Source organism: Actinorhabdospora filicis, assembly GCF_030269765.1.
In the GTDB taxonomy this organism is placed as follows: Bacteria; Actinomycetota; Actinomycetes; order Mycobacteriales; family Micromonosporaceae; genus Actinorhabdospora; species Actinorhabdospora filicis.
This window is the reverse complement of the sequence record NZ_BSTX01000001.1, coordinates 948,394-1,005,557: the sequence shown is the minus strand read 5'-3', so window position 1 is coordinate 1,005,557 and position 57,164 is coordinate 948,394. Positions and strand designations below refer to the sequence as shown.

Sequence of the window (57,164 nt, the reverse complement as noted above, 5' to 3'; positions counted from 1 at the left end):
GTCGGCGCGCCCGACCCGCTTGGCGGGCAGTTTGGCCGCGTAGAAGTCGAAGGTCGCGGCCCGCTCCTCCTCGCCCAGGGCGCTCCACCACTCGGTGTCGATGACGCCCGGCGAGATCGCGTTGACCCGTACCGGCGCCAGCTCGGCCGCCAGGGGCGGGACCATCGCCTCGATGGCGCCGTTGACCGCGGCGAGCCCGGCCGTCCCGGGCATGCCCGCGCGGGCCGAGATGGCGCTGATGAAGGTCACCGAGGCGTGCTCGGTGAGATTGCCCTGTGCCGCCTTGAGCGCGGCGAAGTGCCCGAAGACCTTGGCCTCGAAGGCCTCGCGCAGGTCGGCCACGGGCAGGTCGGCGACCGTCCCGAAGCCCTTGCCGCCGCTGAAGGCCAGCACGAGGTGGTCGTAGCGGCGCCCGTCGGCGAAGAAGGCCGCCAGGGCGGTGGCGTCGGTGGCGTCGACGGCGGCCCATTCGCCGCCGATCTTCTCGGCGGTGGCGGTCAGGACGCCGGCGCGGCGGCCGGTGACGACCACCGACGCGCCCAGTTCGGCGAAGCGGGCGGCGGTGGCGGCGCCGATGCCCGAGCCGCCGCCGATGACGAGAGCGGTCTGTCCCTTGAAGTCCATTGGTCGCACTCCTTGTCGAGACTCTGTGTCTCGATAAGTATTTGCCGAGACTCCCGGTCTCGTCAACTGCTACCTTCGTCACATGACGACCCGACCCCACACCGGCCGCAGGCGCAACGAGGCCGCGCGCGAGGCCGTCCTGGACGCCGCCGTGCGCCTCTTCCGCGAGGACCCCGACGTCACCGTCGCCGCCATCGCCGCCGCGGCCGGGGTCGGCAAACAGACGCTCTACCGCTGGTGGCCCACGAAGTACGCGATCCTGCTGGAGGCCTTCATCGAGATGGGCCGGGCCGTCGTCCCCGAACCCGACACCGGCACCCTCGACGGCGACCTCACCGCCTTCCTCACCGCCACCTTCACGCGCGCCGACGAAGTCGCCCCGCTGCTGCGCACCCTCATGGCCGAGGCGCAGCGCGACCCGGCCACCCTCACCACGCTCCAGGACTTCACCGACCGCCGCCGCGCCGTCCTGCGCGGGCTCCTCACCCGCCACGGCGTCGGCGCCGAGGACGCCGAAGCCGTCCTCGACCAGGCCTACGGCGTCCTCTGGTACCGGCTCCTGCTCGACCGCCCCGCCCTCACCGGCGAGCAGGCGGCCGCCTTCGCGCAGCGGCTCCTCCGTCAGCTCAAACCCGCCCGGTGACCACCCCGGTGGACCTACAGTGACCCTGACCGGACGGTGAGCGAGAGGTACGGCCATGGCGAGCGAGTTCCAGACGCGCAAGCTCATCCGCCGCTTCGGCCTGCTCGACACCGACCATCGCGGCCGGGTCGAGCTCGCCGACTACCTGCGCATCGCCGAGCGCCTGCGCTGCTCGCTGGAGCTGGAGGACGGCCACCCGGGTGTGCTGCGGCTGCGCAAGGCCTACGAGCGGCTGTGGGGCGAGGTCCTGGGCGCCGACGGCGAGCTGGGCCTGGAGGCGTTCATCGCGGCCATGGACGAGGGCGCGGTCACCGACCCCGCCGGTTTCGACAAGGCCGCGCAGGAGGTCTGGGAGCGCCTGTTCGACCTGTGCGACCAGAACGGCGACGACGAGATCGGCCTGCCGCTGGTCCGGCTGCTGCTGCGCGCGCACGGCCTGGTCGAGCCGCAGATCGACGTGGCGCTCGGGCACATCGTGCCCGACGGGCGCGCGCTGTCCCGGGAGCGCTTCGGCGTCCTGTGCCGGGAGTTCTTCACCGGCGACGACCGCGAGGCCTCCGGCAACTGGCTGTTCGGGGACCCGCGTCCCCTCCTCGCGGGTCTCTAGACCTCGACCTTGCCGCCGGAGCGCCAGTACTTCCCGTCCTCGCGGCTCATCGTGCCGGTGTCGATCAGGTAGCGGCGCAGCGCGGCGTGGTCGGCGTGCCAGCCCTTGAGGACCTCGTTGACCTGCGGCTCGGTGTAGGTCACGCCGGGCTCGAAGGAGCGTTCGGCGATGTGCTCGACCACGATCTTGATCTTGCGGAACCCGCTCGGCAGGCTCGTCAGCCGGTCGTCGCGCACGAACGCGCGCAGGACGGCGTCCCGCTCGGGATCGGCGTCCAGGACCACCGCCGGCTCCACCGGCGCGGCCCGCCGCGCGGCCTCCTTGAACACCGCCGGGTCGGCCGACAGGCTCCCGTCGGCCGAGACCAGCCCCGAGCCGATGAGCCGCTGGAGCGCCTTCACGGCGGCCTTGGGGGCCAGCCCGGCGCGCTCGGCGACCTCGGCGGACGTCGACGCCCCCAGGACGACGGCGGCGTAGGCGCGCAGGCGGTCGGACTCGGCCAGCAGGCCGCACAGCTCGTTGGACGCGGGAGATGCCATGTGAGCGACCCTACGGACGCTCACACCACGGCTCAACCGGATTGATCGCTACCCTCGATGCGTGTCGACCCTCCGTGATCTGCTCAGCGCGCACACCGACCTCGACGAGGACCAGGTGGACCACCTGCACCTCCTCGCCGCCGAGTGGCAGCTGCTGTCCGACCTGTCCTTCGCCGACCTGCTGATGTGGGTGCGCGCGCGGGACCCGGAGGTGGGCTACATCTGCGTCGCCCAGGTGCGCCCCACCACGGGCATGACCGCCTACTACGACGACCAGGTCGCGCGCACCCTCCGCGGTGAGGACGCCGCGCACCTCACCGCCGCCTACGCCGAGGGCCGCATCTGGCGCGAGGGCGACCCGGTGTGGTTCGGCGACACCCCCGCCCGGCACGAGGCGATCCCGGTCCGGCGGACCCCGGACGAGCCGGTGCTGGCCGTCATCGCCCGCGACACCAACCTGATGACCGTGCGCAGCCCCAGCCGGCTGGAGTCGAACTACCTGAACATCGCCGACGACCTGGCGCAGATGGTCACCGACGGGACCTTCCCCCCGCCGCGCCTGCCCGGCGAGACCACCACCGCGCCCCGCGTCGGGGACGGCCTGATCCGGCTGGACGCGGCCGGGAAGGTGAAGTACATCTCCCCGAACGCCCTGTCGGCCTACCGCCGCCTGGGCGTGTCCGGGCACCTGCTCGGCGAGGACATCGCCGCCATCACCGGGCACCTCGCCGACGACCCCTTCGACGGCGGGGACGCCGTGGCGCGCATCAACTCCGCCCTGCGCGGGGACAGCCCGCCGCGCAAGGAGATCGAGGCGCGCGGGGCGACGGTGCTGATGCGCGCGCTGCCGCTGCGGCCCGTCGGCTCGCCCGCCGGCGCGCTGATCCTCGTCCGGGACGTCACCGAGGTCCGCCGCCGCGACCGGGCGCTGATGACCAAGGACGCCACGATCCGCGAGATCCACCACCGGGTCAAGAACAACCTCCAGACGGTGGCGGCGCTGCTGCGGCTCCAGGCGCGCCGGGTCGGCGCCCCGCAGGCGCGGGCGGCGCTGGAGGAGTCGGTGCGCAGAGTGGCGTCCATCGCCCTGGTGCACGAGACCCTGTCCCACTCCAGCGACGAGGCGGTGGCCTTCGACGAGATCGTGGACCGCATCTCGTCCATGGCCGCCGAGGTCGCCGCGGCCGAGTCCTCGGTGCGGCTGCGCCGGGAGGGCGGCTTCGGCGTCCTGCCCGCCGAGGTGGCCACGCCGCTGGTGATGGTGCTGAACGAGCTGCTCCAGAACGCCGTCGAGCACGCGTACGGGCCCGGCGAGACCGGCGAGGTGATCCTGTCGGTGGACCGGGGGCCCGGCGAGCTGCGGGTGACCGTCTCCGACACCGGGCGCGGCCTGCCGGACAACTTCCGCATCGAGCACAGCCAGCGCCTCGGCCTGCAGATCGTGCGGACCCTGGCCACCGGCGAGCTGCGCGGCACGATCGATCTGCGCCCGCGCGAGGGCGGCGGCACCGAGGCCGTGGTCGTCGTACCGCTGGCCTGAAGATCCTCTTTCGATTCACTGTCAAGCGTCGATGAATGCGCCGTTACCCCCGATGACCGGCGCCGATCTTCCCGACCGCCCGTACGGGGGGTGACGGGCGGCGATGCCTGTGGCATGCTTGCGCCCATGGATGCTGCCCTACGCCGTCGCCTCGTGGCCCGCCGCCACGTGGACTACGGGCGTACCCGCAGCGCCATCTGTACCCCCGGTGCATAGTCGCGCCTGAGAATCCCCGTCATTCCCTTTTTCTCCGGGCGCGCGCCGATCCGTGCGCCGGACGAATCCCGTGTGCGATCGAGCGTGTGCCGATCTCATGCACCGGGAGCACCCTTTGAGCACCACCGCGTCGGTCCGCAGCAAGCACAATGCGAAGGGGCAGGGCCAGTGGGCCCTCGGCCACACCGAGCCCCTGAACCCCAATGAGCAGTCCAAAAAGGACGACAACCCGCTCAATGTGCGGGCCCGGATCGAGAACATCTACGCCCACCGCGGCTTCGCCTCCATCGACCCCTCCGACCTGCGCGGGCGCTTCCGCTGGTGGGGCCTGTACACCCAGCGCAAACCCGGCTTCGACGGCACCTTCACCGGTGTCATGGAGCCCGAGGAGCTGGAGGACGAGTACTTCATGCTGCGCGCCCGCATCGACGGCGGGCAGCTGTCGGTGGCGCAGCTGCGCGCGGTGGCGTCCATTTCCACCGACTTCGGGCGCGACACCGCCGACGTCACCGACCGGCAGAACGTGCAGTACCACTGGATCCGGGTGGAGGACGTGCCCGAGATCTGGCGGCGGCTGGAAGAGGTCGGACTGTCCACACAGGAGGCCTGCGGCGACTGCCCGCGCGTGGTCCTGGGCAGCCCCGTCGCGGGCGTCTCCGGCGACGAGGTCATCGACGCCACCCCCGCCATCGACGAGATCACCGCCCGCTACGTCGGCGACAAGAGCCTGTCGAACCTGCCCCGCAAGTTCAAGACGGCCATCTCGTGGCTGCCCGACATCCCTTACGAGACCAACGACATCTCGTTCCTGGGCGCGGTTCATCCCGTCCACGGGCCCGGCTTCGACCTGTGGGTCGGCGGCGGCCTGTCCACCAACCCGATGCTGGCGCAGCGCCTGGGCGTCTGGGTGTCCCTTGAGGACGTCCCCGCGGTCTGGCTCGGTGTCACCGAGATCTTCCGCGACTACGGCTACCGCCGCCTGCGCAACCGGGCCCGGCTGAAGTTCCTGGTCGCCGACTGGGGCGTGGCGCGCTTCCGCGAGGTCCTGGAGACCGAGTACCTCAAGCGCAAGCTCGACGACCTCGACCCGCCGGTCACGCCCCCGGCCCTGCTGGACCACATCGGCGTCCACCGCCAGACCGACGGGCGCTACTACATCGGCGTCGCACCGGTCGTCGGGCGCGTGTCGGGCACCGTGCTGTCCCAGATCGCCGACATCGCCGAGCGCTACGGCAGCGACCGCGTCCGCACCACCCCCATGCAGAAGCTGCTCATCCTGGACATCGCCGAATCCGATGTGGACGCCGCGGTGGCCGACCTGCGCGAGATCGGCCTCTACGCCGACCCGTCCCCGTGGCGGCGCTCCACCATGGCCTGCACCGGCATCGAGTTCTGCAAGCTCGCCCTGGTCGACACCAAGGAACGCGCGGCCACCACCATCCTCCAGCTGGAGCGGCGGATGCCCGATGTGGACACTCCACTGTCGATCCACGTGAACGGCTGCCCCAACGCCTGCGCCCGCACCCAGACCGCCGACTTCGGCCTCAAGGGCCAGCTCGTCATGCACGAGGGCAAGCGCGTGGAGGGCTTCCAGGTCCACCTCGGCGGCGGGCACGCCCGGCACGCCGGCTTCGGCCGCAAACTGCGCGGCCACAAGGTCGCCGCCGAGGAACTGCCCGACTTCATCGAGCGCGTCACCGGCCACTACCTGGACCAGCGCGAGGACGGCGAGGCCTTCGCCGACTGGGTCACCCGCGCCGAAGAGAAGGACCTCCAGTGAGCCGCGTCGTCCCCTACCACTGCCCCTACTGCGGAGACGAGGACCTGCGTCCGCACGCCGAGAGCAAAGGCTACGAATGCCGTTCCTGCGCCCGCGTGTTCACCGTCCGCTTCCACGGCCTCGCCTTCGACGAGGCACCCACTCCCTCGGCAATACCGGCACCCGAAGAGGAGACCGGCGATGAGCCCCACTAACGAGCGCGACCCCTACGAACTGCGCGACCTGGCCCTGCGAGCCGGGCGCGAACTGGAGAACGCCACCCCCCACCGCATCGTCGAATGGGCCGCCGGCGAGTTCGGCGAGCGCTTCTGCGTGACCTCGTCCTTCGCCGACGCCGTCCTCGTCCACCTCGTGTCGAGCGTCGCGCCCGGGGTGGAGGTGGTCTTCCTCGACACCGGCCTGCACTTCGACGAGACCCTCGACGTGCGCGAGACCGTCCGCCGCACCCTCCCGGTGACCGTGCGCTCGGTGACCCCCGCCCGCACCGTCGGCCGCCAGGACGGCGAGTTCGGGCCCCGCCTATGGGACCGCTCGCCCGACGAGTGCTGCCACATGCGCAAGGTCGAGCCCCTCGACAACGCCCTCGCCGACTACGACGCGTGGGCGGCCGGGCTGCGCCGGGACGAGTCGAAGAGCCGCGCCGGCACCCGCGTGGTGGACTTCGACGCCAATCGCCGCAAGGTGAAGGTCGCGCCCATCGCGAGCTGGACCCAGTCCGATGTGGACGCCTACATCGCGGCCAACGACATCCCCGTCAACGAGCTGTTCAACCGCGGCTACGGCTCGGTGGGCTGCTGGCCGTGCACCCGCCGCGTCGCGCCCGGGGAGGACCCGCGCGCCGGGCGGTGGGCGATGTTCGACAAGGAAGAATGCGGGATCCACCTGTGACCCCGCTGGTCCTGATCGCGCACGGCAGCCGGGACGGACGCTCCTCGGCCGTGGTGCGCGAGATCGCCGCCGAGCTGGGCGCGCACGCGTCCTTCATCGACTTCGACGAGCCGTCCCCCGTGACGCTGCTGACGTCGCTGGACGAGGCCGTCGTGGTCCCGCTCCTGCTGACCGACGCTTTCCATTCTCGTGTGGACGTCCCGCGCCTTGTGGCTGAGGCGCGGGAACGCCGTCCGCGCCTGCGGGTGGAGGTGACCGCGCCGATGGGTGGCGCCCACCTCGTCCCCGCGCTGGCCCGGACTCTCCCGCCGCACGACGCCGTCGTGCTCGCCGCGGCGGGTAGCCGGGACCCGAGGTCGCTGGCACACGTCGGCGACATGGCCCGGCGGCTGGCCGCGCACACGGGGGCGATGGGTAGCCCCGCGTACGCGGCCGCCGCCGAGCCGGACGTGGCCACCGCCATCGCCGGGCTGCGCTCGCGCGGCGCCCGGCGGGTGGCGGTGGCGTCCTACTTCATCGCGCCCGGCCTGCTGTACGAACGCGTCCGCGCGGACGCCGTCGCGGCCGGCGCCTGGGTGACGCCCCCACTGGGCGCCTGCCCGGAGCTGCTGGCGGCGGTGCGATGGAGGTATGAGCGGGCGGTCGCCGGGCCGGTTCCGGTGGCCGCCTAGGCGGGCGGGGAGGCCGCGCGCGACCGCGTCTCCTGGTCGCGCGCGGCCATGTTCTTCGCCGGGCATGTCGTGATGACGCCCACCCGGGGCATGGGCGTGCCCTGACGGGGGTACGGACGGTCCTAATGTGCCGACCCATGCCCGCTCCACACCCCGTGCTCGCCCCCGTGCCCGAGATCGCCGCGCCCCCGGGCGGGGCGAAAGACGCGTACTTCTCGAACGCGAAGCTCATCCTGATGGTCCTGGTGGTGTGCGGGCACGCCTGGGAGCCGCTGCTGACCGGACGGGAGGGCCTGCTCAGGTCGGTCTACCTGGCCGTGTACCTGCTGCACATGCCCGCCTTCGTGTTCGTCTCCGGGCATCTGTCGCGCGGTTTCGAAAGACGGCCGCGGCAGCTGAGAGGCCTGGTCACCGGCCTCATCGCGCCTTATGTGCTCTTTTCGTTCCTGTACGCGCTGGTGCGGTGGCGGACCGAAACGCCGGCCTTCACCTGGGACCTGTTCGATCCCTGGTACCTGATGTGGTTCCTGCCCGCGCTGTTCGTGTGGCGGATCACCGCGCCGATCTGGCGGCTGGTGCGGTTCGCGCTGCCCATCGCCGTGCTCGTCTCCATCGGGGCGTCGCTGGTGCCGGTCCCGACGGTGCTGGACCTGGGCCGGATCCTGCAGTACCTGCCGTTCTTCGTGGCCGGGCTGGTGCTGGAGCCGCGTCACCTGCGGGCCCTGCGCAACCGCGCGGTGCGGCTGGCGGCGCTGGCGGCGTCCTGCGGTGTGCTGGCGGTGGTCTTCGCCGTGGCGCCGCACGTCTCGCTGCGGTGGGGCTACTTCCGCTACTCCCGGCTGGTCGGCGACTTCGGGACGAACCTGTCGCTCAAGGTGGGCGCGCTGGCCGCGGCGGCGGTGCTGGTCGTCACGTTCCTGGCCTGGGTGCCCGGGCGGGGACGGGCCTGGACCGCGCTCGGCGAGCGCACCCTGTACGCGTACCTGCTGCACGGCCTGGTCGTCCGTGTACTGGCCGGGCGGACCGGTTTCTTCGAGTGGGCGGACGGCCGGCTCGGCACGTTCCTGGTGACGCTGTCGGCGGCGGCCCTGGCGCTGCTGCTGATGACCGCGCCGGTCTCGCGGATGCTGCGCCCGATCGTCCAGCCCTCGCTGACCTGGTTGTTCGGGCATGACCCGGCCCCCGCCTCAAGACCTGGAGAGAGACGGGGGCCGGGCGGTAACGGCACTACCACCAGCACCAGCAGTGCCAGCCCCACCACCCCGCGATGACCGCTACTCCCAGTCCGACGTTCACGAGCATGACGTCCTCCTAGAGGGCCGCCCCCACTCCCGAAGGGGCGGCTTTGTCGGGTGCACACGCCCGCGCCACGGCGGCTGCGAACGTGCATGAACCGTAAAACGAACCGGCCTCACAAGTCAGTCCATATCCCGACATATACATCTCTGTCGATGTCCCAGTACCTCGATGATCGAATCCGCCGGGAGCTAGACTGAATGGCTTCATTTTTTAGGGTCATGGCCGCGCAGGGGAGTTGCACAAGTTGAGTCAGAACGGGCATCCGGGGGGAACGGACACGGCGGCCAGAGATGCCGAGATCGCCCAGGAGCAGGAGCACGTCGACACCGTCTACGGCCGGCTCGACGAATTGCGGGCGGTGGCCGTGCGGGCCGAAAAGGACGGTTACAACTTCTCGCACGCCAGAGTGCCCGGCGCACAGTACGAGCGCGACGTCTTCGTCTACCAGGCCGCCAAGCGGCTCCACACCCTCGACGCCGAGCACGAGGGCCTCGTCTTCGGGCGCCTCGACCTCGACGGCGACATCACCCGCCACATCGGCCGCATCGGACTGCGGGACGCCGCCCAGAAACCGCTCCTGCTCGACTGGCGCGCACCCGCCGCCGCACCCTTCTACCGCGCCACCGCCGCCGACCGGATGTCGGTCATCCGACGCCGCGTCATCCGCAGCAGCGGACGCACCGTCCTCGACATCTCCGACGACCTCCTCGACACCGAACACGGCGAGGGCGAACTCAGCGTCATCGGCGACGGCGCCCTCATGGCCGCGCTCGCCCGCGCCCGCGGCGAGCGCATGAAGGACATCGTCGCCACCATCCAGCGCGAGCAGGACGAGGCCATCCGCGCCGAAGCGCGCGGCGTCACCATGATCAGCGGCGGACCCGGCACCGGCAAGACCGTCGTCGCCCTCCACCGCGCCGCCTACCTGCTCTACGCCGACCGGCGGCGCTTCGAAGGCGGCGGCGTCCTCGTCGTCGGCCCGTCCACGGTCTTCCTGCGCTACATCGAACGCGTCCTGCCCTCCCTGGGCGAGGACGCCGCCGCGCTCTACGCCCTCGGCGAGTTCGTGGACGGCGCCAAGGCCGTGCGCCAGGACGCCCCGGCGGTCGCCGCCGTCAAGGGCGCCATGCGCATCCGCAAGGTCCTGTCCCGGGCCGCGCGGCTCACCCCGCCGACCGCGCCCGAGACCCTCACCATCGTCTACCGCGGCCAGGTCCTGCGCCTGGGCGAACCCGAGCTGACCGCCGCCCGCCGGGCGGTGCACGCACGCAACCTCCAGCACAACCACGCCGTCACCGAGGCCGGGCGCGCGCTGCTGATCGCCTTGTGGCGCAAGGCGAAGGAGCGCATCGAAAGCGGCCTCGTGCCCGCCGAGTTCTCCCGCGAGGTCGGCCACCGCAACGAGTTCCTGGACTTCCTGCACCGCTGGTGGCCCGAACTCGGCCCGGAGACCGTCCTGCGCTGGCTGGGCGACCCGCGCCTGCTGGGCCAGGCGTCCCAGGGCGCGCTGACCCGCCGCGAGGTCGAGCGCGTCGCAGCGTCCCTGACCGAAACCGACTGGTCGGTCTCCGACATCCCGCTCCTCGACGAGCTCGCCGGACTGCTCGGGCGCCCCAAGGCACCCAAGGCCGCCCGCGAGAACCTCGGCGACGGCATCCAGGAGCTCACCACCGTCCAGGACCGCCTCTTCACCCGCGCCGCCCGCAGCGAACGCGGCGCCGACTACGACGGCTACGCCCACGTCGTCGTCGACGAGGCCCAGGACCTGTCCCCGATGCAGTGGCGCATGCTCGGCCGCCGCGGACGCCAGGCGAGCTGGACCATCGTCGGCGACGCCGCCCAGTCCAGCTGGCCCGACGCCGGTGAGGCCCGCCGCGCCCGCAACGAGGCCCTCGGACGCCTCCCGCGCCGCGAGTTCCACCTCACCACCAACTACCGCAACTCCGCCGAGATCTTCGAATACGCCGCCGAATCCATCCGCGAATCGGTGCCCGACGCCGACATCCCCAAGGCCGTCCGCCGCACCGGCGCCGTCCCGGTGGAGCTGCGCGTCCCGCACGGCGAACTCCCCGCCACCGTCGCCGAACGCGTCAAGGAACTCCTCGGCCAGGTCGAGGGCACCGTCGGCGTCATCACCCCCGCCACCGAACGCGACCAGGTCGCCGGCTGGCTCGAACCCGACGAGCGCGTGCACGTCATGACCGCACTGGAATCCAAGGGACTGGAGTTCGACGCCGTCGTCGCCGTCCGCCCCGACCGCGTCGCCGCCGAGTCCGGACCCGGTGTCCGCTACGTCGTGTTCACCCGGGCCACCCAGTTCCTCACCGTTGTCAATAGTCTTTGATTAACAGCCGGAATACGGCGGGCGAATGGTGAATGAGCGCCGAACGGACGTGTGAATAAACGGTTCCCGGATTTCCGGGAACCGTTTTTCATCGCTATTGTTCGGGGCATGCCAAGGCCCGATTCGGTTCGCCCTCTCCGGATCCTCATGGTCGTCGTCACCGACTACCGCACCGATGCCCGCGTCCGCCGCCAGGCCGAGGCGCTCGCCGGGCGAGGCGACGAGGTCACCGTGCTCGCCCTCCAGGTCGGCGAGCGGCCGGTGACGTCGACGGTGAACGGCGTCCGCGTGGTGGAGCTGCCGATCCGCAAGTACCGCGGCGCCTCGGCGGGGGCGTACCTGAAGCTCTACGGGCGCTTCAGCTGGCACGCGCTGCGGTGGGCGGCCAAGAACCGGCAGCGCTTCGACCTCGTCCAGGCGCACTCCATGCCGGAGACCCTGGTCTTCTGCGGACTGCCGCAGCGCCTGCGCGGGCTGCCGGTGCTGCTCGACGTCCACGACCTGACCTCGAAGACCTTCGAGGAGAAGTTCGCCTCGCGCCCGGCGCTGCTGGGTTCGGTGCGCGCCTCCGAGCGGGCGTCGATGCGCTTCTCGACCGAGGTCATCACCGCCAACGAGCCCTACGCCGAGATGCTGCGCGGGCTCACCTCGACGCGCGTGACGTCGGTCCTCAACTGCCCCGACGACGCCATCTTCCAGCGGCGCGAATGGAAGGACTGGACGCCCGGCGGCGAGATCGTGGCCGGATACCACGGCCTGATCGCCGAACGGCAGGGCGTGTTCCAGGCGGTGGAGGCCGTCGAGCGGCTGCGGACGGAGTTCCCCGGCCTGCGCCTGCGCATCCGCGGCGCCGGGGACGACGCCCCGCGCCTCCACGAGCACATCGCCAAGCTCGGCGCCGGTGACCGGGTCGCCTTCGACGACACCCCCATCGCCGTCACCGACCTGCCCGCCGAGCTCGGGAACCTCCACGTCGGACTCGTCCCGCACCAGCTCGGGCCGCTGACCCGCGACATCCTCCCCAACAAGATCATGGAGTACGCCGGCGTCGGCGTGCCGATCGTGACCTTCCGCAACGCCACCGTCGAGCGCTACTTCGACGAGCGCGCGGTGGTCTTCGCCGACCCCGCCGACGGACCCGGGCTCGCCACCGCGATCGCCGACGTGGCCCGCGACCCGGAGGCCGCCCGCGTCCGCGCCGACCACACCCTCAAGCTCATGGAGGACCGCATGTGGAGCCGCCAGCGCGACACCTACTTCGAGGTCATCGACCGGATGACGGGCCGGTGAAGAGCTCCCTCGTCAGCTCCTCCGGCAGCGTGCTGACCACCAGCTCGGGGGCGTAGGGGCGCATCCGCTCGGTGACCGTCCCGGCGTCACCGGACTCCACCATCATCAGGACGTGCGCCGCGCCCGGGCTCAGCTCGCCCGCCATCTGCTCCACCAGCCGCTCGTCCACCCCGATCGCCCCGGCCTTGGCCAGCGCCGCCCCGGCCGCCGCGCCCACCGTCAGCCCGAACACCGGGATCGCCGCCAGCGCGCCGACCACGACCCCTGCCACCGCGCCACCGGCGGCGCCCTTCCGCGCCGGATGCCGCGCGTGGGCGACGTGGATGCGCCCGTCCTCGCGGCGGGTGATCAGCGCCAGGTCCTCCAGCACGAGGGCGCCCTCGTTGCGGAGCAGGTCCAGCTGGCTCATCGCCACCTGGGCGGCGGATTCGGCGGGGAAGCCCAGAACGACGAGATCGGCCATGAGGCCATCCCATCAGAGCCGCCCGGGCCGCGGGGCGAAATCGGATGGACCGGGCGTGTGGGCGGTGTTAGCTTCCGCGCGTGGAGATCTTCCGGATAGACCCCCTCGATGAGGCCGCCCTGTCCGCCAACCACGCCGCGATGTCGGCGGGACTGGCGTTCGGGCGCGTGGACCCGCCGATCTGGAGCCTGGACGAGGTCCGGGTCAACCTGACGCACGAGGGCTCGTCGTACCAGCGTGAGCTGTACTCGGCCGTGGTCGACGGCGAGGTCGTCGGCGGCGCCCAGATCGAGATGCCGATGCGCGACAACCTGAACCTGGCGCAGGTCGAGGTCGCGGTGCGGCCGTCGTCCCGTCGCCAGGGTGTCGGGACGGCGCTGCTGGAGGCCGTAGCGGCGCGGACCGCCTCGCTCGGGCGGACCAGCCTGCTCGGCATCGTCAACCAGCCCGTCTCGGACGAGCCGGCGGCCGGCGTGACGTTCGCCGCCCGGCACGGGTTCACCTGGCGCAACACCGAGATCCGGCGGTCCCTGCCGCTGCCGGTGCCGCCCGCGCACCTCGCGGAGTTGGAGGCGAAGGCGGCCGCCCGGGCGGGTGAGTACCGGCTGGTGTCGTGGGCCGGGGCCTGCCCCGAGGAGTGGGTGGAGCAGTTCGCGTACCTCAAGTCGATGCTCATGACCGACGCCCCGACCGGGGAGATGGACTACGAGCAGGAGATCTGGGACGCCGAGCGCGTACGGGCCGACGAGGCGAAGACCGAGGCGCAGGGGCGGAAGTGGGTGACCACGGTGGCGGTCGCGCCGGACGGGACGCTGGCGGGGAATACGCAGATCGGGGTTCCGGGGCATGAGTCGCGGACTTTTCAGTGGGACACGCTGGTTCTTGAGGTTCACCGGGGGCATCGGTTGGGGTTGGCGTTGAAGGTGGCCAACTTGCGGCGGCTCGCGGAGGTGGCGCCGGGGGCTACGTCGGTGGAGACGTGGAATGCGGAGCAGAACGGGCCGATGGTGGCGGTGAACGAGGAGATCGGGTTTCGGGTGGTGGAGGGGTTGCAGGAGTGGCAGAGGGGGTAGGGGGCCAGTCTCGCTACCACCCCCGCCTCGCCCACCTTTCTCATCACCCTTAGCCCGAGCCGGTCTCCCCGCGCTTCTTGCCCCACCCCGCGGATCGACCGTCCTCTATTCGCCACATCGGCGCTATGACACGGTCGCCGTCTGGTCAGGGCTTTCAGCCCTAGGACCCGACCAGGGGTGCGGCCCCTGGACGCCGGACCTCTCTCGGGAGGCGTCTCCTCCTCTGGCCGGCCAAAGCGACGCTGAACGAGGAACCCCGGGGTGTCAAGACGGAAGAGCTGTCTTGACACCCCGAGAACCCTCGTTCTGAAACCACGTCTGGCCGACCGACGGAGGATCCACCTCTCCTATCCCGAGTCACCCCAGCGGATCTGGTCTCGGGGCCGTGTTGTCTTGCGGCTTACGGGCCGTCTCGGTGCGGCTCTACTACAACGAGCTTTTGTCCCCACCCGGGTTTTGACCCCGTAGCAGGCCAGTCGCCTTGCCCGGCTTCAGGCCGCGTCGTGCTACGCATCGCACCCGGCTTGGTTTGCGTCTTGCGTGCGCCTTCTAGTGGGCTTCGGACACGGGCTATCCGGGGTGCCCGGGTCTTGCCTCCGTCGCCGGTCCGTCTGCTCGCCTTCGAATAGGTCGCGCTCCACCCCTTCGCCGCGCTCCAGCCGTTCGATCGCCGCCCGCAGCCGTTCGGTGTTCCGGTCGTGTTTCTTCACTCTTGTGTCATAGCACGCTAAACCGCCCCGGCGGGCGTGGGCGCCGGGGCGGTGGGAGGGGCACCCCGCTGCCGGTACGGGGTGCCCGTGGGTTGGGCGATCGCTGGCTAGACCGTGAGGGTCCAGGTGTCGATCTTGCCGGTGTCGGCGGAGGCCTTGTCGGCTACTTCGAGCTTCCAGGCGCCGTTGGCGGTCTCGCTGGACAGGTTGACCGTGTAGGTCTGGTTGATGTTGTCCGCGGAGCCGCCGGCTCGGTTGTGCAGGACGTAGCGGGAGCCGTCGGGCGCGATCAGCGTCACGATGAGGTCGCCGATGTAGGTGTGAACGATGTGGACCTCGACCTTGGAGGAGCCCGAGGCCGCGCCGGAGCAGCCGCTCGCGGTCACGGTGCTGGTGACCGTGGTGTTGTCCGGGATGTTCACGTCGGTGCCGTTGGTGAAGGACTTGCCGCAGCCGCCCGGGGGTACCGTGCCGGTCAGCTGGTCGAGGCCCGCCTTGATGTTGGTGTACATGCCGCTGACCTGGCTGTAGACGCCGGGCTTGCCGGGACGGGCGCAGCCCTCACCCCAGGACACGATGCCGACCTGGATCTGGGTGCCGTTGACCGTCTTGGTCATGGGGCCACCGGAGTCGCCCTGGCAGGTGTCCACGCCGCCCTGGGTGAGGCCGGCGCAGATCTCCTCGGCGTCCACGAGGCCGGAGTAGCTGCCGCCGGCGGCCTTGCAGGTCGCGTCGGAGATGAAGGGGACCTGCGCCTTGAGCAGGTAGCGCTGCTGGGCGCCACCCTCGGAGGCGGCGCCCCAGCCCATGATGTTGAACGTGCCGTTGTCGTTGCTGCCATCGGTGGCCAGCGTGGCGAGCGGGACGTTGTTCACGGGGCTGGCGAGCTTGATGAGCGCCCAGTCCTTGCCCGTGCCGTTGTAGCCGGGGGCCTGTAGGACGTAGGTGGAGTTCACCTTGATCGCGGTGGAGTCCTGGAGGTCCACGACGCCGAGGGTGGCGGTGATCGAGGTGTTGTTGCCGGTGCCGCTGACGCAGTGCGCGGCGGTCAGCACGACCTGGGGGTGGACGAGGGACCCGCCGCAGCCCATGGACAGGCGGACCATCCACGGGAACTCACCCAGTGCGGCGCGGGTGCCGCCCACGACGTTGGTGCCGGGATCCGACGCCTGAGCAGGTGCGGCCGCCACGGCGCCCGCCACCAGGACACCCGCGAGCGCGACGAGCACGAGCCGCGCGGCGGTACGCAGTGCTAATTTCACTGTAAGTGGTGCTTTCCTCACGGAAACTCCTTAAGGACACCGTCCGTGTCGCACCCGCCGGTGGATGTGACCGTGACGGACTGGAAGGAAACATAGCGGCACTACTCGGACAGGTCAATATCGAGCAATCTCGATGTCACCGAGGTTTCTGCGGGATTTCCCTTGTCCCACCGGAAGAATCACCTTGTCGGTTTGTTGACAGTGGACGATGTGTCCGTGCCGGGGTCCTGACGTGGCACGATGACCGACGCGCCGTCGCCGGGCGCGCTGAGCACGTCGGCTTCGATCCCGTAGAGCCGTTTGACCAGTTCGCCGGTCAGAACAGCGCGCGGGACGCCGTCGGCGAGCACTCGTCCGTCGGCCATCGCGACCAGGCGGTCGGCGTACCTCGCGGCGGCGGAGAGGTCGTGGACGACCATCACCACCGTGGCGTTCCGTCCGGCCGCGATTCTTCTTATCAGTGAAAGGACCTCGACCTGGTGGCCCAGATCGAGGGCGCTGGTGGGTTCGTCGAGCAGGACGACGGGGGTGGCCTGGGCGAGGATCATCGCCAGCCAGCAGCGTTGCCGCTGGCCACCGGACAGCCGGTCGAGGCGGCGGTCGGCGAGATCGGCGACGCCGGCGGCCTCCAGCGCCTCGCGGGCGGCGTCCTCGTCCTCGCGCGACCACTGGCGGAACAGGCCCTGGTGCGGATGGCGGCCGTGGGCGACCAGGCCGCGCACGGTGATCGCCTCCGGCGCGGTCGGCTGCTGGGGGAGCAGCGCCAGATCGCGGGCGAGCGCGCGGGGTGTACGCCGCCGGATGTCGGTTCCGCCGAGGGTGACGCGCCCGGCGTCCGGGCGGTGCAGGCGGGCGGCGCAGCGCAGCAATGTGGACTTGCCGCAGCCGTTGGGGCCGACGATCGCGGTGACGGTGCCGGGGGAGGCGGTCAGGTCCACTTCGGACAGCACCCGCCGGGGGCCATGGGCGGCGGAGAGCCCTTCGACCAGGAGTTGCAAGAGTCAGTCCTTTCCGGACAGCAGTACCCACAGCAGGAACGGGCCGCCCAGCAGCCCGGCGAGCACGCCGACCGGCACCTCCACCGGCCCGAAGGCGCGCCCGAGGGTGTCGGCGCAGACCACCAGCAGCGCGCCGGTGAGGGCCGAGGCCAGGACGGGTACGCGGATGTTCCCGGCGAGCCGTGCGGCCAGGACGGGCGCGGCCATCGCGGTGAAGGCGATCGGGCCGCCGACGCCGACGGCGAGTCCGGCCAGCAGGACGGCGATGGTGAGCGCGTAGAGCCGCCACCGTCCGGGGTGGACGCCGAGGCCGGTGGCGGTTTCGTCGCCGTAGCGCAGGACGTTCAGTCGCCGCGATGCCAGCAGTGCCAGTGGGACCAGCACCGCCAGCCCGAGCCCGACGGGGACGGCGACGTCGTAGCCGCGCGCGTTGAGGCTGCCGATCGTCCAGCCCCAGACCCCGCGCGCCACGTCGATGGGCTGGCGGGCGAGCACGAGCTCGGTGACGGCGTCGATGGTGACCGACAGGGCGAGTCCGACGACCAGGACGCGGTATCCGGTCGGGCCCATGCCCCCGGCGATGAGGACGACGAGGGCGGCCGCGGCGATCGCGCCGAGCGGTCCGGCCCACCATGCCCCGATGGTGGCGGTGGTGGAGCCGAGGACGGTGACCAGGACGCCGACGGTGGCGCCGTCGTTGACGCCGGCCAGGTCGGGGGTGGCGAGCCGGTTGCGGGCCAGGGTCTGGGTGAGGCAGCCGGCCAGGCCGAGGGCGGCTCCGGCGACGGCTCCGGCGAGGGCGCGGGGGAGGCGGTAGGTGTGGACGGTGCGGCGGGCGAAGGGGTTCTCGCCGCCGAAGAGGGCCTCCACGGCCCGCCAGCCGACGGTCCGGCCGTTCCCGACCGCCACCGAGGCCACGATCGCGGCCGCCAGGAGGACGGCGATGCCGATCGCCACGAGGGTGCCGCGCTTGGGCAGCGCCAGCGACAGCCGTCCGGCGCGCAGGACGAGGGCGTCCGGCGGCCTCACGCGGGACCGCCCAGGGTGAGGGTGCGGTTGGTGCGCACCAGCCAGACCAGGACCGGGCCGCCGACCACGGCCAGCAGGATGCTCACCGGCGCCTCGTAGGGGCGGGCGACCAGGCGCGTGCCGATGTCGGCGAGGATGAGCACGACTCCGCCGCCCACTGTGGACAGCCACAGGACCGCGCCCATGCGCGCCCCGGCCAGTCCACGTGCGAGATAGGGCGCCAGGAGTCCCAGGAACGCGATCGGCCCGGCCAGCGCGACCGCCGCGCCGGTCAGCAGCGTGACCGCTCCGGCGGCGGCGATCCGGACGCGGCCCGGGCGGTGGCCGAGCCCGGCGGCCACGTCGTCCCCGAGCGACAGCGCCGACATCGGCCGCACCAGCAGGACTGCCGTGGCCATCGCGATCGCCACGAACGGCGCGACCCGCAGCACGTCCTTGACGGTGATGCCCGACAGCGAGCCCAGAACCCAGAAGCGGTACCGGTCGTAGCCCGCCGAGTCGCGGCTGAGCAGCCAGGCGGTGGCGCCCCGGAAGGTCGCCGACAGGGCCGCCCCGGCCAGCACCAGCCGCAGTGGCGAGACGCCCGCGCGCATCCCGGCGATGGCCAGGACCAGCGCGCTGGCCGCCAGCGCGCCCGCGAAGGCGAGGGCCAGGAACGCCGGGCCGCTCTCCAGGCGCCAGAAGGAGATCCCGGCGACCACGAACAGGGCCGCGCCCGCGTTCACCCCGAGCAGCCCGGTCTCGGCCAGCGGATTGCGGGTCACGGCTTGGAGGAGCGCGCCCGCCAGGCCGAGGCCGCCGCCGACCACGAGCGCGGCGAGCGTCCTGGGCAGCCGCAGGGAGCCCACGATCAGCGCGGTGTGCTCATCGGAGGCGATCCCCGTCAGGTGCCGCAGGGCGGCCAGCGGGCCGACGTCCCCGCCACCGATGAGGAGCGAGGCGGCCGAAGCGGTGATCACCAGGGCGACGGGCAGTCCCCAGATCACTGAATGCCTTGGCGACGGGCGCAAGGGGTGACCGTCCGGCGAGGATCGCATAAGGTGAGGCTAACCTAAGCCAGTCTGACGGCGATGCGCGCGGCCGTACCCGACATCTCCCTTTCTCAAAGGGAATCCCATGCCCCTCCAGCGATCCGGAGCAGACATGCGAACCACCCGTACGCTCACCGCGGCCCTCGCCATGGCCGCCGCGCTCGTCCTGAGCGCGTGCGGTTCCTCCGGCGGCGACGGCGACGGCGGAGGCGACCCGGCCGCCACCCGCGACGTCACCGACGTGACCGGCGCGGTCGTCAAGGTCCCCGCCGCCCCCAAGAAGGTCATCGCGCTGTCCGAACAGGACCTCGACGGCCTGCTCGCCCTCGGCGTCACCCCCGCCGGCACGGTCAACGGGCGCGGGCAGCAGGCCCCGCCGGCCTACCTGGGCGACAAGGCGTCCGGCATCAAGAGCGTCGGCAGCGTGGCCGAGCCCGCCCTCGACGCGATCAACGAGCTGGAACCGGACCTGATCCTGGCCGGGGGAGTCGCCGACGAGGCCCGGCTGAAGGCCCTGCGCGACATCGCGCCCACGGTGGTCACCTACAAGCCCGCCGACGACTGGAAGACCGCCTTCAACAAGGCCGCCGAGGCCGTCGGCAAGACCGACGCCGCCGCGACCTGGCTCCAGACCTACACGTCCACAGTGGAGGCGACGAAGACCGCGATCGCCAAGCATGTGGGGGAGAGCGTGAGCATCCTGCGCTGGAACCCCGACGGCCCGGTCATCATGCTCAAGGACTCCTTCGCCAGCCTCGTGGTCCAGGAGACCGGCCTGGTGCGGCCCGCCACCCAGCAGGAGCCCGGCTTCGCGCACACCGACGTGCTCAGCCTGGAGAACCTGGCGAAGGCCGATGGTGACTGGATCTTCGCCTCAACCCTCCAGCCCGGCAGCGCCGAGGCCCTCAAGCAGGCCAAGGAGAGCCCCGCCTTCGCCGCCCTGGGCGCGGTGAAGAACGAGCGCTTCACCGAAGTCGACGGGACACTGTGGACCTCGCGCGGCGGCCCGCTGGGCGCGCTCAAGGTCCTGGAGGACCTGGGGAAGCACCTGTCCGCGTGACCACCTGCCCATTCGCCGAGACCGAAGGAACCCGCATGCCCTCCTCCACCGCCGTGGTGGCCACCGACCGCGCCGGGCGCTACATCAAGCAGCTCTGCACGCACTTCGCCAAGAAGGCCGACTCGGAGTTCGACGACACCTCCGGCCGCACCGTCTTCGAGTTCGGCGTGTGCGACTACCGGGCCGAGGACGGCGTGCTGCACCTCACCGTCACCGGCGAGACCGAGGAACTGCTCGGCCGCACCGAGTACGTGGTCGCCGATCACCTGACCCGCTTCGGATCCCGCGACGGGCTCAGCGTCGTCTGGGCGCGGACCTAACTGTTCACGAACGCGTAGCAAGATCGCCCGCCGGGCGCAATCCGGTGTACGGGCCTCCTCGAAAGCGTGAAGGCGTTCCGCCCCACCTCTTTGAGGAGGCCCGACCTCAATGTCCACATTTGACAAAACCGGCCTCAGTCGCCGTCTGCTCCTCGCCGGTGGCGGCGCCATCGGCGTGGCCGCCACGATCGGCGCGGCCCCGGCGTCCGGCGCCGGTCGTGAGCTCCCCACCAGTCCCTTCACCCTCGGCGTCGCCTCCGGCGACCCCGACGACAACGGGTTCGTGCTCTGGACCCGCCTCGCGGTCGACCCGCACGCCGAGGACGGCATGGGCGGCATGCCCGACCGCGTCTTCGAAGTGCGCTGGGAGCTGGCCGCCGACGAGCGCTTCCGCCACGTCGTCCGCAACGGCGTCGCCACCGCCCGCCCGGCCTGGGGCCACTCGGTGCACGTCGAGCTGCACGGCCTGCGTCCCGACGCCTGGTACTGGTACCGCTTCCGGGTGGGACGCCACGTCTCCCCGGCCGGGCGCACCCGCACCGCGCCCTCCCGCTGGTCGAACCCGAACCTGCTGAACCTGGCCTTCGTGTCCTGCTCGCAGTTCGAGCACGGCTACTTCACCGCCTACAAGCGACTCGCCGAGACCGACCCGGACCTCGTCCTGCACCTGGGCGACTACCAGTACGAGTACAAGGCGGGCGTGTACAACATCCCCGGCGGCAACCCCCGCGACCACGAGGGTCCCGAGACCGAGACCCTGGCCAACTACCGGCAGCGGCACGCCCAGTACAAGACCGACCCCGATCTCCAGCAGGCCCACGCGGCGGCGCCGTGGGCGGTCGTCTTCGACGACCACGAGGTGGAGAACAACTGGGCCGGCGACATCCCCGAGGAACCGCACGACAACTGGTACGACCGCCGCGTCGCCGCCTTCCGCGCCTACTACGAGAACATGCCGCTGCGGCGGACCTCGGTGCCCAAGGGCCTCGACATCCAGATCTACCGCCGCCTCCAGTGGGGCCGCCTGGCGACCTTCCACATGCTCGACACCCGCCAGTTCCGCGACGACCAGGCCTGCGGCGACGGCTACCAGACCTGCCCCGAGGCCGACAATCCCGCCCGTTCCATCACCGGCCCCGAGCAGGAGGCCTGGCTCCTGGACGGCTTCCACCGCTCCGACGCGCGCTGGGACGTCCTGGGGCAGCAGGTGTTCTTCGCCCAGCGCGACCAGACCGCCGGTCCGGTGAAGAAGACCAGCATGGACGCCTGGGACGGCTACACCGCCTCGCGCCGGCGCATCACCCAGGGCTGGCTGGACGCTGGCGTCCGCAACCCCGTCGTCCTGACCGGCGACGTGCACTCGCACTGGGCCGCCGACCTCAAGCTCGACTACGACGACCCCACGAGCCGCACGGTCGGCTCGGAGCTGGTGTGCACGTCCATCACCAGCGGCGGCGACGGCAAGGACACCAACCCCACCGACAACGCCCAGCTCAAGATCAACCCGCACGTGAAGTTCTACAACAACCAGCGCGGCTGGGTCAGCGCGAAGGTGAGCCAGACCGAGATCAACGCCGACTTCATGGTCGTGCCATACGTCCACACCCCCGGGGCCGAGGCGCACGTCAAGGCGTCATTCGCCATCGAGGACCGCGTCCCCGGCGTCCAGCAGACCTACCTGCGCCCGGTCGACCCGGCCGCGCCCGGCCTGCGCTCCACACCTGACGAATTCGGCGACGGCTACTACGGCGACGGCTCCCCGACACCCTGATTCGCTGATACGCGGCACCTCCGCGCGCGTGCGCCGGTCTCTATCGTGCGAAACGAGACCGGCGCACGGCGAAGGGCCCGACGATGAAGACGCGACTGCTCGTCCTGGTCACTCTGTTATCGACGCTGCTCCCCGCGCCCGCCTTCGCGGCCGCCACCGACTTCGCGCTGCGCCTGGACCCCGGCGGCGGCGCGACCGAGCCGGGCGGCACGGTGCGCACCACCGTCATCGTCACCCGCGACGGCGACGCCCAGGACGTCACGCTGTCCGTGCCGCGCCCGCCCACCGGCGTCACCGCGTCCTTCTCCCCGCCGGTGGTGGCCTCCGGCGGCACCTCCGCGCTGACCCTCACGACCTCGGAGCTCACCCCCGTCGGCGGCTGGACGATCGTCGTGGAGGGCTCGGGGCCGTCCGGCACCCGGCAGACCGTCTACGGGCTCACCGTCGGCCACTTCGGGCCCTGCGACCAGTACGCCAACCGCGTCCCCGGCTCCCTGCCCGGCTCCGGCGCCACCGCCGTCCACCCGCGCGGCACCTACTTCGAGACGGCCGCGGCCGGACGCCACACCGCCTGCCTGTCCGGTCCCCAGACCGCCGACTTCGACCTCTACCTGCAACGATGGACCGGCTCGGCGTGGGCGACCGTGGCGTCCTCGGCCAAGACCGGCTCTGAGGAGTCGATCTCCTGGACCGGCGCGCCGGGCCGCTACCGCTACGGGGTGACGTCCTACTCCGGTTCGGGCGCCTACTGGTTCGGATACCGCTCGCCCTGACGCGGTCCGCTCGGCCCGGTGGGCGCACCCGTGCGTCCGATGTGCCCGCTTGACTCGCCGGGTTAGCGTCTATGCAGGTGGGGATGCTCAGGCGGGTTCCCGCCGCCGACACGTAAAGAACGTGCGCCCAGCCCAGATTCTCGGCAAAATGTGACCCAAGTCACGTATCTGTGGTCGCCATCACGGCTCTTACTAAGTGGAACGGCCATCCGGCCCACCACGAAAACGACGCGTCCTCACCGCGTCGCGGACGGGTGCTCCACATGGGGTTGCCGTGAGAGGGAAGACCACGGCGAAATCGGGGGCTGGGGATGAGATGTGACGCTGCGGCACGTGCTGGGGGACGTACAAGCCGCAGCGTCACATCTCATCCCAGGGGGAATCTGACCGCCCCCTGATGGCCGCACTGCCCGACCACCACAGACTGGAGCCCCGAGACCATGAAGGTCCACTTCACCGGCCGAACCCCTCATCTCGGCGAGCCCGACCCACGGCGTGACCGCTCCGCCGGCGTACCGCCCATACCGGCGCACATCCTGGACCGCCACCACGCCAGACAGCTGCGCCCCGGCGAGGCCGCCCTGGCCCCTGGCCAGTCCACGCCCGGCGGCACCATCTACCGCTACGACCGGCTCCTCCTGTCCGGCCGCCTCCTGAACAACGCCGAGCGCCTGGCCGAGCTCGACACCGCCCTCGCCGTCTACGGCATCCGCGTCCGCCGCCCGGACGCCGGCGTCCGCAGCAGGCGCGCGCGCCTGACCATCGGCGACCGCGCGACGCCCGCGACCCTGGACGCCTGGGACACCATGCAGAACCTTCGTGCCGCGATCCACAGTGGACGCTGCCACGACGAGCTGGCGAAGCGGGTGCGGCTGGAGCATCTGCTGGTGGGGTCGGCGTTCTCGGGGGTGGGGATGCTGGGGCAGAAAGAGGACTATTACCCCGGAACCGGTGGACCGTTCAATGGTCCGTCGGCGAACACGGCCTATCCGGGCCGTGTTCCCGTGAACCTCATCGTCCCGATGCCTTCGCGCCGTCCCGCTCACGCGTTGCCCGGAGGCCGCCGTCCGGTCGTCGCCGTCCTGGACACCGGTGTCTCCAAGCGACACCCGGCTTTCGAAGTGTCGGATTACCAGGAGCGGCTCGACACGTTCGTGACGGTCGACCACGAGCTTCAGGATGAACTCGCGGCCACCGCCGACCCAGAGACGCCAGTGCTGGCGAAGCCCTGGGATCAGGCGTACGTGAGCCACTCGCTGGTGCACGAGATCGCCAGTCACTTCGGCCACGGGACCTTCATCACCGGCATCATCCGGCAGATCGCCCCTGACGCGCAGGTTCGCTCCATTCGGGTCATGCATAACGACGGCATGGTCTACGAGAACGAGTTGATCGGAGCCCTCAACCACCTCGCCGACGAGGTGGAGCGGGCCCGCGATGGCGACGACTCCGCGCAGCCCGTGGACATCATCGTGCTCTCGATGGGGTACGTCGATGAAGAGCCCGGCGGCGTGCCGGAGGGCAGTCAGCTGAGCGCGATCAAACGGCTCACGAGCCTCGGGGTCACCGTCGTCGCGGCGGCGGGAAACTACGCCACCGACCGCCCGTTCTACCCGGCGGCATACTCGGCCACGTCGATGGAGAACGAGGCCGCTCCGATGATCAGCGTCGGCGCGCTCAACCCGAACGGCTCGGTGGCGATGTTCTCGAACGCCGGTCCCTGGCTGACCTGCTACGCCTCCGGCGCGTCGATCATCAGCACGTACCCCACGGGCCCCGATGGATCCGCCTCGCCACTGGTGCAGGTCGACGATGAGTACCTTCCCCGTGAGAGCCTGGATCCGGACGACTTCAAAGCCGGGTTCGCCATCTGGAGCGGCACGTCCTTCGCTGCGCCCGTGGTGGCCGCGAAGCTCGCGGCGGCGATGTACTCCGACGACGAGTCGCAGGAGTTTTCGGTCAACGACATCCGTGCCGCCGTGAACCGCTCGCGCTCGGCACTCAAGGCCATCGGCGGATAGTTTTCGATCATGACCTACGTATCGAGATCAGTGGACATGGACATGCAGCGGCGCGCTGAGGCGCTGCGGCGTGCCCAGGCGGGGGACCGCAAGGCCCTCGACGAGCTGATCGCGGACTTGAGCCCCCTGCTCTGGCGCGTTGTGCGCGGGCAGGGGGTCGACCGCGCGTCGGCTGAAGATGTGGTCCAGATGACCTGGCTGAAGTTCTGGAGCAGCCTGGGCGACATCAAGACGCCGGAAGCGGTGGTCGGCTGGCTGGCCACTGTGGCGAAGCGCGAGGCGAGCAAGCTTTGGCGGTCGGGCTCCAAAGAGGAGCCGGTGGAGCCCGACTGGGCCAAGGACATCGTCGAAGAGTCCGACATCGATGACGAGGTCCTGGACCGGGTCAACTCGGACGAACGGCGCCGCGTTCTGTGGGCTGCGGTGACCGAACTGGACGATCGTTGCCAGCAGCTCATCCAGGTGATCGCCTACGCCGATCGACCGGACTATGAACAGATCGCGCGCGCATTGGGTATGCCGCGAGGAAGCATCGGGCCGACCAGGGGGCGTTGCCTGGGGAAGCTGCGGAAACGACTGAGCGCCGATCCGGCGTGGACCGACCGAGTGGAGTTATCGTGAGCGCGCTTGACAGACCGGACCAGGAAGCCAACGGCCCGATCGACGATGTCGACGTCGCCACGTTGGGGGAGATCCGCGAGATGTACGACCTGGTGGATCCAATGCCACCGGGGCTGGTCACCCGAGTTCAGTTCGCCTTGGAGCTGGAGGAGGCCGAGTTCGAGCTCGCCCGCATCTGTGAGGAGAGCCGACTCGTCGGTGTTCGGAGCATCGCGGAGGAGACCCGGACCATCACCTTCGACTCGGCGGTCCTGACGGTGATGATCAGCCTGCGTCCGGTGACCGAGGACCGTGTCCGGGTCGACGGATGGCTCGCGCCCGCAGGGGAGCATCGGGTTGAGTTCAGGCTGCCCGATGAGAAGCGGCAGACGGTGTCCGATGCCCAAGGTAGGTTTGTGGTGGACGACGTACCGCGCGGTAGATTGCAGATCGTCGTGCGGCTGAGTCAGCAGGACCACCACAACGGTTCGGCGCCGGTGGTCGTCACTCCGGCTGTGGAGATCTGACCGCCCCGTTAGCGCATCGGGGCCATCCGGGTGCTCCTAGCGAGGTTGGTTTGTATGACAATGGCCCGATGCAGCCCCTTGACCCCGAACTAGAAGCCGAAGCATGGCGCCTTCAGCGTGAGGGGCTGGCCGCGACCAATGCGGGGCGTCCAGCCGAAGGCGGGCGACTGCTCCGTGAAGGACTCGCCCTCCTCGGCTGGTCTGAAGACTTCTCCCTCGCGCAGCCGGGCTCTGCGACCATCGCCGCGCGCTTGATGATCAGCCTCGCGTACACCGAGGCGGCGCTGGGTCGATCGGCAAGGGGGTTCGAGCTTCTGGATGCGGCGGAGGCCTGGGTCGCAGAGCGCGATCTCGGTATCCTTTTGCACCAGCGTGCGTTCATCTTGAGAATGTGCGGCCGAAAAAGTGAAGCGCTTGAGGAGTTCGCCGCAGCGGAGCCCTTGCTTCGTGAACACGGCCACATGTCGATTCTTGTGGGTCTTCATCTGAACCGTAGTGCCGTCTACAGCACTGATGGTCAGTTTGCACGAGCTCTCCAAGACCTGCGTTCTAGCCTGAGCTTGGCCAATGAGCAAGGCCTCAGGCTCGATGCGGCCAAGGCGCTCCATACCCGTGGCATCGTCGAGCGGCTTATCGGAGATGTTCCAGCTGCGCTCGCCTCGCTGGGTGAGGCCCGCTCGCTGTACGAAGAGCACGCACCGGGGATGGTCGGTATGGTGCTCGCTCAGAACGCAAGTGTCCTGCAAGACGTGGGCTTGGTCCATGAGGCGCGATCCCTCCTCGACCAAGCGATCACGGAGATGCGACGTTTCCAGCACAATCACACCCTCGCGCGGGCGGAGACGCATGGTTCGCAGCTTGCCATGGAGCTGGGTATGTTCTCCGAGGCGATCGCCGGTGCAGTGAGAGCCGAAGCGTGGGCCATTGAACAAGGCGATCTCGGGGTGGCTGGATGGGCAGAGCTCATTCGTCGGGAAGCGGAGTTCAGGACCGGCAAAGCCACCGAAGGGTTCGCGCGCAAGTGCATCGAGTTGGCTGATCGCCGTCGCGAATTCGGTGTCACCGCCGATTCGAACCTTGCCGTCCTCCTGGCTGTGCGGTCCCAGATCTCGCTCGGGAAGCTGGATGACGCGGCGGATGCCCTCACGGTCCAAGCTGCCGGGAGATCGTCGGCGAACCTCACCGTCCAGCTGGCACGACGTCAGGCGAACGCTGAGCTCGCCTGGGCACGTGGCGATCGAGCTGGATCCTTGGCTCACCTTCGCTCCGGCTTGGCGAAGCTGCAGGACTATCGCAGTCGGCTCGGAAGCGTCGAGTTCCAGGTGGGGACTTCCTTGCTGGGACGCGAGCTAGCTGAGATGGGCTTGCGCATAGCCATTGGCAGCCGGCGTCCGTCGACCGTTTTCTCGTGGTCAGAGCGAGTGCGCGCGCAGGCCTATCGATTGCCCTCGGTGACGCCACCCGATGATCCGGCGGTCGTCGACCAGCTTGCTCAGCTCAGAAAGCTCCGGAACTCGATCCGGGAGGCCGAGCTGAGCGGAGAGCCGACCACGGAGCTTCTGGCCAAATGCCGCCGCCTTGAGCGCGAACTTCGCGAGCGGTCGTGGCGTGCGGGTGGTCCAGGCGAGAGCGTCCCATCTACCAGGATCGCGGCCCTTCACGCTCGCCTGAGCGAGACGTCCTCAGCACTGATCAGCTTCCTTTCTCATCAAGATGATCTGCACGCGCTGGTACTCGCGGGTGGGAGGATCACCCACCTCAAGCTCGGCCCCATCTCCGCCATCGACGAAGGCGTCCGCCGGCTCTTCGCCGACCTCGACGGGCTGCAGGGCCGCCGTATGCCGCCGCGGATGGCCGATGCGATCCGCAACTCCATCCACCACCAGACCGAGCAGCTCTCCGCCGCGCTCCTCACCGAGGTCATGCCGCTTGTCGGGGACCGGGACCTCGTGATCGTCCCGACGCAACTCCTCTCCTCCCTCCCGTGGGGGCTTCTCCCTCCCCTTCGCGGGCGGCCGGTGACGGTGGCTCCTTCCGCCTCTGTGTGGATGGCCGCGGGTACTCGTGAGCACAAGAACGGCGGGAAGCCGCTGCTGGTCGCGGGTCCCGACCTCGCGCTGGCCGAGTCGGAGCTCGCCGAGATCGCGTTGCACTACCCGCAGGGGACGGTGCTGCGCGGGGAGCACGCCACCGCGGCGGCGACTTTGTCCGGCCTGGATGGGGCGCCGATCGCGCATTTGGCCGCGCATGGGCATCACGAGCCGGACAACGTGTTGTTCTCGCGGCTCGATTTCGCCGATGGGCCGTTGATGGCCTATGACATCGCGCGGCTGGCCGCGCCGCCTCGGCATGTCACGCTGTCGGCGTGTGATGTGGGGCGGTCGGTGGTGGCGGTGGGGGATGAGACGCTGGGGTTCACCGCGGCTCTTCTGTACGCGGGGACGTCCACTGTGGTCTCGTCGGTGGCTCGGGTGGCGCATGATGTGGCGGCGCAGGTGATGGTGGATTATCACGAGGCGATCGCCGCCGGGGTCGCTCCGGCGCGGGCGTTGGCGGAGGCGAACGCGCAGCATGAGCTGGCGCCGTTCGTGCTGTTCGGCGCGGGGTAGACCGGGGTTGCACTGGGCCGGAAGGATGGCCGGGTGACGAATCTCGACTCGCTGTTCAGTGCCGCCAGCCTGCTGAGCCTTCAGGGGGCCACGGCGGCGGCGTTGCTCGTTCCGAACGTGCTGGGGAACCTGCTGGGAGAGGTCTACGACCGGTGGCGGAAGTGGACGTCGCTGGGCATCGCGATGGTGCTGGCGTACCTGGCGGCGTTCCTGGCCACCGACGCCAACGCGATCAAGTGGGTGCTGGCCTTCTTCAACGGGTGCCTGATCTTCGCCTCGGCGATGGGGCTGAACCAGCTGCCGCGCAAGAACCGGCCAAATGGGCAGAGCGAGGCGGCGCCGACGCCGAAGCTGTTCAAGTCCTGGATCTGACGGGAACCCGGCGGGGGCCGGGTTCCCGTGCCGGTGCCGGGTCAGCAGACGCGGGTGTCGCCGGTGACGTAGCCGTTGGACGTGGTGATGCGGCGGTCGTAGCAGCCGGTGGTGCCGGTGCGCTTGAAGTGCTGCTCGGAGGTGCCCATCGCGTGGCGCTCGGGGCGGGGGACGCCGAGGTTGAAGCCCGCCGAGCCGGTGTACACATCGGACGTCGTGGTCGCGGTGATGCGGCCGCCGAGGGTGGACAGGTCGGAGGACTCGTCGCCGATGGTGATGGTCGTGGTGAGGCGGTTGTTCGCGTCGACGCCGATGGAACCGTCCATCGTGTACTTCTTCGCGCTCGTCTCCACCGACGGGAGGCCGCCGCCGACGCGGGTGACGACCGAGCGGTCGGTCCAGGATGCGGTCACGCCGTCGGGGTTCTCGTCGGCGCCCCAGCGGTGCGTGGAGGTGTTGGCCACGTCGCGGACGACGGTGGTGAACACGGTGCCGTGCGAGGTCTTGAGGCGGCCGGAGGTCACCAGGCGGTGCGCGCCGGTCGTGTCCACGCGGTGGCCGGTGCCGTCCACTGTGGGCACCGAGGAGCCGGTGATGTCCGGCGCGACCGAGGAGAGCAGATCGCCCTTGACGACGGTGGACCCGGCGTCCTGCCAGCTGCGGAAGGCCACCGGGGTGTCCCAGCCGGACGCGCCGGGCTGGACGCCGACCACGCGGACGGTGACCTGGTGGGCCCGGCCGTCGTTGAGGCGGCCCAGGAACGGCGTCAGGTCATAGCCGATCGGGCGGATGTCGAAGGCGCGCGGGGCGGGCAGCGTGTACCAGAGGAAGGGATTGGACCAGCCTCCGGTGTAGACGTGCGGGAACGGCGCGGCGATGCCCGCGAGGGTGCCGTCGACCAGGACCTGGACCTCGCGGTACGGGCCGGCCGGGTTCGGGCAGGAGTACTCGGGGACGGGCGCGGTGAAGTACCAGAACTCCTCGCAGCCGCCGCCGGAGCCGGTGGCGTACACGTCGGCGATGAGGCGCTCGGTGTTGCGCGGCAGCGTCAGGTCGCCGACGGTGGTGCCGTCCTGCTTGTGCTCATTGGCCAGCGGGGACACCGTCTCGGCGGTGTCGGCGGCCGGGTTCTTCCGGTCGGTGGTGTAGAAGGTCAGGTGGACCTGGATGTCGAGCACACCGGTGTAGGTGTCGTTGACGACGTTGCCGATGAGCATCCACACCGGCTGCGGCGAGCGCAGCAGCGCCGAGTACTGCGTCAGGTCGCTCTCCACCGTCCACTGGATACCGTCGGCGGAGGGTTCGGGGGTGGAGGTCTTGAAGACGGGGACGTTTCCGATGGTGAGCGCGCCCAGCCGGTCGTACTGGCGGCCGGCGACCGCGCCGTCCATGCGCAGGACGACCTTGCTCCAGTCCCCGGCGCACCCGGCGGGCGGGGTGTAGGTGCCCTCGTAGGGCGTGAAGTTCCGGAACTCGTAGTCCACGAGGGACACCTCGCAGGACCTGGTGTCCGGCTTGGCGATCGGCTCGACCGCGGTGCGCGGGTCGTCCCAGTCGGCGCCGAACTCCGGCGGAGCCGCCTGCGCGGGCGCGGCGAGCGCGGTGACGGCGAGGATCGCCGCCCCGGCGGCGAGCGCGGCGCGATGGATGGATCTCATGTGTTACCCGGCCTCCCTAGCGCGAGTGGTGAATCGCAGGGGAGTAAGCCAGATGGACCGGGCGGCGTCAAGCGGTCCCGCGTCACGGGACAGCGGGATCGCCGTTGGGGCAATAGCATGAGGTGCCGTCCCCGTACCCCGAATGCCGCGAGGTGAATGATGACCGCGAATCCGGAGGATTCAGTGGGAATCGGTCCGGAGGATTCAAGCGGAATCGGCCGGGAGGATTCAGTGGGAATCGGCCCGGAGGATTCCGGCGCATCGCGCGAATCGGCCGACGGACCCGCGCCGGTCGAGCCGTTCCCGTCCCTGGCCGCCACCGGCAGGCGCCGGACGTCACCGGCGGAACAGGCACCGCCTCCGCCTCCGCCACCGCCCACTGTGGAGCGTGTGAAGACGCCCGCGCCGGTGCGCCCGCCGCGGGTCCCGAAACCCACCCGGCCGCCCAAGCCGCCGCGCCCGCCGAAGGCGCGCAAGCCGCGCGAGGAGCGGCTGCCCGCCCGGCTCGCCGCGCGCGCCCGGTCGATTCCGTGGCGCCGGGTGCGCTTGACCGGTGTGCCCGTGCGGGTGCTGATCACGATGGTCGTGGTCGCCCTCGCGCTGTTCGCCATCGGCACCCTCCGCAAGAGCGTCGGCGACGGCGGCGAGGACGGCGGTGCCAAGCCGCAGGCGGTCGTGGAGGCCTCGCTGCTCGGCCGGCCCTCCGCCTCGCCCTCACCCTCACCGTCGGCGTCCCCCTCGTCCTCCCCTTCGGCTTCGCCCTCGCCGGACAAGCCCGGCTCGTCCCCCACCGAGACCAAGCCGGGCGGGGGTGACGACAAGCCGCCCGCCAAGGACGCCCCGCCGCCCGGCAGCGGCACCTATCGCATCAAGTCCGCCTCGAACGGCCTGTGCCTGGACGACCCCAGCCGCGGCGGCGACGACCCCCTCATCGCCACCGGCTGCGGCAGCACCCACACCACCACCGGCCTCACCGAGCTCAGTAGCGGCACCTACAACATCAGCCTCAGCAACCCCGACCAGGACAGCCCCGGCTGCGTGGAGGCCGACGCCCCCAGCAGCGGCATGCCGTACCGGGGCAGCGGCTGCGGCGGCAACGGGCAGACCTACCACCTGGTCAAGGTCTCCGACGGCGTGTGGCGCATCAAGTCCACCGACTCCGGCCTGTGCCTGACCTTCGGCGGCAGCGGCTCCGAGGCCTACTCCACCGACTGCGGCTCGGCCACCGGCTTCAGATTCGTCTAGGAATTCTTGCCGGTACCTGTCAAGGATCGCTGCGAGGATTCCGATCATGACCGACGAACGAAACCTGAACGGGAAGATCGCCCTGGTCGCGGGCGCCACGCGCGGAGCCGGACGCGCCATCGCCGTCGAACTCGGCCGCCTCGGCGCGACCGTGTACGTCACCGGCCGCACCACCCGCGCCCGGTCCTCCGAGGTCGGGCGCGCCGAGACGATCGAGGACACCGCCGACCTCGTCACCGCCGCCGGCGGCACCGGGATCGCCGTGCCCACCGACCACCTCGACCCCGCCCAGGTCCGCGCGCTCGCCGCACGCGTCGACGCCGATCACGGGCGGCTCGACGTCCTGGTGAACGACATCTGGGGCGGTGAGCACCTGCTGGACATCGCCGCGTTCGGCAAGCCGATGTGGGAGCAGGACCTCGACAAGGGCCTGCGGATGCTCCAGCTGTCGGTGAACACCCACCTGATCACCGGGCACGGGCTGCTGGAGCTGCTGACCCGCAACCCCGGCGGCCTCCACGTCGAGATCACCGACGGCACCGAGGCCGGGTCGAAGGAGTACCGCGAGCACTTCTTCTACGACCTGGCCAAGGTGATCCCGATCCGCGTGGCCTGGGCGCTGGGGCACGAGCTGGAGAAGTTCGGCGGCACCGCGATGTCCATGACGCCGGGGTTCCTGCGCTCGGAGCAGATGCTCGACGGCTTCGGCGTCACCGAGGAGACCTGGCATGACGCGATCCCGAAGCAGGAGCATTGGGGGATGTCGGAGACCCCGCACTACCTCGGCCGCTGCCTGGCCGCGGTGGCCGCCGACCCCGACCGGCACCGCTTCAACAAGCAGAGCCGCGCGAGCTGGGAACTGGCCCGCGAGTACGGCATCGACGACGTGGACGGCAGCCGCCCCCACTGGGACGACTACTTCGCCGACTTCAAGAAGACCGGCGTCTCGGACTACGACGCGCACCGCTAGCCCTCAGGAGTTGCGGTCGGCGATCTGGCGCCCCCGGGCGGCCAGCGCCGACCGCAGCTCCGGCGGCGCCAGGACCTCCACGTGCGGGCCGAAGGAGGTGATCTGGTCGAGCGCGATCCGCTCGCTCTCCAGGGTGACCTCCCCGGCGCGCCAGCCCTCGGCGTCCGGCTCGCCGAACCGCGCGCGCTCGGCGGTCAGGCGGCCCAGGACGTGCGGGAGCAGCTCCAGCGCGCGCGGCGACAGGCGCAGCGTCACCGGGTAGGCCTGGATCGTGGCGTCGAAGTCGGACTGGGCGGCCTCCCACCACTCGGCCAGGTCGAAACCCGGCGGACGCTCGAAGCGCGTCCCGGTGTCCACGGCCTCGGTCACCCGCGCGACCCGCGCGGAGACCACCCGGCCGCCGCCGGTGAGCATCGCCGCGTACCAGACGCCCGCCTTCAGGACCAGCCCCAGCGGCGCCCACCGGCGCGGCTCGCCACGGTAGACGACCTCGATCTCGTGCCGGTCCCACACCGCCGCGGCCACCGTGGCCAGGTGCGGCGTGGCGTCCGGCGCGGCGAACCAGCCCGGCGCGTCCAGGTGGAAGCGCTCGCGCAGGCGGCCCGCCCGGTCCCGAAGCTCCGGCGGGAGCGTGGCCAGCACCTTCGCCTGCGCGGCCACCGCGGCGGTGCGGATGCCCAGCTCGTCGAGCGCCGAGGGCACACCGCCGAGGAACAACGCGGCGGCCTCGTCGCCGGTGAGCCCGTCCAGGCGCGTCCGCCACCCGTCGAGGAGCCGGATGCCGCCGGTCGGGCCCGGCTCCGTCCACAGCGGGACGCCCGCCGCCTGGAGCGAGGCGACGTCCCGGTAGATCGTGCGGACTGAGACCTCCAGCTCGGCGGCGAGCTCGGCGGCGGTCGCGCCCCGCCGCGTCTGGAGGGTGAGCAGGAGAGCGACGAGACGACCGGCTTTCACGGGTGGAGAGTATCGGTTCATCCGCGTTCGCCGAGGGGGTGAACGGAGAGGGGATATCCCGTCGAGAGGGCTCCGGGAGGCGTGCTAATCTTCTACCCGTCCCGCCGCGAGGGGGGATGCGAAAGCGAGACGAAGCGGGTAGAACCGCAGAGTAGCGCGGGCGCCGCTAGCTCAATTGGCAGAGCAGCTGGCTCTTAACCAGCGGGTTCGGGGTTCGAGTCCCTGGCGGCGCACAGTAGGAGAAAGACCCCCGGGTGACCGGGGGTCTTTTTCGTGTGCCGGGGGTGTGGGGACGGGTGGGGACGTCGTCCCGCGAGCGCGCGCCGGGCGATGTGGCGCGGGCCCTGACACCCGCCCACGGGCCTGGCCGCGTCCGCGACACCGGTCGGGCGCGGGGCGGGGGTGACCGAAACCGGGCGATGGCGGGCACGGGCTCGCCGGCGGCCGAGGACGATTCACCTACCGCCGCACACCCGTCGGCCCGTGCCCCACATCACCTCCTCACTCGCCCCCGATCCCCATCGCCCGAGTCCCCCTCCGGCTTCCCCGCACGCCCACCTCCGGGTTCTCACCCGCGTGTCCCCCATCACGCACGCCAACCTGCCGCGCGACTGGCCTCGTCCCTGCATGATCGAGGGCGGGAATAGAGGAGGACCTCTCGAAGCCCCACGAAAAACGTCCACCAACCGGGGGAGAGAGCGCATGTGGCACTGGTCGCTGATCACGGGAACCGTCGTCAAATGGACGGTCGTCCTCGGCGTCCTCGCTCTGCTCTTCCTGCTCATCGACACCGGTAAGCGCTGGTGGACGCGCTGGGTGCCGGGCGCGCTGCTCGGCGGCATCGGATTCGCGCTGCTCGCCAAGTTCATCGTCGAGGACGTGTGGAAGCCGTTCCCCGACAAGATCGAACTGCACACCTGCGGTCTGATCGCGCTGCTCATCGCCGCCGTCGTGCTCGCCGTCGGCAAGATCCTGCGGCACCGGTGGTACATGAAGGCGCTGGTGGTGCTGGCCGTCGTCCTGGTGATCCCGTTCGTGGGCGTCCAGGTCAACCGCATCTACGGCTGGTACCCGTCGATGAGCGGGCTGCTCGGGCACCTGCCGGTGGAGAAGGTCGAGCTCGCCGACTACCCGGTGGACGTCGCCAAGGTCGAGCCGGGACCGGGCCAGTCGCTCATGGACGTGTGGCAGCCGCCGGCCGATCTCCCCAAGCACGGCGTGCTGGCCTCGATCGATCCGCCCGCCGACGCCTCGGGCTTTCGCGCACGAGACGGCTGGGTGTACCTGCCGCCCGCCTACCAGGTGACGCCGCGGCCGGTGCTGCCCGTCCTCGTGGTGGTCTCGGGGCAGCCGGGCAGCCCGCGCGACTGGATCGACTCCGCGCAGATCGTGGAGATGATGGACGCCTACGCGGCCGCCCACGAGGGGCTGGCGCCGGTGGTGGTCATGCCCGATCAACTGGGTTCATTGTGGAACAACACGATGTGCGTCGACTCGCCGCTGGGGAACGCGTTCACCTACCTGTCGGTGGACGTCCCGGCGTTCGTGCGCGCCAACCTCACCGTCTCCGGCGACCCCAAGGAGTGGGCGATGGGCGGGCTGTCGCAGGGCGGGACATGCTCGCTGCAGATGGCGGTGAACGCGCCGGGCGTCTACGGGCGCTTCATCGACCTGTCGGGGGAGAAGGAACCCTCGCTGGGCACGCGCCAGAAGACCCTCGACGAGGCCTTCGGCGGCAGCGCCGACGCCTACAAGCGCGTCAACCCGGTCGACGTGATGGCCCAGAAGCGGTTCCCGGACACCGCCGGGCGCTTCACCATCGGCGAGCGCGACAAGATGCTCGGCGATCTCAAGGGCGTCTACGAGGCGGCCGCGGCGGCGGGCATGGAGGTCGAGTTCAACACCGTCCCCGGCGGCCATGACATGAACGCGTGGCGGGACGGGATGCGCGACTCGCTGCCGTGGATCGGCGACCACCTGGGCATCACCCGGCCGCGATCCTGATACCGCCGGACGCCACCGTGATCTTGGGGCTAGGCTGCTGAAGCTTCATGGCGGGCGGATACGGGGACGTGGATGGCGACGAAGGAGGCGGCCGGGTTCAGGGCCTGGCTGTACAAGGGGTGGGACCGCTCGTCCGGCCCGCACGCGGTGCAGGCGCACAAGCCGCACAAGTGGTGGCGGGTCATGTGCCTGACCGGCGTCGACTACTTCTCGACGCTGGGTTACCAGCCGGGCATCGCGGCGCTGGCCGCCGGGATGCTCTCGCCGATCGCCACGCTGGTGCTGGTCGCCTTGACGCTGTTCGGCGCGCTGCCGATCTACCGGCGGGTGGCCGCGGAGTCGCCGCGCGGCGAGGGCTCGATCGCGATGCTGGAGCGGCTGCTGCCGTGGTGGGCGGGGAAGCTGTTCGTCCTGGTCCTGCTGGGCTTCCTGGCCACCGACTTCATGATCACCATTACCCTCTCGGCGGCCGACGCGACCGCGCACGTCACCGAGAACCCGTTCGCGCCGTCCTGGCTGCACGGGCAGGAGGTGGTCATCACGCTGGTGCTGATCGCGGGCCTGGCGGCGGTGTTCCTGAAGGGCTTCGCCGAGGCGATCGGCGTGGCGGTGGTCCTGGTGACGACGTACCTGACGCTGAACCTGGTCGTGGTGGGCTCGGCGGTCTGGCACGTGATCACCGAGCCGGTGAAGGTGACGAACTGGTGGGACGTGCTGACCACCGAGCACTCCAGTCCGTGGATGATGATCGCGCTGGCGCTGCTGGTGTTCCCGAAGCTGGCGCTGGGCCTGTCCGGTTTCGAGACCGGTGTGACGGTGATGCCGCAGATCAAGGGCGGCCCCAATGACACCGAGTCGAAGCCGCTGGGACGCATCCGGGGCACGAAGAAGCTGCTGACCACCGCCGCGGTGATCATGAGCGTGTTCCTGATCCTGTCCAGCTTCGCCACGACCGTGCTGATCCCGCACGCGGAGTTCGAGAAGGGCGGCGAGGCCAACGGACGCGCGCTGGCCTATCTCGCCCACGAGTACTACGGGGACGCCTTCGGCACCGTCTACGACATCTCCACCATCGCCATCCTCTGGTTCGCCGGAGCCTCGGCGATGGCCGGGCTGCTCAATGTCGTCCCGCGCTACCTGCCGCGTTACGGCATGGCCCCGGAGTGGACGCGGGCGGTGCGCCCACTGGTCCTGGTCTTCACCACCATCGCGGTCCTGGTGACGGTGTGGTTCAAGGCCGATGTGGACGCCCAGGGCGGCGCCTACGCCACCGGCGTGCTCGTGCTGATGCTCTCGGCGTCCTTCGCGGCGACGCTGGCCGTGCGCCGCCGCCGCAAGCGCAAGACGATGTACCTGTTCGGGGTCATCACCCTGGTGTTCGCCTACACGACCGTCACCAACATCGTGGAACGGCCCGAGGGCGTCAAGATCGCCGGGCTGTTCATCCTGGGCATCCTGATCGTGTCGTTCATGTCGCGGCTGCGGCGGTCCTTCGAGCTGCGCGCCTCGCGGGTGCTGCTGGACCCGATGGCCAAGAAGCTGATCGTGGAGGCCACCAGGGACGGGGTCATCCGGGTCATCGCCAATGAGCCGCACGAGCGCGATTCGGCGGAGTACACCGAGAAGGAGATGAGCCAGCGCTCCGACACCCACATCCCCGCCGACGACCCGGTGCTGTTCCTGGAGGTCACCCTGCAGGACAGCTCGGACTTCACCACCGAGCTGCTGGTCACCGGCGAGCGCCGCTACGGCCACCGGGTCCTCAAGGTCACCAGCCCGGCGGTGGCCAACACCATCGCCGCCGTCCTGCTGCACCTGCGCGACCACACCGGCGCGCTGCCGCACGTCTACTTCAACTGGACCGAGGGCAACCCCATCGTCCACCTCGCCAAGTTCTTCCTCATCGGGGACGGCGAGATCGCCCCGGTGACCCGCGAGGTCCTGCGCCGCGCGGAGAAGGACCTCTCCCGGCGCCCGCACGTCCACGTAGGCTGACCGGCATGCCCGCCACACACGTGCAAGCCCCGGCAGAGCAGTTACCGCGTCACGGCCCGAGGGTCTTCCTCGCGGGCGGCATCACCGGCGTCACCGACTGGCAGTCGGCGGCCGTCGCGCTGTTCGACGCCGGCCCGCGCCCGGTGGTGCTGCTGAATCCCCGCCGCGACGACTTCGACGTCACCGACCCCGCCATGGGCGCCGGGCAGATCGCGTGGGAGTACGCGATGCTGCGGGCCGCCGACGCGGTCCTCTTCTGGTTCGCCGACGGCGGCTCGGTGCAGCCCATCACCCTCTTCGAGCTGGGCGCGACCGCCGAGCGGGGTGTGCCCATCGCGGTCGGGACCGACCCGGCCTACCCGCGCGCCTTCGACGTCCGGGAGCAGTTGCGCCTGCGGCGGCCGGAAGTGGAGGTGCGCACGCGCCTGGAGGACGTGGTGGGGGACGTGTGGCGCGCGGTGGGGGAGTGACGGCAAGCCGAAGGCCCCCGGGGTGATCCCCGAGGGCCCGTGCCTCAGTCCGCCGGTCCGATTCCCGGTGTCCCGATAAGTCCTTCGCTCGTCTCAAAAGTCCAAGCCGGATGCGGGTTACGCCGCCTCCAGACCCCCGTCACGCGCCAGGTCCCGCAGGCGCGCCAGCGCCTGGATCTCCAGCTGCCGGATCCGCTCCCGGGACAGCGAGAAGCGGTTCGCGACCTCGGTCAGCGAGTGCTCCCGTCCGTCCTCAAGGCCGTATCGGGCCTTCACGATCCCCGCCGAACGGTCGTCCAGGTGCCCGAGCATGAGATCGATGCGCTCACGCTCAAGCCCGGCGATGACCACGTCCTCCGGCGACGGCTCGTCGGAGTCGGCGACCAGGTCCCCCAGGTTGGTGTCGCCGTCATCGCCGATCGGAGTGTCCAGCGAGACGGTGTCCTGCGACCAGCGGATCAGCTCGTTGACGCGCTCGACGGTCACGCCCAGCGCGGCCGCGATCTGGTCCGGCTCCGGGTCGGCGCCGAGTTCACGCGTGAGCTGACGGGCCATGTTGCGCATCCGGTTGACATCCTCGACCAAGTGGACGGGGAGTCGCACGGTGCGCTCCTGCTGGGCGATCGCCCGCGAGATGGCCTGCCGGATCCACCAGGTCGCGTAGGTGGAGAACTTGAACCCCCGCTGGTAGTCGAACTTCTCGACGGCGCGCACGAGGCCGGTGTTGCCCTCCTGGATCAGGTCCAGCATGGGCATTCCGCTTCGCACGTACCGGCGGGCGATCGACACGACCAGCCGCAGGTTGGCTTTGATGAACTGCTCTTTGGCCCTTTGGCCTTCGAGCACAATGCGGTTAAGCTCGGTGGCGGTGGTACCGTTCGGAACCCGACCCTCGGCCAGCAGGTGCTGGGCGTAGAGTCCCGCTTCAACCGCCCTGGCGAGATCGACCTCGCCGGCCGCGTCCAGCAGCGGGGTCTTCGAGATCTCGTGCAGGTACACGCCGACCAGGTCGCGCTCTTCTGCGACCTCGCCAGTACGGATAGCCGTCGTTGCCGTGTCCACGCTCAAGGGTCCTCCAACCTCGTTCGTCCCCCATCGCACCGGTGGTGCCATCTGAACAACAGATGGGCCGGAGCGTTGATTCCGCCTTCGGGGTCAGTGATGCATGCCTTGCGTCACTCGTTACCCGAAGGTGACGTTCTTGAGACGCACTCCGGGGGCATTCATGACGTCCAATGCGGCGGACGTCACTCCAGCGGCCCTTCGTTGATCTCGTCTACCTACAGCTACACGCGTTATCCCGGGAAAAGGTTGAGTGTCCACCCAATAGAGGTGACGCTCACTTCCTGTGACGTGAGCCACCCTCGCCTACCTGGACGGCGTCCGCCGCCCCCGGACCGCGCCCGCGGTGGCGGCCAGAAGCCCCGCCGTGTGATCGCGGCCGCGCGCGGCCAGGCCTACGAACAGGCAGTCGATGACGGTCAGCTGCGCGATGCGGCTGGCGGTCGCACCACTTCGGTACGTCGTCTCCCCCGCGGCCGTGGTCAGCACGTGATCGACGACACTCGCGACCGCCGACCGGGGGAAGTTCGTGAGGGCGACGGCCGTCACACCCCGCTCACGGGCGAGACGAAGGACATCCACGATGTCGGTCGTCTCCCCGGAATGGGTGATGCCGAAGGCGACGTCGCCGGGTCCGAGGAGGGCGGCCCCGGTGAGCGCGGCGTGCACGTCGGTCCACACGTTGGCCGTGCGTCCGATGCGGTGCAGCTTCTGATGGAAGTCGGCGGCCACGAAGCCCGAGGCGCCCACACCGAACACGTCGATGCGGCCGGCCGAGGCCAGCGCGTCGACGACCTTCGTGCACACGTCGGCGTCGAGCTGCTCGACGGTGTCGGCCACCGCCCGCGCGTCATGGAAGCCGATGGTGGCGATGATGCGCGGCATGTCGGCGTCGGCGGGAATGTCACCGCCGACGACCTCCGGGTCCGGCGCCGTGGGCCTGCGCGCGACCGCCTCGGCGGCCCGCAGACGCAACTGGCGGTGACCGGTGAGCCCGATCGACCGGCAGAAGCGGATCACGGTGGCCTCGGAAGTGTGCGCGGCCGCCGCCAGATCGGTGATCGTGTACGTGGCCAGCGCGGCCGGATCGCCGAGGATGGTCGTCGCCACCCGCTGCTCGGCCTTGGGCAGGGACGGAAGCACGCCGCGGATCTGCGCTATGAGATCGACCGACGGCGTGGACGCACCGGTCCCTTGTTTCGCCACAGTGAGGACGTTACGGCCAAATGACAACCGTGGTCAACTCGGCCGAAGGTGTCGCGCCCGCGACCGGAACGGGTCGTATTCTCGACGACGTGACGGATCTCTTGGTGTGGATCGACTGTGAAATGACCGGCCTCGACCTGGGCGCCGACGCCCTCATCGAGGTCGCCGCCCTGGTCACCGACCCCGACCTCAACGTCCTCGGCGACGGGGTCGACATCGTGATCAAGGCCCCGGACGCCGTCCTGGACGCCATGGACCCCTTCGTGCGCGACATGCACGCCCGCTCCGGGCTCACCGAAGAGGTCCGCGCCTCCGCCGTCACCATGGCCGAGGCCGAGAAGCTCGTCCTCGACTACATCCGCGAGTGGGTCCCCGACCCCCGCACCGCCCCCCTGTGCGGCAACTCCATCGCCACCGACCGCGGCTTCATCGCCCGCGACATGCCCGCCCTCCACGAGCACCTGCACTACCGCATGATCGACGTGTCCTCCGTCAAGGAGCTCACCCGCCGCTGGTACCCCCGCGTGTACTTCAGCCAGCCGCAGAAGGGCCTGGCCCACCGCGCGCTCGCCGACATCCGCGACAGCATCCGCGAGCTGGAGTACTACCGGCGCACGGTGTTCGTCCCGCAGCCCGGTCCCGACTCCGAGACCTCCCGGGGCGTGGCCGCCGAGCTGATGGGCGCCGAACCGAAAGAGCCGGGACGGGAGTGACGCGAGATTCGGGAAGCACCCACCGGGGTATCCGGGACGCATGGGTATCGGTGGTTCCATCTTCCTGATCGTGCTCGGCGCGATCCTCGCCTTCGCGGTGCAATGGGATCCCGGGTGGCTGAACCTCCAGGCCGCCGGGATCATCCTCATCCTCGCCGGGATCCTCTGGCTGGTGCTGTTCTTCCGCATCTGGAACAGGCGGCGCCGCCGGCGGGTCACCGTCATCGAGCAGCGCCGGGTCCCGGAGACCATCGTCGAGGAACGGCACGTAGTGCAGGAACGGGGTCCGAGGCGGGCCTACGAGGACGAGACGCCCACGACCGTGCAACCGGAGGTCGTGGAGCGCCGTCGCCGCCGCTAGATGTTCTTGTTGAGCCACTGCGGGTGGGCCACGATCCAGTCGTCGAGGGTGTCCTCGCGCAGCGCCTTGTAGAGCGCTTCGGCGGCCGTCTCCTGCTCGCCGGGCATGGAGACCACGTAGCTGGTGCCGTCGATGGTCTGCGGCTGCGATGGGACCTTGACGGTGGTCAGCTTCGAGGAGTCGATGCCCTTGAGCGCCACGGCGTAGTCCACGGCGGTGTAGCCGCCGAGGCTCACGGTGATCTGGTCGCCGATGCCCTGGATCAGCTCGCCGACCTTGAGCGGGTTGGTGAGGTAGCCCTGCTCCTTGGCGCGCTTGAGGATCTGCTTGATGAAGTGCTGCTGCATGCGCTGGCGGCCGTAGTCGCCCTGGCCGTACTTGGGGTCCCAGTTCGGGTTGTCGGTGTCGTAGGCGTAGCGTTCGCGGACGATGCCCAGGGCCAGCTCGGTGTCGGTGTAGAGCTTGCAGCCCTTCTCCACCTGCTTGCCCTGCGGGTGGAGGAGGGTCATGTCGAAGGGGACGCACAGCTCGACTCCGCCGAGCAGGTCCACGACGTCCTCGAAGCCGGCGAAGTTCACCACGGCCGCACCGTCGAACTTCAGCCCGGTCAGCTCGGTCAGGGCGCCCTCCAGGCCCTTCACCGACTCGCCCATGTCCTTGCCGCCGACGGTGAAGGACGCGTTGATCTTGTCGGTGCAGGGGCCGCCGCCGTAGCACCTGGGGATGTGCACGCGCAGGTCGCGCGGGATCGACAGGATCGTGGCGGCGGTCAGCGACTCGTTGACGTGCAGGATCATGATCGTGTCGGACTGGGCGGCGTCCCAGCTGTCGCGCATGTCCGAGCCGATCATGATCAGGTTCAGCGGGCCCTTGAGCGGGTTCTCCGCCGCCTTCTCGGCCGAACCGCAGTCGGCGAGCAGGCACTCCTGGCCGACGGCGTTGTTGACCTTGTCGACCATGACCTTGACGTAGACGACCGCTCCGGCCGAGGCGGCGAACACGACGGCCCCGAAGGCGACGAGAATGCGCGCCCACAGGGGGGATTTTCGGGGCTTGTGGCGTCCCATGCTGCTACTCCGGGGTCGGGGGTGTTCCGAAGACTGACGCGCTGGGATCACGAGGGGGTTGCATCGCGGAGTAAACGAAACGGCGGTGCCCGAAATGCCCCCGCTCCGCGTGGGACGCGTCGCCGAGACGGGTTTCGCTACTGATCTTGCCACCGGGCCGGTCGCAGTTGAAAACGAAAACCGCCCCCGGACTGCGTTTCGGCAGTCCAAGGGCGGTTTCCCTTGGGGTGAGTGACGGGACTTGAACCCGCGACTTCCTGGACCACAACCAGGTGCTCTACCAGCTGAGCTACACCCACCATGCGCACCGCATCTGCGGCGACGGCTAACTATAGCGAGGGTCCCCGGGGGGTTCGCCACCGGGTTTCCCTCACCGAGGGAAACCCGGCCGGTCGCGCTCAGGAGCCGACGGTGGATCCGGCGGCGACCGGGTTGCGCATCAGCGGGAAGCGCGGGGGGCGGAACGCGGCGGGTTCCATGTGCCGGTTCCAGGCCGCCGAGCGGGACACGATGTTGGTCAGGCCCCACAGGAAGGCCAGGCCGGCCGCGCCGTACCAGATCGAGGCGCCGCCGTACCAGGAGCCGAAGTCGACCGGGGGTCCGGCGAGCAGTTCGCTCTGCGCCCAGAAGACCACGCCGGTGAGGACGGCGGCCAGCGCCGATCCGCCGATCGCCTCGCCCCACCAGGGGAGGGGGCGCAGCATGACGAGGTCGATGGCGACCGCGCCGCCCAGCAGCATGAACGGGACGGCCGAGGGCGGGAAGTCCGCCGCCGAGAGCAGGCCCCAGGCCACGCAGCGGTAGGCGACGTAGGCGGCGGCCACGGCGGTGGCGGTGTACTTCAGGCCCACCATCTTGCGGGCGATGACCAGCGCGATGAGGCCGACGCCGATGGCCCAGGCCAGGTACACCCAGGCCGGGATGGGCAGGGCGAAGGCGATGAAGGAGTCCTTGCCCAGGGGCATGCCGAGCTGCTTGGCGGCGAAGGCCCGCAGCTCCTCCTCGGCGTAGGGGGTGTTGCGGAGGTAGGCGGCGATCGACAGGACGCCGTACTCCTGGTGCTGGTTGGGGAAGAGGGTGTTCTCGAAGAACCCGAACCAGAGGGCGGCCATCGTGAAGCGCCACTCGGCCATCCGGTCGCGCGGCCCGAACAGCCAGTAGGCGCGCGCGGCGCCCAGCAGCATGATCGCGGTGCCGATGTAGAGACCGGCGTGGGAGAAGGACCAGGCGGTGATGTCGAGGCCGTTGACCGCGTGGTTGATGATGTCGACGGGGATGGCCAGCAGGAAGACCCCGGTGCCCAGCTGCATCAGCCGCAGCGAGACCTTGTCCACGCCGAAGCCGGTGTAGGTGTGGCAGGCGACCAGGACGACGACCATGACCGTGCCGATGGTGTTCAGCAGGTGCGGGGGCGCGAGGTCGTCGCGCAGCCACTTGAAGTGCCAGGACACGTCCCAGGTCGAGCCGAGGATCTTCAGCGCGAACGCGATGAGCCAGGTGCGGTAGACGATCCGCAGCATCCGCGGCCGGTCGGCTTCGGAGGGACCACGGCGGGCGTAGTCGATCCAGTCGATGGCGGCGGTGACCCGCTCCTTGAGCACTTTGATCTCCCCAGGACGATGTGTACGGCACGCATCATTCCCGATGCCGCACGTTCACGCCATGGGGGGATTCCCTGAGAGATCGTCACCCGATGTGCGAGAACCGGTCCAGGGCGAGCTGGAAGGCGTCGGAGCCGACGGCGATGGCCCGGCTGTAGGGGTACTCCAGTTCGTAGACGGAGAAGAGGAGCAGCGCGATCATGCTGGCCGCAGCGGTGACCACCGCCAGGTGCGCCGCGCGCCCGGGGATGCCGAAGAGGAAGAGGACGCCCATCACCAGCACCGCGCCGGCGATCATCACCAGCCACATCACGCCCGACAGGCCGTCGGAGGCGGTGGCCAGGCGTTCGGAGCGGGCGTCGTAGAGGACGCGGATCTGGTCGCGCCCGTCCTCCATGAGCGCGTTCTGCTCGTCGCCGTCGGGGACCCACGTGTTCCAGGTGGCCCGGATCCGGTCGGCGATCTGCCACCCGGTGTTGTCGACCGTCTCGTGCGCCCGCATCTGCGGCCATTCGGTGTTGATGACCTCGTTGGCGTAGTCGGCGCACAGGTCCTGGATCGCCACGCGCTGCGCGTCGGGGAGGCCCTGCGCGTCCCAGTAGACCTCGACCAGGGCCGCCGACTCGTTGTAGGTGGTGCGCTGCGCCTCCGACATCTGCTCCCACACCGCGATCAGCACGAAGGCCAGCACGATCGCGTAGAGGACACTGACGATCTCGAAGACCGATCCGGCGACCTCGTTGTACGGCTCGCGGGTCTGCGGTGGGGAGAACTTCTGCTGGATGAGGGCGATGGCGCCCGCCGCCAGTGCCGCGCCACCGACCACGAGGGCCCCGAGCAGCCATACGTTCATGCGCATCTCCTTGACTGGGGCTTCGTGGAGAGGCTGGCACTACTCCACAAGAGAGGGAAGTCTTCTGTCGACATCTCTTCAGATGTACGGGTTTACCGGCATTTTGCACTAGCTTGGTGACATCATGCGGGAATCTGTGGGTGAGTCGGCGCGGCGAACGAGCCGGATGCCGCTAATGCTCGCGGCGGCCGGTCTCATCACCGGGGCCGTCGTCTTCGGCCTGGCCGTGACCGGGACCGTGGTGCGCGACGAGGCCTCGGCCGCGCCACCCGCCCCGGCCTGCCTGACCTGGCACGATCGCGACACCGACGCCTACAAGGTGTCCAGAGTGGACCCCGCCAACGGCGCCCGGGTGACCGTCGGGACACTCCCTTACCGCGTCAACGCCGTCGGCCACCACGCCGGGCAGGGCGTCCTCTACGGACTCACCCCCGCCCGCGACGGCGGGCACACCCCGCACTTGGTGCGCGTCGACCCCGGCGGCCAGACCCGCGACCTCGGCGCCGTCAAGGGCGACCCCGAGCGCGGCCTCATGGGCGCCTACGTCGCCGACGTCGTCGGCGACCGCCTCGTCGTCCGCGCCGACAACGCCATCGTGTCCATCGACGTCGACCCCGGCTCGAAGACCTTCGCGTCCATCGTGAACGTCGCCCGCATCGGCTTCTACCCCCGCTTCGGCGACTGGGCCTACGACGGCACCGCCCTCTACGGCGTCACCGCCCAGGGCGGCGGCGCGCTCGTCCGCGTCGACCCCCGCAGCGGGCAGGTGAGCCTGAGCCGCCTGCGCGGACTCGGCGACGGTTTCTACGGGGCGGTGTTCATCAGCCCGGACCGCAAGCTCTACGCGATCAGCGGCGACAGCGACGACCGGGCCGCGATGTACCGCGTCCCCCTCGACGGCGGTGAGGCGAAGCTGGTCACCACCTGGCCGTCCTTCGACTCCACCGACGCCGCCTGGTGCGAGATCGCCGTCGTGCCGACCACGCCACCGCCGACCACGACCAAACCCACCCCGAAACCGAGCTCGCCCAAGCCCACGCCACCGGCGTCCTCCCCGCCCAGGACCTCACCGGCCGCGCCGGTCAAGCACGAGACGCCACCGGCCGCCCCGCCGCCACCGCTGCCGCCCGCGCTGGCCATGCCGATGCCGGAGGCCGCGCCGGTGCAGAAGCACCTCTCCGACGCCAAGCACCGCAAGCGGGCGATGATCGTCGGCGCGGTCCTGATGACCATCTCCGGCTCCGCCGGGGCCCGCTCGCTCCGCAGGCGCTAGTAAGGCGCGGGCCAGCCCATCTCCCGCAGCAGCGCCAGCAACCGCTCGCGCTCGCCCTTGAACGGGATGCGCAGGCTCGCCGCACCCGCGGTGATCACCGCGTGCGTGGCCGTTGCGGTGACCGCCGCGCGCTCCCGGCGGCACTCGCGCGTGACCGTGCCCGCCCGGTAGACGATCTTCCGCGCGCTCACCAGCACCTCGTGATGGCGCAGGTACACGCTCAGCCCGAGGTAGGCGACCCCGAGCGCGATGAACCACGGCACGAGCAGGCCGTGCCCGAGAGCGAACCGGCCCGGCTCCCACCCGCCGACGGTCAGGACCACCGGGACCAGCCCGATCGCCACCAGCACCCACAGCAGTGGGCTGCGCGCGCCGATCCGCCGCACCCCTTCGGCCAGCACCAGCGTCGTGGACCGCGACGGAGGCTCCTCCCGGGACTCCTCCACCACCGCCCCAGGCGTCCAGCCGTGCCGCACCAGCGCCCGCTCGAACTCCTCGCCATCGACGGGATGGACCAGCAGCATCGCCCGGATCGAGCGACCGCCCTCCAGCCACCGCAGGACCCGGGCATGCTGATTGGAGGCGACCTGAAGGGTTCCGGTGGGCGTGCGTTCGATGCGCTTCACGACCCTCGTCGCGCTGTGCGCCACGATCGCGTCATCGCCGATCTCCAGCCGCGTCGCCTGCCACCGGCGGTTCATCGGCCCCACCGCCAGCCCCAGCCCGATGACCACGACGGCCGTCCCGATACCCGCGTACCAGGACCCGCCCATGGCGAACATCGGCATGACGATGAGCGAACCGGCGACCAGGACCGCGGCGATACCGCACCCGCGCGCCTGGTTCCGCGCGGCCAGCTCCAGCATCGTCGGCTCGTTCATCGGCACAGCGTAGCCAGCACCCGCATCCCTCCGAACCGGCCGGAATCGTCATGACCCGTCACTAATGTGATGAGCGTCCAGCTTGGGGGGAGATGGCATGACCATGACCTTGACCGAACCCGCGGCCGCACCCGGCAGCCCGCCGGCACCACCACCCGCCCTCACCGCGACCGTCCGCCGCGCCCGCGACGTCGCCGCGTGGTGGCGGCGCCTCGGGCCGCGCGTCCGCGGCGAGGCGCTCGCGCGGTGGGCGGGCGTCCTGGGACGGCGCTCGCCGGAGATCACCGCGGTCATGCGGCTGGAGGGCGGCAAGAGCGACGCCGACGCCACCATCGAGCTCCTGGTCGCCGTGGAGCACCTGCGGTGGGCGGCGGCCAACGCCGGGCGGGTCCTGCGCGACCGCCGCGTCCCCGGCACGTGGCTGCTGCCGGAGCTGCGCGCCGGGCTCGGCTGGCAGCCCTACGGCGTCGTCGGCGTCATCGGGCCGTGGAACTTCCCGGTGCTGACGCCGCTGGGCTCGATCGGCTCGGCGCTGGCGGCGGGCAACGCGGTGGTGTTCAAACCCAGCGAGCACTCCGCCGAGGTCGGGCGGCTGCTCGCCGAGACGTGCGCGGAGGCGATGCGCGGCGCGCCGCTGGTGCAGGTGGTCGGCGGGGGAGCCGAGGTGGGGGAGGCGCTGGTGACCTCGGGCGTGGACAAGATCGCCTTCACCGGCTCGCCCGCCACCGCCGCGAAGGTCCTGGCCGCCGCCGCGCCTTCGCTGACGCCGGTGGCGGTGGAGGCCGGTGGCAAGGACCCGGCGATCGTGCTGCCGGGCGCCGACGTCGAGGCCGCGGCCGCGTCGGTGTTGTGGGGCGCGATGTTCAACTCGGGGCAGACCTGCATCGGCATCGAGCGCGCCTACGTCTGCGATGACGTCTACGACCCGTTCGTGCGCGCGCTGGTGGTCAAGGCCGCGCGGCTGACCGTGGGCCGCGACGGCGACCTGGGGCCGATGACGGTCCCGGCGCAGCTTGAGGTGGTCCGCGCGCACATCGCCGACGCGCTCGACCGGGGCGCGCGGGCCGTGGTCGGCGGGCTGGAGGCCGTCGACCCGCCCTACGTGGCGCCGACGGTGCTCATCGACGTGCCGCCGGAGGCGCTGGTGCTGCGCGAGGAGACCTTCGGGCCGGTGCTGCCCGTGGTCCGCGCCGCCGACGCCGGGGACGCCGTGGCGCGCGCCGAGAGTAGTGGCTACGGCCTGGGCGCGGCGGTCTACGGCCCGCCCGGCGAGGCGCGGGCGGTCGCCGCCCGGCTGTCCTGCGGGATGGTCGCGGTCAACGCCTCTCTCGGCTTCGCCGCTCAGCCGTGGCTGCCGTTCGGGGGACGCGGGCGGTCCGGCTCCGGGCGGATGCACGGCGAGGCGGGCCTGCGGGAGTTCGCGCTGCCCAAGTCGGTGGTGGCCAGGCGCGGGCGGCATCCGCTGGAGCTGACCACGTACGAGCGGGGACGGTACGCGCTGCCGTTCGCCGAGACGGTGCTGCGCAAGGTCTACGGGGGCCGGGGATGAGCGTCGAGGACCTGCTGTCGGGAGTCTTCCGGCGGATCAACCGCCGCTACGACTGGCATCAGTTGCCACTGCCGGCGGCGTTGCTGAACCTGGACGCCCTGCGCGTCGACCTGCGCCGGGAGAACCTGCACGACACCTTCGCCGCCGGTGGCGAGCGTCCCCGCGCCGCCGGGACCCTGTGCCCGTACCGCTCGCCCGACGGCTCCGGCTACGACGCCGCCGACGTGGACATGGGCCGCTCGGGCACCCGCTTCGACCGCAACTCCCCGCTGGCGATGACCTACCCGGACGAGGAGCGCCTGCTCACGCCCAGCCCGCGCGAGGTGAGCCGGGCGCTGCTGCGGCGCGAGCGGTTCCTGCCCGCGACCACGCTGAACCTGCTGGCGGCGGCCTGGATCCAGTTCCAGAACCACGACTGGTTCTCCCACGGCGACAACCACAAGGCCTCGCCGATCGAGGTGCCGCTGGCCGCGGGCGACGACTGGCACGAGTCGCCGATGCGCGTCCGGCGCACCCGCACCGACCCGCTGGCGCACACCGACGGGAGCGCGCCGCCGACCTTCGAGAACACCGTGACGCACTGGTGGGACGGCAGCCAGATCTACGGCTCGACGGCGGCGCGGCTGCGCGAGCTGCGGGCCTTCGAGGACGGCAAGCTGATCGTGGAGGGCGGGCGGCTGCCGGACGAGACGGCTCCGGGCCTGTCCGGCATCGACCTGACCGGCTTCGGCGACAACTACTGGGTGGGCCTGTCGCTGCTGCATCACCTGTTCGTCCTCGAACACAACGCGATCTGCGACCGCCTGCGGCGGCACTACCCGTCCTGGGACGACCAGCGCCTCTTCGACACCGCGCGCCTGGTGAACGCGGCGGTGATGGCCAAGATCCACACCGTGGAGTGGACGCCGGCGCTGCTGAACTGCGCGTCCCTGCGGGTGGGCATGGCCGCCAACTGGTGGGGCGTGGCCGGCAGGTACATCCGTGAGCACTACGGGCGGATCTCCTCCTCGGAGATGATCTCGGGGATCCTCGGCTCGGCCACCGAGCACCACGGGGCGCCGTTCTCGATGACGGAGGAGTTCGTCACCTGCTACCGGCTGCACCCGCTGATCCGCGACGACTACCCGGTCCGCTCCTGGCGCACCGGTGAGCTGCTCGACACCCTCGGCTTCGACGCGGTGCAGGCGGCGGCCACGCGCCCGGCCGTGGACGCCTACGGCCTGCCGAACCTGCTCTACTCCTTCGGCACCTGCCATCCCGGCGCGATCACCCTGCACAACCACCCGAACGCCCTGCGGGACCTGGCCCGGCTGTCGGGCGAGCGCGTGGACCTGGGCGCGGTGGACGTCCTGCGCGACCGCGAGCGGGGGGTGCCGCGCTACCGCGACTTCCGGCGGATGCTGCGGATGAAGCCGGTGGACGTCTTCGGCGACCTGTCGCCGGACGCGGCCACGGTCTCGCTGATCCGCGAGGTCTACGGCGGGGACCTCTCGGCGGTGGACACGATGATCGGGATGTACGCCGAGCCCAAGCCGAAGGGCTTCGCGATCGCCGACACCTCGTTCCGGATCTTCATCCTGATGGCCTCGCGGCGGCTGAAGAGCGACCGGTTCTTCACCGTCGACTACCGGCCGGAGATCTACACCCCCGAGGGCCTGGAGTGGGTGGACCGCACGGGCATGGCCGAGGTCCTGTGCCGGCACTTCCCGGAGCTGGCCCCGGCGCTGGACGGGGTGGCCAACCCGTTCTTCCCGTGGAACGGCACACCGCGGCCGTAGTACGCGAAGAGGGCGCCCCGGCGTGGGGCGCCCTCTGTCGTCGCACGTGTCAGACGCGCCGGTAGCCGTCCGGCGTCATCATGTCCACCGACGAGATCTTCACCGACTCGCCGGGCTGCGGCGCGTGGATGACCTTGCCGCCGCCCACGTAGATGCCCACGTGACCGAGGCCGGCGTAGAACACCAGGTCGCCGGGACGCAGGTCGCCCCGCGAGATCGGGGTGGTGGCGTTCCACTGGTCGACGGTGTAGTGCGGCAGGCTCACGCCCGCGGCCTTCCACGCGGCCATGGTCAGGCCGGAGCAGTCGTAGCCGCCGGGGCCGATGGCGCCGAAGACGTACGGGATGCCGATGGCGCCGTAGGCGAAGGACACCGCCGCGCCGGCCTTGCCCGAGACCGACGGGATCTCGCCGGTGTAGCTGGAGTCGGAGGTGCGGGCGCTCTCCTCGGCCTTCTCGTTCTCGATCTGCTCGCGCAGGTCGTCGCGCTCCTCGCCGAGCTTCTTGACGCGCTCGTCGGCGGCGGTGAACTCGGTCTTCAGGCCGTTCTTGGTGGCGTTGGCCTGTTCGAGGGTGGTGGTGGCGGCGTCCACGGCGCGGGTCTGCTCACGGGCCAGGTCGGACAGTGTCGTGAGGCGCGACAGGAGGGTGCCCTGCGTGGCGGGCGGGGCGCCGAGGAGGGCGACGGCGCCGTCGATGGTCTGGTCGGACCCGGCGATGGTCGCCTCGATGGCCTTGATGCGCTCGGCGAGGCCGTCGCGGTCCTCGACGGCCTTGTCGTAGTCGGCGGAGAGGGAGTCGAGCTTGTCCTGAGTGGACGGAGCGGCGTGGGCCACGCCGGGGAGGAGGAACGCGGCGATGGCGCCTCCGGTGAGCACGCTCGCGCACAGGGATGCGCGCAGCGTCTTGGGACGTGCCGGCAAGACGGCGACCTTTCTTCCATCAAGCCGCTTACCGGGTTAGCTGACGGGTTCGGGCCGGAAGTCGCCCTACCGCGCGATGAGCGCGGATTCACCCCAATACTCGGTGGTTCCCCGATTCACTCCGAGGAGTGATTCAGCGGCACCCGAACGGTCACCCCCCTCGCTGGGAGTGAGCAAAGCCGTACGGGCCCGGTCACGCTAACCGAGCGTGATGGCATTGCCTATGTTGCAGTGGAATAGACCACACGCAATACGTGGCGTTACCGGAGAGAACGGACGCGCTCTGAGAGGATGTCCCGATGTTCAAGGGTTTCAAGGAGTTCCTGTTCCGCGGCAATGTCGTCGACCTTGCCGTCGCGGTCGTCATGGGCGCCGCGCTGACCGCCGTCGTCAGCGCCTTCACCGGCGCCTTCCTCACCCCGCTGATCACGCTGATCACCGGCGGTGAGGCCAATGGCGGCAAGTTCACCATCGCGGGTGTCGATTTCCCCTATGGCACCTTCATCGACGCCTGCATCACCTTCTTCCTCACCGCCGTGGTCATTTACTTCATCGTGGTCGTCCCGGTGAAGAAGGTCCTGGAGCGGATGAAGCAGGAGGAGAAGGAGGAAGCGGACGAGAAGCTGGCCGTCCTGATCGAGATCAGGGACGCGCTGCGCCGCGACTCCGCTTCCTGACCTCCAGCAGCGCCGGGGGCGCCGGGGACGCGACGGCATCGCCGTCGGTGTTCACCCGCGCCCCTTTCGCGTATCCGGCGCTCTCGGCGGCCCCCATGAACCCGGTGGGGAAGACGTCCCCGGCGGCGCGGCGGGCGATGGCGGGCTCGTCGAAGGGGACCGTCGAAGCGCCCACGACGAGGTTGCCGAAGCGGCGGCCGCGCAGGACGGTCGTCCCGGCCAGCAGGCAGCGCTGGGCGAAGAACTCGCCGAGGGTGGCCACGATGGCGCGCGCGTAGCGCTGCTCGCCACCGTCCCCGGCGTTGAACAGGACCGCGCCGCCCGGGCGCAGGACGCGGGCGCACTCGGCGAAGAACTCGCGGGTGGTCAGGTGCGCGGGGGTGACGTGCCCGGCGTAGACGTCGACGACGATGACGTCGTAGCAGTCGCCGGGCGCGGCGGCGAGCTGCTCGCGGGCGTCGCCGATGCGCACCTTCACCTTCACCCGCTTGGGCAGCGGCGCCACCTCGCGCACGAGCGCGATCAGCCCGGCGTCGATGTCGACGGCCTGCTGGTAGGAGCCGGGCCGGGCGGCGGCGACGTAGCGCGGCAGCGTCAGGGCCCCGGCGCCCAGGTGCAGGACCCGCAGCGGGCCCGGCGGCAGCGCGTCCAGGACGTAGGTGAGGTGCCGGATGTAGTCGAACTCCAGCCGGTACGGGTCGCCGGTGTCCACATGGGACTGGTCGGAGTCGTTCACGCGCAAGTAGAAGGCGCCCGGCCGGTCGGGGTCGGGCGCCATCTCGGTACTCATGCGGCGATTATCGCCCACCGTCGATCTCTCGACGGCCGGTCGGTCATTTCGAGTAGGCCTGGAAGAGGTCGGTGAGCTTGGCGACGGTGGTCTTGGAGTCCACCGAGCTCATGCTCAGCGCGAAGGCGTCGTCGCTGCCGGCGGTGTAGTCGCCGGAGATGACCGTGCGCGCCATCTGGTACTCGTCCAGCCCCGACTTGCCCGAGCCGTTCCAGGGGTCCTTGAGGCCGTAGATCTCGGCGAACTTGTCCTCGACGGCCTGGCCGCCGCCGTCGGCGTCGTTGTCGATGAAGATGATCGAGTCGGCCCCGAACTCCGACTTGATGTCGTCGTCGAAGGTGCACAGGACCCAGGTGACCTCACCGTCGATCTTGTCGGTGATCGCGTTGAAGCCGGTGGTGATGGGGCCGGAGTAGACGGCGCCCTTCTGGGTGGTCCAGCACTCGTTCAGCGCGGGCTTCCAGGAGTCGAAGAACCCGCTCAGGGGGTAGGGGACCTCGCCGCCGTGCATCTTGGGGTCCTGGTCGAAGGCGTCGACGAAGCCGCGGCCGAGGAGGCCGGCCATGATGCTGGGCTTGACGAGCGTCCCGTAGCAGCAGAAGCCGACGATGCCGACCAGCACCAGCAGGATGATCCAGCCGGTCTTGCTGCGCCTGCGGCGCACCACCACCGGCTGCGGCGCGTGCGGCACCGGCACCGCGTAGGGCACCTGGATGACCTGCGGCGGGGGCGGCGCGGGCGCGGCCATCGGCATCGGCCGGGGCGGCGGCGGGCGGTGCTGCTGCACCGGCGGCAGGACCGGCGGTCGCGGCGGCGGGGGCGAGTAGGACGGCTGCGGCGGGCTGTAGGGGCGCGGCGCGGGCGTCACCGGAATCGACGAGACCGGGGGAGAGGACACCGGCGGCGCGGACATCGGCCGGTTGCTCATCGGCGGCGTCGACATCGGCGCGGGCGAAACCGGGGGAGCCGACATCGGCGCGGCCGACATGGGCCGGTTCGAGGGCGGCGGCGTGGGCGCGTTCATCGGCGGCCCGGACGCCGGGGGACGCGGCGGGGGAGGCGTGGGCGCCGACTGCGGGTTCTTGGCCGCGCCCAGCTTCGCCGCGCCCTCGGCGACGGCGACCTCGGGCTGCTCCAGCACGGTGGGCGGCACGCCCAGCCCGCTGTGCAGCATCCGCGCCACCAGCGGCACCCGGCTCGAACCGCCGACCAGGAACAGGCCCGACAGTTGCGCCGGCTCGATGCGCGCCTCGCGGATCACCCGCTGCGTCTCGGCGATCGCCCGCGCCAGCAGCGGCGTGGTCAGCCGCTCGAACTCGTCGCGCGTCAGATGCAGGTCGGTGTCGGTCTCCGGGACGTTCACCGGCGCGCTCGTGGTGCGCGACAGCGACTCCTTGGCGCCCCGCACGTCGTCCCACAGCAGCTGCCGCGCACGGCGGTCATTGGAGGTCTCGGGATTGGCCAGCCGCCGCCACAGCGCGGGATCGCGCTGCGCGATGAGCTGCCCCAGGTGGTCCACCAGCGCCGAGTCCAGGTCCACGCCGCCCAGGTCGGGCAGGCCACCGGTGGACAGCACGGTGAAGGTGTTCCCGTCACGCCGGACCACGGCCACGTCGAGCGTGCCGCCACCGAAGTCGAACACGCCCAGCGGGCGCCCGTCGGCGACCTGGTGCCCCAGCACGCTGGTGAAGTAGACGGCCGCGCCCACCGGCTCCGGGATCAGCCGGACATTGTGCAGCCCCGCCTGCGCGGCCGCGGTGGTCAGGATCTCCCGGCGGCGCGCGCCCCAGGCCGCCGGATAGGTCATCACCACGTCGGACGGGATCGAGCCCGCCACCCGCCGCACCTCGCTCACCACACGCCCGAGGACGGCGGCGAACAGGTCGGTCAGCTTGTACTCGCCATCGCCCAGCAGCACCGACTGCTCGTCGATGCGCTGCTTCGGGTTCGGCTCATAACGGGTCGGGTCGAGACCGGCGCGGCGCACCGCGTCCCGGCCGACCTGGATCGTCCCGTCGCCGTCGGCGTAGACGGCCGAGCGCAGCAGCGGAGTCCCGTCGTCGAACAGCATCGATTTCGTGCGGCCGTCCGGGTACGCCAGCACCGCGACCGTGTGCGACGTACCGAAGTCCACGCCAAGACGCACCGGGGTCTCCAATCCGTGAGGGGCGCCCACAGCATAGGCCGGGTGCGCGACAGCCCATGACCCGTGGGCCATGTCACTTCGGGTGCTTCCCGCTACCCCTTCGGACCGGTGTCGACCACCCCGATCACGGTGGAGAAGTGCTCGTGGGCGAGGTGCCGCAACCCCGCCAGGATCTGCTCGCCCACCACCGTGCCGATGACCGCGCCCTCCACGGCGTCCTCGATCGTCGGCCGCCCGGTCACCAGCCGCACCTCGGCCTCGGCGATCCGCTCGATCGTCTCGGCGTACAGCGGCAGCAACGTGGTCAGCTCGTCCTCACCGAGCTGGTACAGGGTCGCCAGCGAGTTCGCCACCAGCATCCGCGCCCGCCGGGAGTCGCCCAGCCAGCCGCGCTCGGCGATGAGCTCCTCGACGCGCTCCATGCCCCGCCGCTGCTCCTCGCTCATCTCGGCGTCGGGCTCACCGAACGTGGCGTGCGTGGCGGTGCCCATCGCCTCGTGGATGTTCTGGCCCTTGGCGTCGATGGCGTCGAGGAGCTCGCGCACACCCGCCACCGGCACACCGCCGACGTCGATCAGCGCGCGGATCAGCTTCAGCCTCCGCAGGTGCCTGGCGTCGTACTGCGCCTGGTTGGGGCTGGTGCGCTCGCCGGGATGGAGCAGCCCTTCCCGCAGGTAGTACTTGATCGTCGGGACGGGCACGCGGCTCTCCCGGCTCAGTTCGGCGATTCTCATCGGTTCTCCTCTTGCCTTCCCCGCCATCCTAGTGGATAGTTCGGGTATGGATACCGGACAGCAGCACTATCCACTTTCTCGGAGCGGACGGCTCCTGGCCGCGCTCCCGCGACCCGAACGCCTTCACCGGCCCCTGCTGGCCCTCGCCGTCCTCATGGGCGTCACCGGACTCGGCTCCGTCATCGGCCTCATCGTCGACGACCGCATGATCACGGGCCTGCCCATCTGGGCCAAGCCCCTCAAGTTCGCCATCTCCATCGCCGCCTACGCGCTCTCGATGGCCTACCTGCTCCCGCTCGTCCCCAAGATGAAGCGGACGGTGTGGTGGTCGGGCACGATCATCGCCCTCATGCTCGGCTACGAGATGGTGCCGATCGCCGGGCAGGCCATGCGCGGCACCACCAGCCACTTCAACGAGACCACCCCCTTCGACGCGGCGGTCTGGGAGACGATGACCATCGCCATCATCGTCATGTGGGTGGCCAACCTGGCCGCCGTCATCGTCCTGACCTTCGCCAGGATCGGCGACCGCGCCCTCACCCGCGCCCTGCGCTGGGGCGGGGCCATCGCCCTCATCGGCGTCGGGCTCGGCGCCATGATGCCCCCGCAGCGCAGCGGCGTCGACGGCATCGCCGGCGCCCACACCGTCGGCGGAGGCGACGGCGGACCCGGCCTGCCCGTCCTCGGCTGGAGCACCACCGGCGGAGACCTCCGCATCGCCCACTTCGTCGGCATGCACGCCCTCCAGGCGATCCCCCTGCTCGCGCTCTTCCTCGCCGGGCGCATCGCCGACGAGACCCGGCGCGCCCGGATCGTCCTGGTCGCCGCCTTCGCCTACGCGGGCCTCACCGCGCTGGTGCTGTGGCAGGCCCTGCGCGGCGAGTCCCTCGTCCACCCCAGCGCGCCGACCCTGCTGGCGCTGGCCGCGCTCGCGGTGGTCACGGTGGCGGGCGTCCTGCTCTCCGGACTGGGCGCGCGCCGCAGGGAGGCGGCCGCCGAGGTTCGCGAGCCGCAGAATCAGGCGGCGTGACGGCAGCCGTCCATGCCGAGCATGCCGCGCATGCGGCCGACCAGGTCGGCGCGGCAGCTCACCGGGGGAGCGAAGCCCACGCGGGCGTAGCGTCCATCGCCCATCGCGAAGGCCATGCCGTAGCGGTCGAGGCGGACCACTCTCGGCGGCCGGTCATCGGGACCG

At 70.7% G+C, this 57,164-nt stretch carries 52 protein-coding genes, 2 tRNA genes and 1 riboswitch (2 of these 55 only partly in view); of the genes, 33 read left to right on the top strand and 21 right to left on the bottom strand.

Annotated elements, in window-relative coordinates; translation table 11 throughout:
• Positions 1-624, bottom strand: partial view of an SDR family oxidoreductase gene (locus QSK10_RS04575; RefSeq protein WP_285661310.1) — the 5' portion only. The gene continues 99 nt to the left of window position 1, outside the view; only the first 624 of its 723 coding nucleotides appear in the window; the start codon lies at positions 622-624; the stop codon falls past the left edge of the window.
• 82 nt (positions 625-706) lie between these two features.
• On the opposite strand from QSK10_RS04575, the gene QSK10_RS04570 reads away from it, so the two are divergent.
• Positions 707-1,267, top strand: a complete 561-nt coding sequence (locus QSK10_RS04570; protein ID WP_285661309.1) for a TetR/AcrR family transcriptional regulator — start codon at positions 707-709, stop codon at positions 1,265-1,267.
• Positions 1,268-1,322: 55 nt separating this feature from the next.
• Positions 1,323-1,874 carry an EF-hand domain-containing protein gene (locus QSK10_RS04565; RefSeq protein ID WP_285661308.1) on the top strand — a complete coding sequence of 184 codons (552 nt, stop codon included), beginning with the start codon at positions 1,323-1,325 and terminating at the stop codon, positions 1,872-1,874.
• Here QSK10_RS04565 and QSK10_RS04560 read toward each other — a convergent pair.
• Positions 1,871-2,413: a DUF2087 domain-containing protein gene (locus tag QSK10_RS04560; protein WP_285661307.1), complete on the bottom strand. Its 543-nt coding sequence runs from the start codon at positions 2,411-2,413 to the stop codon at positions 1,871-1,873. The genes QSK10_RS04565 and QSK10_RS04560 overlap by 4 nt on opposite strands.
• A 61-nt stretch (positions 2,414-2,474) precedes the next feature.
• Here QSK10_RS04560 and QSK10_RS04555 point away from each other — a divergent pair, with 61 nt between their 5' ends.
• From QSK10_RS04555 to QSK10_RS04520, 8 genes are all read left to right on the top strand, one after another.
• Positions 2,475-3,953 carry a sensor histidine kinase gene (locus tag QSK10_RS04555; RefSeq protein WP_285661306.1) on the top strand — a complete coding sequence of 493 codons (1,479 nt, stop codon included), beginning with the start codon at positions 2,475-2,477 and terminating at the stop codon, positions 3,951-3,953.
• A 313-nt stretch (positions 3,954-4,266) separates the two neighbouring features.
• A complete protein-coding gene (locus QSK10_RS04550) occupies positions 4,267-5,949 on the top strand; it encodes a nitrite/sulfite reductase (protein ID WP_432705290.1) in 1,683 nt (560 codons plus the stop codon).
• Positions 5,946-6,143: a hypothetical protein gene (locus QSK10_RS04545; RefSeq protein WP_285662971.1), complete on the top strand. Its 198-nt coding sequence runs from the start codon at positions 5,946-5,948 to the stop codon at positions 6,141-6,143. The genes QSK10_RS04550 and QSK10_RS04545 overlap by 4 nt, the downstream gene beginning before the upstream one ends.
• Positions 6,130-6,837, top strand: a complete 708-nt coding sequence (locus QSK10_RS04540) for a phosphoadenylyl-sulfate reductase (RefSeq protein ID WP_285661304.1) — start codon at positions 6,130-6,132, stop codon at positions 6,835-6,837. The genes QSK10_RS04545 and QSK10_RS04540 overlap by 14 nt, the downstream gene beginning before the upstream one ends.
• Positions 6,834-7,508 (top strand): sirohydrochlorin chelatase, encoded by a 675-nt coding sequence (locus QSK10_RS04535; protein ID WP_285661303.1) that lies wholly within the window; start codon positions 6,834-6,836, stop codon positions 7,506-7,508. Before QSK10_RS04540 ends, QSK10_RS04535 begins: the two co-directional genes overlap by 4 nt.
• Positions 7,509-7,645: 137 nt before the next feature.
• Positions 7,646-8,779 carry an acyltransferase family protein gene (locus QSK10_RS04530; protein ID WP_285661302.1) on the top strand — a complete coding sequence of 378 codons (1,134 nt, stop codon included), beginning with the start codon at positions 7,646-7,648 and terminating at the stop codon, positions 8,777-8,779.
• A 272-nt stretch (positions 8,780-9,051) separates the two neighbouring features.
• A complete protein-coding gene (locus QSK10_RS04525) occupies positions 9,052-11,151 on the top strand; it encodes a HelD family protein (protein WP_285661301.1) in 2,100 nt (699 codons plus the stop codon).
• Between the two features lie 108 nt (positions 11,152-11,259).
• Positions 11,260-12,441 carry a glycosyltransferase gene (locus QSK10_RS04520; protein ID WP_285661300.1) on the top strand — a complete coding sequence of 394 codons (1,182 nt, stop codon included), beginning with the start codon at positions 11,260-11,262 and terminating at the stop codon, positions 12,439-12,441.
• On the opposite strand, the gene QSK10_RS04515 is transcribed toward QSK10_RS04520, so the two are convergent.
• On the bottom strand, positions 12,416-12,904 hold the full coding sequence (locus QSK10_RS04515) for a DUF1269 domain-containing protein (protein ID WP_285661299.1): 489 nt from the start codon (positions 12,902-12,904) through the stop codon (positions 12,416-12,418). The two genes, QSK10_RS04520 and QSK10_RS04515, sit on opposite strands and share 26 nt — an antisense overlap.
• An 80-nt stretch (positions 12,905-12,984) precedes the next feature.
• Here QSK10_RS04515 and QSK10_RS04510 point away from each other — a divergent pair, with 80 nt between their 5' ends.
• Positions 12,985-13,977: a GNAT family N-acetyltransferase gene (locus QSK10_RS04510; RefSeq protein ID WP_285661298.1), complete on the top strand. Its 993-nt coding sequence runs from the start codon at positions 12,985-12,987 to the stop codon at positions 13,975-13,977.
• An 817-nt stretch (positions 13,978-14,794) separates the two neighbouring features.
• On the opposite strand, the gene QSK10_RS04505 is transcribed toward QSK10_RS04510, so the two are convergent.
• The 4 genes from QSK10_RS04505 to QSK10_RS04490 all read right to left on the bottom strand — a co-directional run bounded on the left by QSK10_RS04505 (position 14,795) and on the right by QSK10_RS04490 (position 18,962).
• Positions 14,795-15,949 (bottom strand): trypsin-like serine protease, encoded by a 1,155-nt coding sequence (locus tag QSK10_RS04505; protein WP_285661297.1) that lies wholly within the window; start codon positions 15,947-15,949, stop codon positions 14,795-14,797.
• A 179-nt stretch (positions 15,950-16,128) separates the two neighbouring features.
• Entirely contained in the window at positions 16,129-16,947 is an 819-nt protein-coding gene (locus QSK10_RS04500) for an ABC transporter ATP-binding protein (RefSeq protein ID WP_285661296.1), read from the bottom strand.
• A 3-nt stretch (positions 16,948-16,950) separates the two neighbouring features.
• Positions 16,951-17,976: a FecCD family ABC transporter permease gene (locus QSK10_RS04495; RefSeq protein WP_285661295.1), complete on the bottom strand. Its 1,026-nt coding sequence runs from the start codon at positions 17,974-17,976 to the stop codon at positions 16,951-16,953.
• Positions 17,973-18,962 carry a FecCD family ABC transporter permease gene (locus tag QSK10_RS04490; protein WP_285661294.1) on the bottom strand — a complete coding sequence of 330 codons (990 nt, stop codon included), beginning with the start codon at positions 18,960-18,962 and terminating at the stop codon, positions 17,973-17,975. The genes QSK10_RS04495 and QSK10_RS04490 overlap by 4 nt, the downstream gene beginning before the upstream one ends.
• Positions 18,963-19,119: 157 nt before the next feature.
• Here QSK10_RS04490 and QSK10_RS04485 point away from each other — a divergent pair, with 157 nt between their 5' ends.
• From QSK10_RS04485 to QSK10_RS04445, 9 genes are all read left to right on the top strand, one after another.
• Positions 19,120-20,067, top strand: a complete 948-nt coding sequence (locus tag QSK10_RS04485; protein ID WP_285661293.1) for an ABC transporter substrate-binding protein — start codon at positions 19,120-19,122, stop codon at positions 20,065-20,067.
• Positions 20,068-20,102: 35 nt separating this feature from the next.
• Complete coding sequence (locus tag QSK10_RS04480; protein WP_285661292.1) at positions 20,103-20,387, top strand: DUF2218 domain-containing protein; 285 nt, start codon at positions 20,103-20,105, stop codon at positions 20,385-20,387.
• Positions 20,388-20,496: 109 nt separating this feature from the next.
• The gene (locus QSK10_RS04475; RefSeq protein WP_285661291.1) at positions 20,497-22,158 is read left to right on the top strand and encodes an alkaline phosphatase D family protein; all 1,662 of its coding nucleotides are present in this window, start codon (positions 20,497-20,499) and stop codon (positions 22,156-22,158) included.
• An 83-nt stretch (positions 22,159-22,241) separates the two neighbouring features.
• Positions 22,242-22,931, top strand: a complete 690-nt coding sequence (locus QSK10_RS04470; protein WP_285661290.1) for a hypothetical protein — start codon at positions 22,242-22,244, stop codon at positions 22,929-22,931.
• A gap of 440 nt (positions 22,932-23,371) precedes the next feature.
• Positions 23,372-24,952: a S8 family peptidase gene (locus QSK10_RS04465; protein WP_285661289.1), complete on the top strand. Its 1,581-nt coding sequence runs from the start codon at positions 23,372-23,374 to the stop codon at positions 24,950-24,952.
• A gap of 9 nt (positions 24,953-24,961) precedes the next feature.
• Positions 24,962-25,573, top strand: a complete 612-nt coding sequence (locus QSK10_RS04460; RefSeq protein WP_285661288.1) for an RNA polymerase sigma factor — start codon at positions 24,962-24,964, stop codon at positions 25,571-25,573.
• Positions 25,570-26,079: a hypothetical protein gene (locus QSK10_RS04455; RefSeq protein ID WP_285661287.1), complete on the top strand. Its 510-nt coding sequence runs from the start codon at positions 25,570-25,572 to the stop codon at positions 26,077-26,079. Before QSK10_RS04460 ends, QSK10_RS04455 begins: the two co-directional genes overlap by 4 nt.
• A gap of 68 nt (positions 26,080-26,147) precedes the next feature.
• Positions 26,148-28,688, top strand: coding sequence for a CHAT domain-containing protein (locus QSK10_RS04450; RefSeq protein WP_285661286.1), 2,541 nt, complete (start codon positions 26,148-26,150; stop codon positions 28,686-28,688).
• A gap of 33 nt (positions 28,689-28,721) precedes the next feature.
• Positions 28,722-29,060, top strand: a complete 339-nt coding sequence (locus tag QSK10_RS04445) for a hypothetical protein (RefSeq protein WP_285661285.1) — start codon at positions 28,722-28,724, stop codon at positions 29,058-29,060.
• Positions 29,061-29,101: 41 nt separating this feature from the next.
• On the opposite strand, the gene QSK10_RS04440 is transcribed toward QSK10_RS04445, so the two are convergent.
• Positions 29,102-30,718: a peptide-N4-asparagine amidase gene (locus QSK10_RS04440; RefSeq protein WP_285661284.1), complete on the bottom strand. Its 1,617-nt coding sequence runs from the start codon at positions 30,716-30,718 to the stop codon at positions 29,102-29,104.
• Positions 30,719-31,108: 390 nt separating this feature from the next.
• Between QSK10_RS04440 and QSK10_RS04435 the strand changes: the two genes are divergently transcribed.
• Entirely contained in the window at positions 31,109-31,963 is an 855-nt protein-coding gene (locus tag QSK10_RS04435) for an RICIN domain-containing protein (RefSeq protein WP_285661283.1), read from the top strand.
• A 46-nt stretch (positions 31,964-32,009) separates the two neighbouring features.
• The gene (locus QSK10_RS04430) at positions 32,010-32,933 is read left to right on the top strand and encodes an SDR family oxidoreductase (protein WP_285661282.1); all 924 of its coding nucleotides are present in this window, start codon (positions 32,010-32,012) and stop codon (positions 32,931-32,933) included.
• Positions 32,934-32,936: 3 nt separating this feature from the next.
• On the opposite strand, the gene QSK10_RS04425 is transcribed toward QSK10_RS04430, so the two are convergent.
• On the bottom strand, positions 32,937-33,887 hold the full coding sequence (locus tag QSK10_RS04425; protein WP_285661281.1) for a helix-turn-helix transcriptional regulator: 951 nt from the start codon (positions 33,885-33,887) through the stop codon (positions 32,937-32,939).
• Between the two features lie 160 nt (positions 33,888-34,047).
• Here QSK10_RS04425 and QSK10_RS04420 point away from each other — a divergent pair.
• The 4 genes from QSK10_RS04420 (at position 34,048) to QSK10_RS04405 (ending at position 38,356) form a co-directional block, all read left to right on the top strand.
• Positions 34,048-34,120, top strand: a tRNA-Lys gene (locus QSK10_RS04420).
• A 469-nt stretch (positions 34,121-34,589) separates the two neighbouring features.
• Positions 34,590-35,891 carry an alpha/beta hydrolase gene (locus QSK10_RS04415; RefSeq protein ID WP_285661280.1) on the top strand — a complete coding sequence of 434 codons (1,302 nt, stop codon included), beginning with the start codon at positions 34,590-34,592 and terminating at the stop codon, positions 35,889-35,891.
• Between the two features lie 72 nt (positions 35,892-35,963).
• Entirely contained in the window at positions 35,964-37,886 is a 1,923-nt protein-coding gene (locus QSK10_RS04410) for an APC family permease (RefSeq protein ID WP_285661279.1), read from the top strand.
• A gap of 5 nt (positions 37,887-37,891) precedes the next feature.
• On the top strand, positions 37,892-38,356 hold the full coding sequence (locus QSK10_RS04405; RefSeq protein WP_285661278.1) for a nucleoside 2-deoxyribosyltransferase domain-containing protein: 465 nt from the start codon (positions 37,892-37,894) through the stop codon (positions 38,354-38,356).
• Positions 38,357-38,473: 117 nt separating this feature from the next.
• On the opposite strand, the gene QSK10_RS04400 is transcribed toward QSK10_RS04405, so the two are convergent.
• Positions 38,474-39,424, bottom strand: a complete 951-nt coding sequence (locus tag QSK10_RS04400; RefSeq protein WP_285661277.1) for a sigma-70 family RNA polymerase sigma factor — start codon at positions 39,422-39,424, stop codon at positions 38,474-38,476.
• A 300-nt stretch (positions 39,425-39,724) separates the two neighbouring features.
• On the bottom strand, positions 39,725-40,624 hold the full coding sequence (locus QSK10_RS04395) for a MurR/RpiR family transcriptional regulator (protein WP_285661276.1): 900 nt from the start codon (positions 40,622-40,624) through the stop codon (positions 39,725-39,727).
• An 89-nt stretch (positions 40,625-40,713) separates the two neighbouring features.
• Between QSK10_RS04395 and orn the strand changes: the two genes are divergently transcribed.
• Both orn and QSK10_RS04385 read left to right on the top strand, forming a co-directional pair.
• The gene (orn, locus tag QSK10_RS04390; protein WP_285661275.1) at positions 40,714-41,337 is read left to right on the top strand and encodes an oligoribonuclease; all 624 of its coding nucleotides are present in this window, start codon (positions 40,714-40,716) and stop codon (positions 41,335-41,337) included.
• 40 nt (positions 41,338-41,377) lie between these two features.
• Positions 41,378-41,698, top strand: coding sequence for a DUF6458 family protein (locus tag QSK10_RS04385; RefSeq protein ID WP_285661274.1), 321 nt, complete (start codon positions 41,378-41,380; stop codon positions 41,696-41,698).
• Here QSK10_RS04385 and QSK10_RS04380 read toward each other — a convergent pair.
• The 4 genes from QSK10_RS04380 to QSK10_RS04365 all read right to left on the bottom strand — a co-directional run bounded on the left by QSK10_RS04380 (position 41,695) and on the right by QSK10_RS04365 (position 45,219).
• Positions 41,695-42,765: an LCP family protein gene (locus tag QSK10_RS04380; RefSeq protein ID WP_285661273.1), complete on the bottom strand. Its 1,071-nt coding sequence runs from the start codon at positions 42,763-42,765 to the stop codon at positions 41,695-41,697. The genes QSK10_RS04385 and QSK10_RS04380 overlap by 4 nt on opposite strands.
• Before the next feature lie 223 nt (positions 42,766-42,988).
• Positions 42,989-43,064 (bottom strand) — tRNA-His (locus QSK10_RS04375).
• Between the two features lie 99 nt (positions 43,065-43,163).
• Positions 43,164-44,366, bottom strand: coding sequence for a hypothetical protein (locus tag QSK10_RS04370; RefSeq protein ID WP_285661272.1), 1,203 nt, complete (start codon positions 44,364-44,366; stop codon positions 43,164-43,166).
• Between the two features lie 85 nt (positions 44,367-44,451).
• Entirely contained in the window at positions 44,452-45,219 is a 768-nt protein-coding gene (locus QSK10_RS04365) for a bestrophin-like domain (RefSeq protein ID WP_285661271.1), read from the bottom strand.
• A gap of 166 nt (positions 45,220-45,385) precedes the next feature.
• Here QSK10_RS04365 and QSK10_RS04360 point away from each other — a divergent pair, with 166 nt between their 5' ends.
• Positions 45,386-46,492, top strand: coding sequence for a DUF6923 family protein (locus tag QSK10_RS04360; protein WP_285661270.1), 1,107 nt, complete (start codon positions 45,386-45,388; stop codon positions 46,490-46,492).
• Here the strand turns inward: QSK10_RS04360 and QSK10_RS04355 are convergent.
• The gene (locus tag QSK10_RS04355; RefSeq protein WP_285661269.1) at positions 46,489-47,373 is read right to left on the bottom strand and encodes a hypothetical protein; all 885 of its coding nucleotides are present in this window, start codon (positions 47,371-47,373) and stop codon (positions 46,489-46,491) included. The genes QSK10_RS04360 and QSK10_RS04355 overlap by 4 nt on opposite strands.
• Positions 47,374-47,470: 97 nt before the next feature.
• Here QSK10_RS04355 and QSK10_RS04350 point away from each other — a divergent pair, with 97 nt between their 5' ends.
• Positions 47,471-48,922, top strand: a complete 1,452-nt coding sequence (locus QSK10_RS04350; RefSeq protein WP_285661268.1) for an aldehyde dehydrogenase family protein — start codon at positions 47,471-47,473, stop codon at positions 48,920-48,922.
• Positions 48,919-50,700 (top strand): peroxidase family protein, encoded by a 1,782-nt coding sequence (locus QSK10_RS04345; RefSeq protein ID WP_285661267.1) that lies wholly within the window; start codon positions 48,919-48,921, stop codon positions 50,698-50,700. The genes QSK10_RS04350 and QSK10_RS04345 overlap by 4 nt, the downstream gene beginning before the upstream one ends.
• Before the next feature lie 49 nt (positions 50,701-50,749).
• Here QSK10_RS04345 and QSK10_RS04340 read toward each other — a convergent pair whose 3' ends face one another.
• Positions 50,750-51,622 carry a C40 family peptidase gene (locus QSK10_RS04340; protein WP_285661266.1) on the bottom strand — a complete coding sequence of 291 codons (873 nt, stop codon included), beginning with the start codon at positions 51,620-51,622 and terminating at the stop codon, positions 50,750-50,752.
• Between the two features lie 9 nt (positions 51,623-51,631).
• Positions 51,632-51,771: riboswitch (cyclic di-AMP (ydaO/yuaA leader) on the bottom strand.
• A 150-nt stretch (positions 51,772-51,921) separates the two neighbouring features.
• Here QSK10_RS04340 and mscL point away from each other — a divergent pair.
• Complete coding sequence (gene mscL, locus QSK10_RS04335; RefSeq protein WP_285661265.1) at positions 51,922-52,299, top strand: large conductance mechanosensitive channel protein MscL; 378 nt, start codon at positions 51,922-51,924, stop codon at positions 52,297-52,299.
• Here the strand turns inward: mscL and QSK10_RS04330 are convergent.
• The 3 genes from QSK10_RS04330 to QSK10_RS04320 form a co-directional block, all read right to left on the bottom strand.
• A complete protein-coding gene (locus QSK10_RS04330; protein WP_285661264.1) occupies positions 52,265-53,089 on the bottom strand; it encodes a spermidine synthase in 825 nt (274 codons plus the stop codon). The two genes, mscL and QSK10_RS04330, sit on opposite strands and share 35 nt — an antisense overlap.
• 43 nt (positions 53,090-53,132) lie before the next feature.
• Positions 53,133-55,235, bottom strand: coding sequence for an Hsp70 family protein (locus QSK10_RS04325; protein ID WP_285661263.1), 2,103 nt, complete (start codon positions 55,233-55,235; stop codon positions 53,133-53,135).
• A 92-nt stretch (positions 55,236-55,327) separates the two neighbouring features.
• A complete protein-coding gene (locus tag QSK10_RS04320; protein ID WP_285661262.1) occupies positions 55,328-55,969 on the bottom strand; it encodes a MerR family transcriptional regulator in 642 nt (213 codons plus the stop codon).
• Positions 55,970-56,015: 46 nt separating this feature from the next.
• Between QSK10_RS04320 and QSK10_RS04315 the strand changes: the two genes are divergently transcribed.
• On the top strand, positions 56,016-56,999 hold the full coding sequence (locus QSK10_RS04315; RefSeq protein ID WP_285661261.1) for a hypothetical protein: 984 nt from the start codon (positions 56,016-56,018) through the stop codon (positions 56,997-56,999).
• On the opposite strand, the gene QSK10_RS04310 is transcribed toward QSK10_RS04315, so the two are convergent.
• A protein-coding gene (locus QSK10_RS04310) for a DUF2470 domain-containing protein (protein ID WP_285661260.1) crosses the window boundary here: on the bottom strand, positions 56,987-57,164 show its 3' end. It continues 548 nt past the right edge of the window; only the last 178 of its 726 coding nucleotides appear in the window; its start codon lies beyond the right edge, outside the window — the gene reads right to left on this strand; the stop codon is at positions 56,987-56,989. The genes QSK10_RS04315 and QSK10_RS04310 overlap by 13 nt on opposite strands.

Coding starts and splice junctions, on each gene's coding strand:
- QSK10_RS04570 (WP_285661309.1), top strand. CDS start 707: ATGACGACCCGACCCCACACCGGCCGCAGGCGCAACGAGGCCGCGCGC.
- QSK10_RS04320 (WP_285661262.1), bottom strand. CDS start 55,969: ATGAGAATCGCCGAACTGAGCCGGGAGAGCCGCGTGCCCGTCCCGACG.
- QSK10_RS04405 (WP_285661278.1), top strand. CDS start 37,892: ATGCCCGCCACACACGTGCAAGCCCCGGCAGAGCAGTTACCGCGTCAC.
- QSK10_RS04430 (WP_285661282.1), top strand. CDS start 32,010: ATGACCGACGAACGAAACCTGAACGGGAAGATCGCCCTGGTCGCGGGC.
- QSK10_RS04460 (WP_285661288.1), top strand. CDS start 24,962: ATGACCTACGTATCGAGATCAGTGGACATGGACATGCAGCGGCGCGCT.
- QSK10_RS04345 (WP_285661267.1), top strand. CDS start 48,919: ATGAGCGTCGAGGACCTGCTGTCGGGAGTCTTCCGGCGGATCAACCGC.
- QSK10_RS04550 (WP_432705290.1), top strand. CDS start 4,267: ATGCACCGGGAGCACCCTTTGAGCACCACCGCGTCGGTCCGCAGCAAG.
- QSK10_RS04440 (WP_285661284.1), bottom strand. CDS start 30,718: ATGAGATCCATCCATCGCGCCGCGCTCGCCGCCGGGGCGGCGATCCTC.
- QSK10_RS04540 (WP_285661304.1), top strand. CDS start 6,130: ATGAGCCCCACTAACGAGCGCGACCCCTACGAACTGCGCGACCTGGCC.
- QSK10_RS04515 (WP_285661299.1), bottom strand. CDS start 12,904: ATGGCCGATCTCGTCGTTCTGGGCTTCCCCGCCGAATCCGCCGCCCAG.
- QSK10_RS04355 (WP_285661269.1), bottom strand. CDS start 47,373: ATGAACGAGCCGACGATGCTGGAGCTGGCCGCGCGGAACCAGGCGCGC.
- QSK10_RS04350 (WP_285661268.1), top strand. CDS start 47,471: ATGACCATGACCTTGACCGAACCCGCGGCCGCACCCGGCAGCCCGCCG.
- QSK10_RS04475 (WP_285661291.1), top strand. CDS start 20,497: ATGTCCACATTTGACAAAACCGGCCTCAGTCGCCGTCTGCTCCTCGCC.
- QSK10_RS04530 (WP_285661302.1), top strand. CDS start 7,646: ATGCCCGCTCCACACCCCGTGCTCGCCCCCGTGCCCGAGATCGCCGCG.
- QSK10_RS04415 (WP_285661280.1), top strand. CDS start 34,590: ATGTGGCACTGGTCGCTGATCACGGGAACCGTCGTCAAATGGACGGTC.
- QSK10_RS04465 (WP_285661289.1), top strand. CDS start 23,372: ATGAAGGTCCACTTCACCGGCCGAACCCCTCATCTCGGCGAGCCCGAC.
- mscL (WP_285661265.1), top strand. CDS start 51,922: ATGTTCAAGGGTTTCAAGGAGTTCCTGTTCCGCGGCAATGTCGTCGAC.
- QSK10_RS04520 (WP_285661300.1), top strand. CDS start 11,260: ATGCCAAGGCCCGATTCGGTTCGCCCTCTCCGGATCCTCATGGTCGTC.
- QSK10_RS04450 (WP_285661286.1), top strand. CDS start 26,148: ATGCAGCCCCTTGACCCCGAACTAGAAGCCGAAGCATGGCGCCTTCAG.
- QSK10_RS04330 (WP_285661264.1), bottom strand. CDS start 53,089: ATGAGTACCGAGATGGCGCCCGACCCCGACCGGCCGGGCGCCTTCTAC.
- QSK10_RS04470 (WP_285661290.1), top strand. CDS start 22,242: ATGAAGACGCGACTGCTCGTCCTGGTCACTCTGTTATCGACGCTGCTC.
- QSK10_RS04480 (WP_285661292.1), top strand. CDS start 20,103: ATGCCCTCCTCCACCGCCGTGGTGGCCACCGACCGCGCCGGGCGCTAC.
- QSK10_RS04560 (WP_285661307.1), bottom strand. CDS start 2,413: ATGGCATCTCCCGCGTCCAACGAGCTGTGCGGCCTGCTGGCCGAGTCC.
- QSK10_RS04365 (WP_285661271.1), bottom strand. CDS start 45,219: ATGAACGTATGGCTGCTCGGGGCCCTCGTGGTCGGTGGCGCGGCACTG.
- QSK10_RS04315 (WP_285661261.1), top strand. CDS start 56,016: ATGGATACCGGACAGCAGCACTATCCACTTTCTCGGAGCGGACGGCTC.
- QSK10_RS04410 (WP_285661279.1), top strand. CDS start 35,964: ATGGCGACGAAGGAGGCGGCCGGGTTCAGGGCCTGGCTGTACAAGGGG.
- QSK10_RS04360 (WP_285661270.1), top strand. CDS start 45,386: ATGCCGCTAATGCTCGCGGCGGCCGGTCTCATCACCGGGGCCGTCGTC.
- QSK10_RS04385 (WP_285661274.1), top strand. CDS start 41,378: ATGGGTATCGGTGGTTCCATCTTCCTGATCGTGCTCGGCGCGATCCTC.
- QSK10_RS04380 (WP_285661273.1), bottom strand. CDS start 42,765: ATGGGACGCCACAAGCCCCGAAAATCCCCCCTGTGGGCGCGCATTCTC.
- QSK10_RS04485 (WP_285661293.1), top strand. CDS start 19,120: ATGCGAACCACCCGTACGCTCACCGCGGCCCTCGCCATGGCCGCCGCG.
- QSK10_RS04565 (WP_285661308.1), top strand. CDS start 1,323: ATGGCGAGCGAGTTCCAGACGCGCAAGCTCATCCGCCGCTTCGGCCTG.